The sequence below is a fragment of the Actinacidiphila guanduensis genome, assembly GCF_900103985.1.
Classification (GTDB): Bacteria; Actinomycetota; Actinomycetes; order Streptomycetales; family Streptomycetaceae; genus Actinacidiphila; species Actinacidiphila guanduensis.
The window spans coordinates 172,529-230,199 of the sequence record NZ_FNIE01000003.1 but is presented as its reverse complement, the minus strand read 5'-3'; the positions used below and the strand labels follow the sequence as shown (position 1 = coordinate 230,199).

Genomic DNA, 57,671 nt, shown 5'->3' with positions numbered 1-57,671 from the left:
TCACCCCCGTCGCGTCCTTGCCGCTGTGCGTCTCGGCGCTGCTGCCGGACGGCAAGGGCGACAAGCTGTACGGGGTCGTCGGCGCCGCCCAGCCCGACGCCGAGAGCGGCACCTTCCCCACCAGCACCTGGCTGACCGCCGACCAGAAGACGCTCACCGCCGCGGGGACGGCCGACACCGGCACCCGCGGCCCGGTCTGGCCGGCCCTGGACACCACCCACCGGGTCGCCGTGGAGGCGGCCCTGTACGAGAACGGGGTCGAGACCGACAACAACGCGATGAGCGAGATCACGGTGCTCGACCCGGCGACCGGCACCGTGCTGGCCCGCCACCCGGTGGCCGACCTCGTGGACTCCACCGTCGCCGGCTCCAACTTCGACTTCACCGGCCGGCAAGGGCTCTTCCTCGACCCGGCGACCCGGACCGGATGGGTGGTGAACGCCTGGGGGACGGGGCTGGAGCGATTCTCGTACTGACGCGGGCGAGGCGCGTGCCGTAGAGGGGCGCGCCTCGTCGTCCGCACCGCACGTGCCGCACTGACGTGGCTGTTGTGCCTGCCGTGACGGCAGCGGGCGGCCGGGCCGGGGTTCTCCTTCCCGGCCCGGCCGCCCGCGTGCGGGCTCAGCCCAGGCGCCTGATGTCGCCGCGGGCGCGGTAGAAGCCGCCGTGCGCGGCCGGGCGCAGCTCGGTGACCAGGTAGCGGGCGCCCGGTGTGCGGATGTCCTTCGGGAACTGCACGTGCCAGGCCGGCTCGTACCCCGGCGAGACCACCCGGACCCGGGTGCGGGACCCCTCCTGGTAGCACTCCACGACCACACCGCCCGGCGCCGAGACGTCCACCGCCGCCACCGTCCCCACCACCCGGGCCGGCTCCACCCGCTCCCAGCCGGTCGCCTTGATGTCCGCGGTCTGCGGCAGCCGGCCCGCGCGGGCCTCGCTGACCGCCTGCTCGCCGGCGTCCAGGCAGGCCAGCGAGCCGTCGGTGGTCACCAGGTAGAGCCGCCCGTCGTGGTACTGCATGGAGTACGCCGAGCCGCAACCGGTCGCCAGCTTCCACAGGCGGGTGCCGTCGGCGGCGAAGCAGTACACCGAGGAGTGGTTGTCGCCGGCGAAGACGTAGCGGCCGTCCGGCGAGGTGGCGCACGAGAAGACGGCCGAGTCGCAGCGGTAGCGGGCGCGCTCGGAGCCGTCGGACTTCGCCAGGCGGTGCACCCAGCCGCGCGCGGTGCCCGCGAACACCTCCTCCGGCTCCTGCCAGCCGAAGAGCACGCCGCCCTGCGTCGGGGTGCTCCAGCGCGGGACACCGTCGCGGGCGTACATCGCCACGCCGTGCGAGTCGCCGTGGTAGACGCCGTCGTCGTCGCACCGCACCATCCAGGCGTGGGTGCCCGGGCCGTTGCGGCGCCACTGGAACTCGTCCTCGTGGTCCACCGTGGTCACCCCGCCGCGGGCGTCGGAGACGCCGAGCACGCCGTCGTCGATGTCCAGCCAGAAGATGTCGACGTCCTCGGCTATCTCGTAGGCGACGTGCGGGACCTTGCCGCTCAGGTCGTACACCCGGCCGTCGTCGCAGCCGGCGTAGATCCAGAAGTCGTCGGCCACGATGCACTTCACGCCGTCCGGCAGGCCGAACCGGCCGGTGACGGCGCCGCCGTGGGCGAGGGTGAACACGTCGCCCGCCTGGTTGCCGACCCAGACGCGGTCGTCGTCCACGAAGACGCCGAAGGCGGGGGCGCCGGAGCGGAACCGCCACAGCAGCGGCGCCTGTTCGGCGGTCGAGCGCCGGCTGACGATCTGCCGGCGCGTCACCGCGCGACGTTGGCGGACCCCGCGGACGGCGGGCGCGTACCCCTTGCGGACCTTCGCGCCGATCTTCTTCGCCGCCTCGGCCTCGGCCTGCTGCGCGGTGGCGTACGCCGTCGTCCGCGTCTGCCCCTGCTCGCCGATCCGCCCATAGGTGACCGTCACCTGCAGCCCGTCGCGCACCACTTCGTAGAACTTGTGCGAGCCGCCGCCGTCCTCGGAGAGCTCCAGATAGGTGGTGACGGCTGCGGAGGCGGTGGCGGACATGGGTGTCTCCTCCATGGAGGGGTGCGGAGGGCGGAAGCGCGGTGCGCGCAAAGGTTCCTGACGGTGCCTCGGGTCGTCCGGGGCGATGGGAAGAACGCTAGTCGGGGGGTGTGACAGCGGCCCTGCCGCGGCTGCTGTGCCCCTCCTCGGGGTGCGGGTCAGGCGTCGGCCGGGGTGCCCCTCCGCGGGGGTGCGGGTCAGGCGTCGGCCGGGGTGGAGGTGACGGTGGCCAGGGCCAGACGGGAGGCCGCTTCGGTGCCCGGGCGGGCCGTGTGGACCACGATCTTGAGATCGGTGGCGGTGTCCACCAGGACGTCGCAGTCGACGTCGATGTCGCCCACCGAGGGGTGCCGGATGGTCTTGCGGTCCTCCGCGTGGCTGCCCACGGCGCCCTCGTGCCAGAAGCGGGCGAAGCGGGGGTTGCCGTCGATGCTGCGGCGGATGAGGTGGGCGAGCCGGGGATCGTGCGGGTAGCGGCCCGAGGCCCGGCGCAGGTCGGCGACGACGGCGCGGTCGGTGGCCTCCTGCGAGGTGGAGTCGACCGGCCAGGCACTGATGCGGGCGTGCTCGCCCGGGACGGGGAAGCGGACCCGGACGAAATTGCGCTCCTCGGGCGGCACCGTGCTCGGGTCGCCCAGCGCCGCGGCCCAGGCGTGGTTCCACCGGATCAGCCGCCAGTCCGCGGCGAAGACGGCGGTCGGGGCGTCGCCGAGCCGGGCGAGTACGCGCTGCATGCCCGGCGGGATGTGCTCGCCGATGACACCGGGCCCGGGTGGCTGCAGGCCGGACAGCCGGTAGAGGTGGTCGCGCTCCTGGACGGTCAGCTGGAGCGCGCGGGCCAGCGCCGCGACGACCTGGGCCGAGGGGTGGGCGGCGCGGCCCTGCTCCAGGCGGACCACGTAGTCCACCGAGACGCCCGCCAGGTCGGCGAGGTCCTCGCGGCGCAGCCCGGGCGCGCGGCGGCCGTGGCCGGCCGGGCGCCCGACGGCCTCGGGGGAGATCCGGTCGCGCCAGGCGCGGATGGTCGCGCCCAGGCCCAGCTCGTCGGTGCTCACCCCTCCAGTGTGGCCGGGAGGCGGCCGCGGCGCCGCCTTGGAGGGTGGTACTGCGGTTCCTACCGGCGGGGCGTCCCTGGCAGCGGGGCCCGCGGCGGCGCAGGCTCGGTGCCATGACCACCACACTGATCACCGGAGCCAACAAGGGCCTGGGCTACGAGACCGCCCGGCGGCTGCTCGACCTCGGCCACACCGTCGTCATCGGCGCGCGCGACGCCGGGCGCGGCCGGGCCGCCGCCGAGAAGCTGGGCGCGCGCTTCGTGCAGCTGGACGTCACCGACGATGCGTCGGTGGCCGCCGCCGCGGCCGATGTCCTGGCCCACGAGGGCAGCCTCGACGTGCTGATCAACAACGCGGGCATCGTCGGCACCCACGCCCCGGCCGAGGAGCTGACGGGCGCGGACGCGACGGAGGTCTTCGCGACCAACACGGTCGGCGTGGTCCGCGTCATCCACGCCTTCCTGCCGCTGCTGCGCCGCTCGCAGGACCCCGGCGGCCCCCGCATCGTCAATGTCACCAGCGGCCTGGGCTCCCAGGCCCTGACCCACGACCCGCAGCGCGTGGAGTCCACGGTCCACGCCCCCCTCTACCCGGCCTCGAAGGCCGCGGTCACCATGCTCACCACCCAGTACGCCAAGTCCCTCCCCGACGTGCGGGTCAACGCGGCGGACCCCGGCTACACGGCCACCGACCTGAACGCCCACAGCGGCACCCAGACGGTCGAGGAGGGCACGGACGCGATCGTCCTCCTGGCCACGGAACCCCCTTCCGCGGGCACCGGCCGCATCATCGACCGCCACGGCCCCCTCCCCGCCTGACCGAAAGCGCGCCGGCCGCGCGATGGCGGCATGGCGAAGGGGCCGGGCGGACACGTCCACCAGGCCCCTCGCGGTTCTGCGTTCGGGTCCGCCCGGCCCGTGCCGGTCTCCGACCAGCCGCCGATCAGTCCCCGATCAGTTCGAAGACCTGCGAGGCGTTCATCGCGCCCGCCCACAGGCTGACGGAAGTGACGCGGCCGGGCAGGTACGAGCCCCAGGACCCGCCCACGTAGCCCCTGCCGACCGCCAGGTCGCCCGAGCCGCGGACCGCGGTGAAGGGCACACTGCTGTCGGGGGAGCCGTGGAAGAAGACCGAGGCGGTGCCGGCCTGGGCGTCGAAGACGCCCGTCACCCGGACCGGGGTGTTCTGGACGTCAGGGGTCCACACGGTCACCTCGGAGCGGGCGCCGGAGATCGTGCCGTCGGCGTTGACCCGCCCGAAGACCCAATTGGTCAGCGGGTAGGAGAGGTCGTCGCCGCCGTTCGGGTCGGGGACGTCCTCGTGACCGGCGAGTTGGTACCACAGGCCCCAGGCCGAGCCGTCCGCCGAGCGCTCACCGACGACCTGGCCGACCCATCCGTCGGGCTTGTCGGCGAGCGCCGCCATGTCGGGCTGCACCAGGGCCGTGACGGTGAAGGACCCGGTGTCGTCCACCACCGGTCCCGGCGTCGTGGCCGCGCCGTCGCTGCCGTCCAGCACCAGGTCGGTGCCGTCGAGCCGGGCGCCGCCGTCGAGGGTCAGGTCGTGGCCGTAACCGCTGCCGTCGGCGAGGGCGGTGCCGCTCGCGCCGGCCGCGTTCCAGTCGACCACCTTCGCCACGCCCGGCTGCCCGTCGGCGCCGATCAGCTGGGCGTCCTCGAGTTCCTGCGACGCGGACAGGGTGCGCTGCCAGACCTGCACCTCGTCGAGGGAGCCGTGCCAGTAGCCGCCGTACGAACCGTCGTCGCCGGCCGCGCGGCCGAACTCCAGGTCGCCGGAGGCGGCTTGGGCGGCGGCTCCGGCCGGGAGGGTCACCGGCGATCCCTGCGGCAGGCCGTTGACGAAGAGGGTGAGGGTGCGGGCGGCCGCGTCGTAGGAACCGGCGAGCTGGGTCCACACGCCGACCGGGCCCGCGGACGCCTCGGCGAAAGCGGTGTGCCGTGTGCCGTCCTGGGTCCAGGAGTACGCGAACTGCCAGGCCCGGTCGGCGGCCGAGTACCGCAGCGCGAAGCCCGAGCCGTCGCTGCCGCTCTGGGAGACCAGGGTGCGGTCCTGGGCCAGGTCCGCGGGCCGTGCCCAGGCGGAGACGGCGAACGAGGCCGAGGGGTCGACCACTTGGCCGCTGGTCGCCGCGTACCCGGTGCTGCCGTCCAGGGCCAGCGCGCTGTCGCCGTCGCCACGTCGGCCCTGTGCGCTCCGGTCCGCGCCGCTCGCGGAAAGGGCGGCCGGGTGCCGGTCGCCCGCGCCGGTCGCGCTGTCGGCGGCCGGGGTGGCGGTGTCCCCGGCCTGCCCGTCGGCGAAGTGCCAGAGGCCGACGGAGGTGGCCGGCGGGGAGACCATGAACTGGCTCTGCGTGAGGCCCCCGTAGCCGACGCTGTCCCGTGCGCGCACGTGCAGCAGCACCGACCCGTAGACCTGCGGGGTGATGTCCACGGTCGCGGGGGAGCCCGTCACCTGGACGAACGGACCGGAGTCGAGCTGATATTCGTACCCGACCACATCGGTGTCGCCGTCGCCGGGCGAGAAGGTGACGGTGCCGGGGACGCCGGGACCCCCGTGCGCTGCGCAGTCGTTGGCCGAACAATCGGTGTACGGGGTGCCGAAGGTCACCTTCGGCGGGAGCGGTGCGATGGTGTCCACTCTGTAGTAGCACCAGCCGGTCGTGCTCGCGGTGCTGGGCGAGGAGAGGTGGCGGGTGCCGTCGGAGGTGTACGACCAGGTGGATGCCGCGAGGCGGTACAGCGTGCCCTCGGCGAGGGCTTCGGGGACGGTCTCCGTCGTGTGTGTGCCGTCGGTGATGTAACCGGTGGCCGGGTTGGTGACGCTCTGCACCTCGGTCCATGTGCCTTGCGGGTCGCGGACCTGGAGGTCGAAGTGGGCGCGCAGTTCGGCGCCCCGGGGGCCTTCACTGACGACGTGCACCCTCGCGGTCAGATCGGGTGTCGCATCCCTGATGACCGCGGGTGCGGTGCTGTCCGTGGCGCACACCGGCGCGATCCCCACCACCAGGCCCTGCTCGGTCGGCACCGCGGGCTCGGCCGCGTCGGGATTTCCCGTCCCCTGGGCGCTTGCCGCGGTCACCGGCAGGACCGCCAGCAACACGCCTGCGGCGAGCGCCGCGAGACCCTTTCGGTACCGCTTCGCGGGCATGCCGAACGGACGTATTCGTGCACGTTTCACGATCCCCACCCTCGTACGTACGAACAACTGTGCGGTGACGCTAGCAGTCGGCTGTGCGGCGTGAAGATCCTTTGCCGACCGTTCCCCATCTGTTCGCCTGCGGGCGAGTACGGCGGGTGCCGAGGCCGCGCGGTGGTCCGGCGGCGTGGGTCGTGGGCTCAGGGCCGGGGCTGCTGCCGCCGGTGTGCCTCGTTGGCCTCGTCCACCTCGTGCATGTGGGTTTCGGCCCAAGTGCGGACCGTGGACAGGGCGGATTCCAGGGAGAGGCCGAGGGGGGTGAGGCGGTAGTGGACGAACCCGGCCCGCCGCCGCGGAGTTGCGCCGCGTCACCGCGGGCGGCACCGAACTCGACGTCGCGGTCGCCGGGCAGGGCCCTGCCGTGCTGCTGCTCCACGGCTTCCGGCACACCTGGCGGCTGTGGACCCCCGTCCTCGGCGAACTGGCCGCGCGCCACCGGGTACGCGCGGCCGCGGCCGTTGCACGCGGGCTTCGGGCGGGGCCCCTGCGGGCAACGGCCCCGCCGCCCTCGCCAGCAGAGCGCCCCTACCGCACGGGCCCGGCCGAGTTCAGGCGCATATGAGTTCCTTGACCGCCTGGAACTCCTCGTACTCACTGCGCTGTTCGACCGGCAGCTGGTAGAAGCCCGCGGCGATCTTCGGTACCGACGGGATGACGACCAGCCGGAACTTCTGCCCCTCCGTGGTCGAGACGTGGAACCGGCCCTGAAGGTCGCGCTTCTTGACCGGGCCGCGGTTGGCGTCGGTGATCACCACCGGGGTGCCCGGCACGATCCGGCCCTTGTCCTCGTCCACCGGCAGGATCACCAGGTCGGTGCTGCCCGGCCGGAACCCCACCGCGTAGTTGTAGACGGTGGTCGTGCGGAACACGATGTAGTTCCGCTGCTTCATGTCCGAGGCGTACACCTTCGTGTACTGCGCTCCATCGGGGACGGCCGCGTCGAAGGCCGCGTGCAGCGCCGCCTTGATTTCTTCCTTGCTCGCCACTGTGCGTTCCTCACGTTCGATGTGACGCCGAGTCAAGTGATGCAGGGCATGGGTGGGTTCGGTCCGCGGCGGCTTGCCCTTCGTACGAGGGCGCGGCGCGGACGACGGCGTTGACTGTACAGCTAGCCAATGAAAATGCCCAACCGCTCAACAGGCCCTGCCGCAACGGCGGTTCACCCGGTGTGCCGGGCGGGCGCGATGGCCCGGGCGACCTGCGGCGCAGTGCCCGGGAGCTGCAGGCGACAATGGAGCGGCTGCCGGACGAGGTCCGTCCGGCACGGCAGCGGGGACGCGTACTGAGGGGGCGGCATGTCGCCACGATCGGCGAAGGCCAACGAGGAGATGCGGGCGCGCTCGCGCGAGCGGATCCTCCTCGCCGCTCTGGAGGTCTTCGCGGAGAAGGGCTACCACGCGGCCACCATCTCGGAGATCACCGCGCGGGCGGGCGTCTCGCGCGGCCTGCTCACGTACTACTTCCCCGGCAAGCAGGACCTCGTGGACGAGCTGCTGGACCGCTACCTGGACGAGGTCTCCGGCATCCTCGCCGTCACCGGCACCCCGGACGAGCGGCTGGCCGCGATCATCGACGGCGTCCTGACGGCGGCGGCCCTGACCGTCCCGGTGCAGCGCATGACGCTGAGCCTGGTCGTCAGCCCCGCCACGCACCCGCGCTTCGCCGCCGCCGAGTCACGCCAGGAGGAGCGCGTCGCCGCCCTGGAGGACGGCCTGCGCGAACTGTTCGCGGCGCGGGGCGCGGCCGACCCGGCCGTCGAAGAGGTGCTGTTGCGCAGCGTGTTGGAGGGCGTCATCTTCAAGACGGCCGTCTACGGCGAGGAGTACCCCGTGGAGCCGATCCGCCGCCGCCTCTACGCCCTCTACGGCCTCCCGGCCCCGGCCGCCGACCTCCCGGGCCTGCCGACGCGGAGAGTCGACCGGATGCGGGCGGGCCGCACGGCCGACGGGGGCTGAGGGCGGGCGCGTACGTGCGTGGACAGTGGCGGGAGCCCGCCGTGCCGCTTCAGCGGCCTGTGCTCTCGCGGACCACCAGGCGGTGGGGCACGGTGATCCGCCGGGCGGGCAAGTGGTCCAGGCGCCCGTAGACGCGGTCGGCCAGGCACTGCAGGGTGCTCGCCGCGATCTGGTCCTTGCGCGGGGAGATCGTGGTGAGCCCGGGTGTCGCGTAGCGGCCGTCCTCGATGTCGTCGAAGCCGGCGACCGCGACGTCCCCCGGCACGTCGAGCCCGCGCCGCTTCGCCTCGTACACCGCGCCGAGGGCCAGTTCGTCGCTGAAACAGAACACCGCGTCCGGCGGGCTGCCGTGATCCAGCAGCCGGCCCATGGCCCGGCGCCCCTCCTCGCGGTGCAGCGAGGCGACGGGCACCTCCAGCGCGGGGTCGATCGTACGGCCGGCCGCGGCCAGTGCCTCGTGCATGCCCCGCAGCCGCAGGGCCGCGGTCCCGTTGCCGAGGTGCGGCTGCGAGCCCACGGCAGCCACCCTCGTACGGCCGCTCTCCAGCAGGTGGGAGGTCATTTCGCGGGCCGCCGCCACATTGTCGATCACCACGTGGTCGGCTGCCCCCTGCGGGTCGCTCTCGCCGAGGACCACCAGCGGCGTACCGCCGGTGTGGCGGCGCAGTTGCTCGGTGCCGATCGCCCAGGGGCTGATCGCCATGCCGTCCAGGGTGTTGCTGGCCCTCCCGGACAGGAACTCCAGCTCCCGCTCGGCCGAACCGGCGGTCTGCTCGATGAGCAGGGTCCATCCGCGCTCCCGGGCGGCCTCGACGAGCAGCCCGGCCAGCTCCCCGAAATAGGGGGAGTGGATCTCGGGGATCGCCAGACCGATCAGGCCGGTGCGGCCCTGGCGGAGGTTGCGGGCGGCCAGGTTCGGCCGGTACCCGAGTTCGTCGATGGCGCGCCGCACGCGGGCGCGGGTGTCCGGGGCGACGGCCGGGGCGTTGCTCACCACGTTCGAGACGGTGCGCACCGAGACGCCGGCCCGCTCGGCCACATCCTTGAGCCTCGCGGCCACCCCGCCACCCCTTCCCACCGCCAGGGCCACTCCTGCGCACCGGGATCATCGCACGACGGCAGGTGTGCCGCGCCTATTGCAACGTTGCATGCTTCGTGGCAAAACTGGCAGGGAACCCCACCCGAACCCCTTGAGGAGGCCCTGTGTCACCCGCTCCCGACCCGGCCACCGCCGTCCAGGCCCTGTACGGCGACGGCATCACCGCACTGCGCGGCGCCTTCCCCCCGGAATGGGCCGACGCCCTGCGCGAGGACATCGAGACCGCCTTCGCCGAGGCACGGCGGCGCCCGCGCGGCGCGGTCGGCCGGGGCCCCCACCGGTACTACGTCGAGATCCACCCCGAGCAGATGCGCGGCTTCGCCGACCTCGCCGGGCACCCATGGGTGCGCGCGGTCTGCGCGGCGGTGCTCGGCCCGCAGTACCGCATCGTGGAACTGGGCTTCGACATCCCCCTGCCGGGTGCCGTCGACCAGCCCTGGCACCGCGACTTCCCCTCGCCCGAGCCGACCTGGCGGGAGCGCAGGCTGACCTCGCTGGCGTTCAACGTAACCGCGGTGGACACCGCGGAGGACATGGGCCCCTTCGAGATCGCCCCGGGCACCCAGTGGGAGCGCGGCGACGACTTCGACCACGCGATGTTCCCACCGCGCTCCTCCTTCCCCCGCTACGCCGCGCGCGCCGTGCGGAAGTATCCGCGCCGTGGCGACATCTCCGTGCGGTCCGCGCTCGCCGTCCACCGGGGCACCGCCAATCGGTCGACGACAGCCCGCCCGGTCCTCGTCCTCGGCGTCGACGCGCCCGGGGCGGGCAACGACGCGCACCACGACATGGCCGTCACCCACGAGGCATGGCGGAAGCTGCCCGCGTCCGTCCGCGACCACCTGCACTGCGCCGTGGTGGACACGCTCACGCCGGTGGAGCAGAAGCACACCATCGAGGGCCTCGTGATGGGCGAGGCGTGACTGTGCCCGTGGGCGGTCACCACGGGCTCGTACGGTTCCCGGGCGGGCGCGACCGGGCGGGAAACTGCGCGCCGGCCGGTGTGAGAGGCGGCTTCGGGGTCACCCGAGACGGGCACGGCTTCGAGGAAATCGGGAAAGGAGCCAGCGGTGATCATCAAGAAGCTGCACGACCTGGGATTTCGCAGCGAGCATGCCTACCTCGCCGCCTTCGGCAGTATCGGTCTGTCCGTGGTCAGCTGGATCGGCAGCCTGAAGGCAGAACCCGGGCAGGATCTGGCCCGTGCCGACCGGTGGGGCATCTTCGTCGGTGAATGGGCGCCGACGTTCTTCGGCCTCGGGCTCGCCCTCTCGCAGTTCGAGCAGCAGGACGGCACGCTGCAGGAGAGCGGGGTGCCGCACCTGCGCGAAGCAGCCAAGGGCGCAGCATAGGGGCGCCCACCCGGCGGGGGAGCGGCAGTGCCGCAGCCAGCGATCGGCTGCGGCACCGAGGGGACCGGCGCGCGGCGCTCGTTCGGTCATGGCGCGGCGGTGGGGGTTCGCGGGTTCACCTGTCGCGGGTGTTCCACCCTCGCTCCGGCCGACGCGGCCGCCTCTGCCGCTGGAGCTTGCATGGGGGCGCGGTGGGCCGCTCGCACTGCGGGACGTGACGTTGGTACGGCAGCGCGACGCGGATGCCTGCGGTGCCGAACTCCCACGGCCGGGAGGCCCGTTCGGAAGGCCACCGGCCCGCGAACGGCCAGCCCTGCCCCGTCCGTGAACGTCCGCTCGCCGGAGCGGAGTTGCCCGCCGCCCACGCCGTGCGGGTCGGACAGCCGGTTCGGTGAACGACGGCTACAGGTCGATGACGACCTTGCCGTGGACGTGCCGGCCGGCCTGGAGCTCCACCGCGATGCGGATCTGCTCGACCGGGAAGGTCGCCGCGATGGGGACGCGCAGCCGTCCCGCCGCGACCAGGCCGGCGATCTCCTCCAGGGTGCCGGGGGCCGCGTCGGCGCCGTTCGCCGGGGTGATGCCGTCGATCTGGGCGGCGATGGTGGTGATGCGCGCGTCCGGAACCCCGAGTTCCCGCGCGGCCTGCACCGTCTCCGTCCCGTACAGGTCGATCGCCGCGGTGACACCGCCGGGGGCCAGGGCGCGCACCCGGTCGGCGAGGCCCTCGCCGTAGGTGACCGGCTCGGCCCCGAGGCCGCGCAGGGCGTCGGCCGAGGCCGCCGATCCGGTCCCGATCACCCGGGCGCCGGCGAGGCGGGCGAGCTGGACGGCGAACACGCCGACGCCGCCGCCCGCGGCGCCGATGAGCACGGTGTCGTCCGGGCCGGGGCTGACGACGGCGAGGGCGGCGGCGGCCGTGCACCCCGCGATGGTGAGGGTGGCGGCGGTGCGGTCGTCGACGCCGTCGGGGGTGCGGTGCGCGTCACCGCCGGCCGCGATGGTGCCCGCGAGGTCGATCAGCACATGGTCGGCGACGGCGCGGGAGAGGGCGCCGCCGAACACCCGGTCGCCGGCCGCGAACCCGGCCACACCGTCGCCGACCTGGTCCACCACACCCGCGTAATCGGTGCCGAAGCCGCACGGCAGGTCCAGGCCGAACCGGGCGGCGGTGGCGGCGTCGGAGGTCATGTACCAGTCCATCGGGTTGAGCCCGGCCGCGGTGACGCGCACCCGGATCTGCCCCGGGCCGGCCTGCGGCGCGGGCACGTCGCGGACGGTGAGGGCCTCGGGGCCGCCGAACGACTCGAACACGACCGCCCTGCTGGTGGATGCCGTGGTTTCCTGCGTGCTCATGCGTCTCCTCGGGGACGTCGTACGAGGGGCGGGGCCGTACGGGGGCCGGCGCCGTGCGAAGCGAAGCGGAAACGGACTATGATCCGTTTATCAGGGGCACCGTAACACAATCGGAGCGTGATCCGTTTTGGTGGAGTCAGGCGCGCGCGGGCAGCGGGCGGACGCGACCCGCAATCGCACGCAGCTCCTGGAAGTGGCGACCCGGGTCTTCGCGTCGGCCGACACCGAGCCGTCGATGCGGGCGATCGCCCGGGAGGCCGGAGTCGGCATCGCGACGCTCTACCGGCACTTCCCCACCCGCGAGTCCCTGGTGGACGCGGTCTACCGCGACCAGGTCGCGCGGCTCACCGCGGGCGCCGGCGCACTGCTCGCGCAGCTCCCCGCGCCCGAGGCGCTGCGCCGCTGGACGGACCTGTTCGGGGAATGGATCGCGACGAAGAACGGCATGCTCGACACCCTGCTCGCGATGATCGAGTCGGGCGAGATCGCCCATGCCGCCACCCGCACGGAACTGCTCGCGGCGATCGACACGATCCTGGCCGCGGGCCGCACCACGGGCGAGCTCCGCGCGGACGTCACGGCCGAGGACATCGCGGCGGCCCTGATCGGCATCTTCACCGTGGCCCCCACGCCCGAGCACACCGCGCGGGCGAACCGCTTGCTGGACCTCCTGATGGACGGCCTGCGGGCGGCGGCGTGAACCGCCCGTTCCTGGCGCACGGCCGCGGCGCCCGGCTCGGACCTGCTCGGTCCGCCGGAACGCCTCAGTGCAGCCGGGGGCCGATGACGGAGAGCAGTTGCAGCTTCTCGTAGCTCTCGCTGCCGGGAACTGCGGTGTAGACGAGCAGCGAGTGGGCTTCGACCGGGTCGACCAGACGCTGGCAGGCCAGGTCCAAGGTGCCGACCTCGGGGTGGACGAAGCGCTTCGTCTCCTCGGGGGTGATGCCGATCTCGTGCTCGTTCCACACCGTGCGGAACTCCTCGCTCCGGGCGAGGAGGAGGTCGGCGAGGTGGGCCGCACGGGAGCCGGGGCCGCGCAGGGTGGCGATCTGGCGCAGGCCCGAGGCGAACATCCGTGAGAGGAATGCGTGGTCCTCGGGCGCGTAGATCCGGCGTGCGGCGGGGTCGGTGAACCACCGGAAGCCGCTGCTGCGCTCCGGCCCGCTGAATCCGGTGGTGTCGCCGGTGAGCGCCACACCCAGCTCGGTCTGCCGGAGCGTCTCCCCGAGTTCGGTGACGATCTCCGCGGGGGTGTCCTGGAGGCGGTCGAAGATGCGGAGCATGCCGGGGCTGACGTAGTCGAGTCCCGCGCCGCGGGTGGGCGGGTTGTGCCCGGCCAGGCGGAAGAGGTGGTCGCGCTCGTCGAGCGAGAGGCGAAGGCCCTGCGCGATGGAGGTGATCATCTGTTCCGACGGCCGCGGTCCCCGCTCCCGTTCGAGGCGCGCGTAGTAGTCGGTCGACATATGGCAGAGAACCGCCACCTCCTCGCGCCGCAGCCCGTCGGTTCGGCGGCGCTGCCCGCGCGGAAGACCCACGTCCTCCGGTTGCAGCGCCCTCCGCCGGCTCCTCAGGAACTCCGCCAGCCCGGCTCGATCGATCACCACGCCCTCCTTTGCTGATACGTCCTTCCTACCGCCCGCGCTTCTTCGCAGCCACGACCTGCCGATCCCCCCTTCCGCGACCCTTCCCGCTGTCCCCCCGCGGGGCCGCACGAGTCGTCGTCCAGGAATCGGCGCAGCGCCCGCGGGTACCCGCGGTGTAGAGACGCGGATCGGCGATCCGTGGACAGCCGGGCCCTGAATCCGCGGATGCCGGGGTTCCAGCATGGATTCCACAGACCGGCGTGCGGAATCGCGCCTCGGAACGAAAAGGCCAGCTCATGACTCGGAACATCGACATCGTCATCCCCGACCTGTCCGGGAAACTCGCCGTCGTCACCGGCGGGAGCGACGGGATCGGCTTCGTCGTCGCCCATCGGCTCGCCCGGGCGGGCGCGGAAGTGATCATGCCGGTCCGCAACCCGGCCAAGGGCGAGAAGGCCGCCGGCCTCATCCGCGACCGCGTGCCGGGCGCGAAGATCTCCACCCGGCCCCTCGACCTCGCCTCGCTGGAATCGGTCGCCGCCCTCACCGACCGGCTCAGGGAAGAGGGCCGCCCGATCGGCATCCTCATCAACAACGCCGGCGTGATGACCCCGCCGAGCCATCAGGTCACCAAGGACGGATTCGAGCTGCAATTCGGCACCAACCACCTCGGGCACTTCGCCCTCACGCTCGGGCTGCTGCCCCTCCTGCGCGAGGGCAGGGCCCGGGTCACCCACCAGACGAGCGTCGCCGCCCGCAGCGGCGCGATCAACTGGGACGACCTGAACTGGGAGCGCGGCTACGACGTGCGGAAGGCCTACAGCCAGTCGAAGATCGCCGTCGGTCTGTTCGCCCGCGAACTCGACGCGCGCAGCGCCGCAGCGGGATGGGGCATCACCAGCAACCTCTCCCACCCTGGCGTGTCCCCCACGAACCTGCTGTCCGCACAGCCCGGCATGGGACGGCAGAAGGACACCGGTGCGGTCCGCGTGATCCGCGCACTGTCCCGCATGGGCCTCCTGCTCGGCACCCCCGACACCGCCGCCCTGCCCGCGCTGCTGGCCGCGACCGGCCCGGACGCGCAGGGCGGCCTGTTCTACGGCCCCAGCGGCCCCGGCAACCTCGGCGGCCCTCCCGCGCAGCAGGAGCTGTGGCCCCCGCTGCGTGACATGGACGAAGCCCGCAGGGTCTGGGAAGCCTCCGAGCAGCTGATCGGCATGAAATCCCCCGCCTGACCCGCCGGGGAATCCGGGTGGCGGACCGGACGGCGGGCGGGTCCCGGCAGGTACCCGTCCTAGTTGCCGGTCGTGGGCACGGCCGTCGGGTGCCACTCGCGGCGCAGGAGGCCGAAGACCCAGGAGTCGGAGACCTCGCCGTTGACGACGCAGTCCTCGCGGAGGGTGCCTTCGCGGACGAAGCCGAGCTTCTCCAGGACGCGGGCGGACGCCACATTGCGGGTGTCGGTCTCCGCCTGGACGCGGTTCAGGTCCAGGGCGTCGAACGCCCACCGGAGGACGGCGTGCGCGGTCTCCGTGGCGTACCCGTGGCCCCAGGCGGCCTGGGCGAAGAGGTAGCCCAGGGACGCGCTGCGGAAGTCCGGGTTCCACCGGGTCAGGCCGCACCAGCCGATGAACGCGCCGTCGCGGACGCGCTCGACGGCCACCCTCGCCCCCGTGCCCTCCTCCTCGATCCTCCGGCAGGTCGCGAGGAAGCGCTGGGCGCGGGCCGGTTCGGTCCAGGGCGGGGAGTCCCAGTAACGCAGCACCTGGGCGTTGCTGTGCAGCGCCCAGAGCGGCGCGGCGTCGGCGTCGGTGAACGGCCGCAGCCGCAGGCGGGCGGTGTGCAGTTCGGGGGTGGGCAAGGTCATGCGGGGCATCCTGCCGCGTCACGCCCGCGTGCGACCATCCGTTATCCGGGAACGGCGGCGGGCGGGTACGTTCCCGGTGCCGCCGGCCGCGCCGGGCCGGCCTACTGCGGGATCGAGCGGTGGAGAAGGCTGCCGACCTTCTGGAGGACCTGCGAGGGTGTCCAGGCGTCACCCCCGGGGTGTGCCAGGTTGCGCCGTCCGTCGTCGTTCAGAAAACGGTCCAGGTCCTTGGGCAGATGGCTGCCCGGAGCCAGGCCGGCCACGCCCTGCAGGAGGGACTGCTCGCGGCCGTTCCCGTCGAGGACGAAGATGTCGTCACTGTGGTCGATGTCGTAGGTGAGGGTGGCGCCGGTCCGCCAGTTCTTGCCCGGCGGGTCCTCCTCGGCCACCTTCTGGCTCCACACGCCCAGGCCCTTCCACAGCGCGGCCAGGTCGGAGGGCTTGCCGGTGAGGGTCTTCCAGTCGGCGGGCGCGGGGGCGAAGAGGTTCCGGTAGGCGGCGAGTTGGGCGACGCTGTCGCGGGCGGGATCGATGGTGATGCTCAGGAACTCCACCTTGTCGCCCAGCCCGGCCTTCTCGACAGCCTCGGCGGCCTGGACCACATTGGCCGTGTCCATCGGGCAGGTCTCCTGGCACAGGGTCATCACGTCGCTGACCACGACGACCTTGCCCCGGAAGGCCGCCAGTGACGTCGTGCGGCCGGTCGAGTCGACCAGCGGCGCGGTCATGAGGTCGTGGGGGAGTGCCAGGTTCAGCGCGCTGTCGCCGGTGGCGCCGTCCGGCACGGCGTCTCCCGTCCCGCTGCCGTTCGCCGTGGTGCCGCCGCCGCATCCCGCCAGCGCCAGGCCGAGGGCCGCAAGCACAGCGCCCATGGCCACTCCGCGGGACGGACGGCTGCGGCGGATCCGGCCGTACACGCCTGTCACGTCGTCTTCTCCCGGCTCTCGTGCGGCACCCGCCCCACGGCGCGCGCCGGCCGCGCGGATCCGCGGCCGGACCTCACGCTACCCGCCCTGCCCCGGTCGCCCGCCCCCGGCCCGGCGCGGAGGACCGCCGGGTCACACAACCGTAAGACGTCCTCCCCTGTGGCGAGCCCGCCGTAGCGGGGGAGGGCCCGGGCGACGCCGGTCAAGGCGAGGAAGCGCAGGGATCTGCGTCCGTATCGGCGGTGCGGGCGGGGCGGCCGGACAGTGCTGGCACGCGCTCCAGGGCGCGCCACGGTGAACGCCCGGGTTCACGGCTGGTCCGGCGCGTTCCCCCGTCGCTCATCGGGGGCTGCTGCGCTCCGCCTGACGACCTGTCGCCCGGCCAGGAAGTTCCTGTCACCATTCGGTGAAACTCCGACGAAAGGATGGTGGCTGCCCGATACACCGCACCGGACTTCCAGGGGTCACCATGCCGATCAGCCACCGTCGTTCCGCCGTCGCCGCCGCCGTCCTCACCGCGGCCTGCGCCCTCACGCTCTCCGCGTGCGGGTCCTCCGACGGGACGTCGCACGCCTCGGCGTCGAACCCCGCGAGCACGACGAGCGCGCCCAGCGGCACGACCACGGCCGCGCCCTCCGCGGGCGGCAACGGCAGCAACGGCAGCGACGGCAGCGACGGTACGAACGCCACGGCCGGCGGCACCGGCAAGGATCAGGCGGCGGCCACCACGGCGCCCCCGGTCGCGCCCGCCGACAAGTCCTCGGGGACGCCCCGCTGCCACACCTCGGACCTGACGTTCTCCTTCGAGACCGGCGGGGACGCGGCGCCCGACACCACGTCGGACCAGCAGCAGACCACCGGCATCTCGGTGCACAACCGCAGCTCCCACGCCTGCCGGATCGGCGGCTACCCGGGCCTGGACCTGGTGGCGGGCTCCACCACGTGGTCCCTGGCCCGGCAGAGCGCCCACTACAGCGCCATCACGCTCAACCCCGGCGACAACACCGATTTCCGGATCACCTTCCTGCCCGAGCCGAAGGGCAAGTGGACCCCGAAGTCGGTGACGGTCACGCCGCCGAACGAGACCACGGGCGTGACCCTGGCGTGGCCCTGGGGCCCGGTCCTCCTGCAGGACGGCGCGACGCACCCCGGCACGTACGTCGGCCCGATCGGCTGAACGCCGGGACCGCCCGTAGCGGCGCCAGGCCGCCGGCGCAGTTGAACATGTCGGCGGCGACATATAGCGTGCGGCGGGTGGACCCGCTGTTCAGCATCGAAGTCGAGCCCGAGGTGTGTGACTGGCTTCAGGCGCTGCCGGCCAAGCACTTCCTCAAGGTCGACGAGTACGTCGGTCTGCTCGCGGAGTACGCCGTAGCGCTGGGTGAGCCGTATGCCCGCCACCTCGGCGAGGGGGTCCGCGAACTGCGTCCCACGCTGGATGGCGCGGACATCCGGATCACGTACTGGCTCACGCCGGCGCGCACCGCGGTGCTGCTGACCGTCTTCCGCAAGACGCGCACGCGCGAGGACGCAGAAGTCGAGCGGGCCGGACGGGCGAAGAAGATCTGTGAGGCCGAGCACGGGCCGGCTCATGAGGAGTTCGTCCGCACGGTCGAGGAAGGAGAGGTCGAGCGATGAGCCACAGCCGTTACAGGACCCTGCGCGAGCGCAAGCTCGCCGAGGGCTTCACCGAGCCCGCAGAGGTCGCCGAGGCCCGCCGCGAGATCCGCATGTCCATGGCTCTGGCCAAGGCCGTCCACGACCGTCGCACGGAACTCGGCCTCACCCAGTCCGAACTCGCGGAACGAGCCGGCCTCACCCAGGCCAAGATCTCCCGCATCGAGGGCTCGGACACCGTCCCCACTCTTCCGCTCCTGGCCAAACTCGCCCAAGCCCTGGACGCCACCCTCAACATCGCCCTGGACGACGGGGACACACGCGTCACCTTCACTGCCCACGGTCAGGACGCCGCCTGACCCAGGCGGTGTCCGGTGGGTGGTGGAGGTCGGGGGCGGCCGGGTCAGTGGTCTGCCCGCTGCCGTGGGCCGGCGGCATCTGCGTCGGCAGGACCCCGGTGACGCGGCTGGGGCGTGGCGGTCACCGCTGCGTCGGCCACCTCTTGGGCGGTGCGGACGAAGGCCGCGACCGGCGCGGAGCGCAGCTCGGCCGGCCAGGCCACCGCCAGGGTGACCGGTGGGATTTCCGGCAGCGGCCGGTAGGCGATGTTCGGCCGTGGGAACTGGCGGGCCACCCAGGCTGGAAGGAACCAGACCATGCTGCCCACCTCGACCAGGTTGAACAGCTGGGACAGGTCCTTGACCGCGGCACTGCCCAGCGGCGGCGGCGCCACGTCACCGCTGTCCGCCGCGGAGCCGTTGGGCAACCGGCGGCCGGCCAGGTCGGCCAGGCACAGGTCCGTGCGCGCGGCCAGCGGATCGACGGCCGGCAACGCCACCACGCGCGGCTCGGTCAGCAACGGCTCGCTGTCCACCCCGTGCTCGTCGAAGGGGGTCAGCGCCAGCGCGACGTCCGCGCGCCCGTCGTGCAGCGCTTCGATCTGGTCGCCGGGCCCGCCCAGTACCAGCTCGACCGGCATCACCTCGGCGGATGACCCGGCGGACAGCCCCGCGTAGGCGTCCAGGATCGGCGCCAGCAGCCCGCCGTCGAAGTCGGCCTTGAGCGCGACCCGCAGCATCGGACGCGATTGCCCGGCCTGCCGAGCGCGGCGAGCGGCAGCGGCCACGGCGGCCAGCGCGGTCCGGGCGTCCCTCAGGAACACCTCCCCCGCGGGGGTGATGCCCACCTGCCGTGTGGTGCGGGTCAGCAGCTGCACGCCCAGCTGACGCTCCAGGTCCCGGATGGCTTTGGACAGCGGTGGCTGTGCCATGCCCAGCCGCTGAGCCGCCCGCCCGAAGTGCAGCTCCTCGGCCACGGCGACGAAGTACCGCAGCTGTCGCGTCTCCAGCCCATCCATATCTTCAGGATATCAATCGGAAGGCACTCGGTATTGGCCTTCCCGGGCCCGGCACGGCTTCACTGAAGGTGTCCGCGCACCCCCTGCGCGCACCCTCACCCAACCGTTTGACCAGGAGAGACACCCATGATCGTGGTTACCGCGCCCACCAGCGGCATCGGCCGTCAGGTGGTCGACAACCTGCTTGCCGACGGCGCCGAGGTGCGTGTCGTCGCCCGGGACCCGGCGCGGCTGGAACCGGGCGTCGCGGAGAAGGTCGGGATCGTCCAGGGCTCGCACAGCGACCCGGCCGTCGTCGCCGAAGCCTTCGCCGGCGCCGACGCGGTGTTCTGGCTCGTACCCGCCGATCCGCAGGCGCCCTCCGTGCACCAGGCGTACTCGGGGTTCGCGGCCCCGGCGATCGAGGCGTTCACCGAGCAGAAGGTGGGCCGCGTCGTCGGCATCTCGGCGCTCGGGCGCGGCACGCCCCAGGCGGCGCATGCCGGCCACGTCACCGCGACGCTGGCCATGGACGACCGGATCGCCGCGACCGGGGTACCGTACCGGGCCCTGACCATGCCGTCGTTCATGGACAACACCCTGCGGCAGGTCCAGCAGATCAAGGAAAACGGCACCTTCCTCGGACCGTCCGTTCCGGACCGCAAGGCGCCTGCGGTGGCCACGCGGGACATCGCCGCGGTCGCGGCCCGGCAGCTGCGGAACCCCGCCTGGACCGGGTTCGAAGAGGTGCCGGTGCTGGGCCCGGAGGACCTGACGTACGCCGAGATGGCCGCGATCATCTCCGAGGTGCTCGGCAAGCCGGTGCGCTACCAGCAGGTCCCGGGCGAGGCGTACAAGGCGAACATGATGCGCTTCTCCTCCGAGGCGATGGCCCAGGCCCTGCTCGACATGGCCCTGGCCAAGAACGAGGGCCTCGACAACGGCGTCACCCGCACACCGCAGTCCAGCACCCCCACCACGTTCCGCCAGTGGTGCACCGAGATCCTGAAGCCGGCGGTCGAACGTGCCTGACGAAGTGCCGGACATCGAGTATGTGCCGGCCGCCGTCGCCGACGCGTTCGTGAGCCCACGGCGGTCATGTCATGACTGAGACCAGCCGGACCGACCTGCTGACCGGCCGCGTGATCATCGTGACCGGCGCGTCATCGGGTATCGGAGCAGCAACCGCGCGCCTGCTGTACGAGGCCGGTGCCCACCCCGTGCTGGCCGCGCGCCGCGCCGACCGGCTCCGCGCGTTGAGCAAGGAACTGGGCGGCGCACTCGCGGTGCCGACAGACGTCACCGACCCGGTTCAGGCGAAGGCCCTGGCCGACGCCACGATCGAACGGCACGGTCGCCTCGACGCCCTGGTCAACAATGCCGGTGCGAGCTACCACCACCGGATCGAGGAGGTCGACCCCGCGGCCTACCTGGACCTGTTGAACCTGAACGTCGTCGGGGTCGTCAACGGCATCCAGGCAGTGCTGCCCCACCTGCGGGCAGGCGGGGGCGGTCACATCGTCAACGTCAGCTCGGGCAGCACCCGCAGGGCCGCGCCGGGAGTCGGCGCGTACGCGGCCACCAAGTCCGCGGTCAACATGCTCAGCGAGGTCGCCCGCAAGGAACTGGCCGACGACAACATCCAGGTCACACTGGTGCTGCCGTCGATCACCGCCACCGAGTTCGGGGACGGGATGTACCAGGACCGCACGGAGGCCCGACCGGGAGGCATGGTCCCGCATTCTCCCGAGTACGTCGGCCGGACCATCCTGCGCGCGCTTCGCACGGGGGAGGCGCGCATCGACATCCCGCACGGTCCCGAACAACCGGATTTCCCCGCCGCCGAAGGCGGCAGCGTCCCGGCGTGACCGCCGACGGCGAGGGCGTCCGTGTCGCGGTGGCCGAAGTGCTGCACGGCGGCGGGCCGTTGCCCCGGCGGCTGTTCCTGGGGCGAGCGGCCGGGGTCAGCCGAGGAGTTTGTCGAGGGTGATCGGCAGGTCGCGGACGCGGATGCCGGTGGCGTCGTGGATGGCGTTGCCGATGGCGGCCGCGCTTCCCACGGTGGCGAGTTCGCCGACGCCGCGAGCCCCGAAAGGGCTGTAGACGGTGTCGGGGATGTCGAGCCAGTGCACGTCGATGTCGGGGATGTCCGCGTTGACCGGTACCAGGTAGTCGCCCAGGTTGCCTGCGGCCAGCCGTCCGCTGTCCTCCAACGGGTCGACTTCCAGGAGCGCGTGGCCGATGCCGAAGATGACGCTGCCGACGATCTGGCTGCGGGTGGCCTGGGCGTTGACGACCGTACCGATGTCGACCACGGTGGTGAACCGGCTCACCCGTGGTTCGCCGGTGAAGCGGTTGCCCCGCACCTCGCAGAAGTGGGCGCCGAAGCTGTGGAAGGCGTACTGCCCGGCCTCGGGGCCGGGGCCTCCATTGGCGGTCGCTTCCACTCCGGCCGTTCCCGTCAGCTTGAGCAGTCGCGCGAAGCCCATGGACCGTCCCGCTCCTGCGTCGAGGTAGCCGTCGTGGTAGCGGACCTGATCGGCGGTCATGCCGTAAAAGGGCGAGTCCGGATGGGTCACGGCCAGGTCGATCAGGGCGGTGATCGCGGCCTGGGCGGCGGACCGGATGACCGGCGCCGTGCTTCCCGCGCCCGCCGAACCCACGGCGGGAGCGCCCGGCGGCAGGGCGGAGTCGCCCAGTCGGGGCTCGACGCGGCTCAGCGGGATGCCCAGGGCGTCGGAGCCGCAGATGGACAGCAGCGTGACGGCGCCCGTGCCGATGTCCGCGGTGGCCGAGGCGACCACAGCGGTGCCGTCGTCACGGAACCGGACCCGCACGGCGGCCGGGAAGCGGGCAGCGGGGTAGATGGCCGTCGCCATCCCGGTGCCGACGAGCCACTGCCCGTCGACCGTCCCGGACCGCGGCCGGCTCGACCAGCCGAAGCGCTCGGCGCCGGTCTCGTAGCACTCGCGCAGGTGCTTGCTGGACCACGGCCGTCCGGTGCCGGCCGCGGTGGTGGCGTAGTTGCGCAGCCGCAGCCGCAGCGGATCCATCCGCAGGGATACGGCCAGCTCGTCCATGGCGGTTTCGATCGCGAAGCCGCCGGGTGCCTCGTTGGGGCCGCGCATCGCCCACGTCGGGGGCATGTCCAGGGGCACCACACGCTGATCGATGGCCAGATTGGGGGTCTTGTAGAGCGCCCCGGAGGTGTCCTGCGCCGGAACCATCACCCAGCTGCCCACCGTCGGCATCGGCATCGCCACGTCGGACTTGTGGCTGACGGCGTTGAGCACACCGTCGGCGGACGCCCCGAGCCGGACGGTCTGGGAGACCGCCGGGCGGTGCCCGACCATGGTGAAGACCTGCTCGCGGGCGAGCACCAGCTTCACGGGCCGGTCCAGGTCGAGTGCCGCCGCGGAAGCCAGCGCGATGTCGGGCCAGGTGGCGACACGGCTGCCGAAGGCGCCGCCGACATAGGGCGACAGGACCCGCACCCGGTCCGCCTCGACGCCCAGCTGCGCCGCGAGGGACACGGCGTGCACCTGCGGCATCTGAGCGCCGCAGTACGCGGTCAGATGACCGTCCTGCCATACCGCCACCGTCGCGTGCGGTTCCATCGCGACATGGTGCTGGGAGCCCTGGGTGTAGGTGCCCTGAACGGTGACCTCGCTTGCGGCCAGGGCCTGGTCGATCGAGGTGACGCCCGGCGCGAGGACCGCGAACTTCGCCGGCGGGGCGCCCTGCCCCTGATCGGGCGCCGTGACACCCGGTGACCCGGCGGCCAGCGAGGTGCTGGGCTGCTGGGCGTCGTACTCGGTGGTCACGAGCGCGGCCGCCTCGCGTGCCTGCTCGAAGGTGCGGGCGACGACGAGCCCGATCACCTGGCCCCGGAAGCGGATGTCGCGGTCCTGCAGCACGGCGTAGGTCTCCCCGTATCCGGGCGGCGGCGGGTAGAGCTTGAGCGGCTGGAAGGGCGTGTAGACGCGCAGCACCCCGGGGGCGCCGGCTGCGGCGTCGGTGTTCATGGCGCGGATGCGGCCCTTGCCGATCGTGCTGAGCACGACATGGGCGTACGCCATGTCCGGCAGCACGCGGTCGGCGGAATACCGGGCGCGGCCGGTGGTCTTCTCGGGGCCGTCGACCCTGTCGACATCTGTTCCGACGGATGTCATCACAGCTCTCCCACCGTGGTCAGGGCCCGCACGAGGGTGCGGCGCAGGAGTTCGGGCTTGAAGGCGTTGTGGGCCAGTGGCCGTGCCCCGTCGGCGGCGTGGGCGACGGCCTGCTCGTACGCCGCCTCGGTGGTCCGTCGGCCCACGAGAGCCTGCTCGACGGCGGGCAGGCGCCAGGGGCGCGTACCGACTCCGCCGACCGCGACACGGGCTTCGCGTACGACGCCACCGGACACGTCGAGGGCCACCGCCGCGGACGTCAGGGCGAATTCGTAGGACTGACGGTCGCGGACCTTCAGATAGCCCGAGTGCCTTGCCCACGACAGGGACGGGACGGTGATGCCGGTGATCAGCTCCCGCGGCAGCAAGTGGTTCTCCAGGTGGGGGGTGTTGCCGGGGAGCCGGTAGAAGTCACCGAGCGGCAGGCTTCGCCGTCCGTGGGGCCCGTACAGCTCGACCTGCGCGTCGAGGGCCACGAGGGCGACGGCGACGTCACTGGGGTGGGTGGCGACGCACGAGTCGCTGGTCCCGAGGATCGCGTGCGTCCGGTTCTCGCCGGTCAGGGCGGCGCATCCGCTGCCGGGCAGGCGCTTGTTGCACGGCGTGGACGTGTCGCGGAAGTAGCCGCACCGGGTGCGCTGGAGGAGGTTGCCTCCCATGCTCGCCATGTTGCGCAGCTGCTGGGACGCGCTGAGCTCCAGTGCCTGGGCGACCACGGGGTAGCGGGAACGGACCCCGGGGTGCCGCGCGACGTCGCTCATCCGTTCCAGGGCGCCCAGACGCAGGCCGTTGCCGTCGACGCGGATGCCCTTGAGCGGGAGCCGGTTGATGTCCACCACCCGGCTGGGCGTCATGACCTCCAGCTTCATCAGATCCACCAGCGTGGTGCCGCCCGCGAGGTAGGCGCTCTCGCCGCCGGCCCGGTCGATGGCGCTGCGGATGCTGCGCGGCGCGGCGAAGTCGTAGGCGTGCATCAGCGCATCTCCTCGCGGGCGTCCTTGATCGCGTCACGGATGAACGGGTAGGCGCCGCACCGGCAGATGTTGCCCGACATGTACTCCTTGATGTCGTCGTCGGTGTCCGCGTGCCCCTCCCCGACCAGCGCCACGGCCGACATGATCTGGCCGGAGGTGCAGTAACCGCACTGGAAGCCGTCGTGTGCGATGAAGGCCCGCTGCATGGGGTGGAGGTGCTCGCCGTCGGACAGGCCCTCGACGGTGGTGACGTGCTCGCCGTCCACCGACGCGGTCAGGGTCAGGCAGGACAGCACGCGGCGTCCCTCGACGTGAACGGTGCAGGCGCCGCACTGGCCGCGGTCGCACCCCTTCTTCGTGCCGGTCAGCGACAGCCGCTCGCGCAGGGTGTCCAGCAGCGTCCACCGAGGATCGGCCATCAGGCGCACGCTGCGTCCGTTGACGGTCAGCGCCACCGCGACCAGGTTCTCCCCCTGCTGGGCGGGCGCGCTCTGCGGTGCCGCCCGGGCGGTGTCCAAAGGCGCCGACGCGGCTGCCGTGCCGGCCACGACCGCGCCGGTGCGTCCGATGAACCCGCGGCGGGACAGGCCGTCCCGGTGCGGTGGTGTGCTGGGTGAACGAGATGCCATAGCTTCTCCCGACGCTGCCGACAGCGCTCCGTGGAACACGTACGGAAGACGCCGTCGGTTGGAGGACACGGCCGACCGGCCGTCAGCCGTGACGACCACGCTGGCACGCGAGCCGGAGTGCAGGCAGGGCCTCCCGATCCCCTGATCGGCCCGGCTCTTGCGTGGCGAACGTCGGGTCGTCGAACCATTCGCTGATCAGCCCGATGATCGCGGCACCGAGACAGGCGGCCGGCCGTCAGGCGTACGCTGCCCGCTTGATCGTCAAGGGCATCCCCGCCCATTCCCGCGCGGAGTTGTCCCGGATGGGCCCGCAGTGGGCGTTGCCGTGGAAGGGGCACGTCATTGGTGATCGCAGGCAACGATCGGGCAGGGTGGAGGGATGCCTGAGTCGTCCTTGCCCGGAGGTTTCGTCAATGCCGTCGTTCGTGTCGGGGACACGGTGCGTCGTCCGGCCTCTGCCCGATCGAGGTTCGTAGGTGATCTGCTGAGGTTGCTCGAAGCCGGTGGCTGGAGCGGAGCTCCGCGGTATCTCGGTGTGGACGAGCAGGGGCGCGAAGTGCTCAGCCACCTTGCCGGGCACGTGGCGTGGGAGCCGCGACAGCCTGCTGCCGTGTCGTCGGACGAGAGTCTGGCGGCGGTCGCCCGACTCGTCCGGGAGTTCCACGACCTGACGGCCGGCACGCCACTCGCCGGCGAGCACGAGGTCGTGTGTCACAACGACCTGTCGCCCAGGAACACGGTCTATCGACTGTGCGGCGGCTCGCTTCGGCCGGTGGCGTTCATCGACTGGGACCTGGCGGCGCCGGGCGCCCGGATCCATGACGTCGCTCATGTCTGCTGGCAGTACCTCGGTCTCGGCCCGGCCGTGGTTGACCTCGCCGAGGCGGCCCGGCGCATGGGACTGATTGCCGACAGCTACGAGCTGACGGACCCGCAACGGCTGGTGTCCACCGTCCTGTGGTGGCAGGACCGGTGCTGGCGGGGCATCGAAGCCGGAGCCGACGCGGGAGACGTCGCCATGGTCCGGCTGCGCGACGCAGGGGTGGTGAGGGACGTTCAGCAGGCGTATCAGTGGGTCTCCGATCATCAGGATGCTCTGGAACGCGCACTGCGGTGAACCCACGGGTCTGCGGGCGGGATGTCCGGGGTCGGGGCCCCGGGGCGGTGGCTTGATCGGTTCGCGCGTCTTGATCGCTGTCGAGCCTGCTGGCTAGGTTGGCCGGTATGACCGATCCGAGGTCCCTTGCCTGGCCACCTGCCCCGATCAGGACCGAGCGGCTCGTCCTGCGCGAGTCCGAGGCCCGGGACCGTGCGGCGGTCATCGAGCTGAACGCCTCGCCGGAGGTGGGCACTTACCTCGGCGGGCCTCAACCGCGTGACGAACTCGAACGCACGGTGCCCGACGTACCCGGGCGGAGTCCGGGCTGGTTCGCGGTCGAGCTCGACGGCGCGACGATCGGCACGGTCCAGCTCAAACCCCACAACCCCGAACTGCCGGGCAGCAGGCACCGCCGGGACGCCGGGAGGACCGAACTCGGCTACTTGTTCCTGCCGGGGGCCTGGGGACGCGGATACGCCACCGAGGCGTGCACCGCCGCACTCGACTGGTTCACCGGCGCGCAACCCGGCGAGCCGGTGGTGCTCTACACCCAGACCGCCAACGCCCCCTCGATGCGCCTCGCGTCGAAGCTCGGGTTCACCGAACGGGAACGCTTCGAGGCGTGGGGGGCCGAGCAGTGGTTCGGCGTGCGGTCGTCGGTCACACCGTCCGCTTGAGCTCGTGCCCGACACCGCGGACCCTCGGCGCCGTCAGCGGCGGTTACCTTCGGCACGGACGGCTCGCACCCGTGACCCCCGCGGTCCCGGCCGGGCGTGTCGGCCGGGACCGCGACGGGGCTCTCCCGCGGTGCCCGCGGTCTGTCCGGGAACCTGTCCCGGGCCTACCCCAGGTCGGCCATGTCCTGTGCGGTGAGTGTCAGCGTGCCGGCGGCGAGGTTCTCCTCCAAGTGGGCGGGGGAGCCGGTGCCGGGGATGAGCAGGATGTTGGGCGAGCGGGCCAGCAGCCAGGCCAGGGCGACCTGCGGGGTGGTCGCGCCGTGGCGGGCGGCGACCGCTTCCAGGTTGCGGGCCGTGACCGGCTCGAAGCCGCCCACCGGGAAGAACGGGACGTAGGCGATCCCGGCCCGCGCGCAGGCATCGACCAGGGGGTCGTCCTCGCGCCGCGAGAGGTTGTAGAGGTTCTGCACGCAGGCGAGCGGCGCGATGCGGCGGGCCTCCTCGAACTCGGCGAGTGTCACGTTGGAGACGCCCAGGTGCCGGATGAGGCCTTCGTCGCGCAGGGCGAGCAGGGCCTCCAGCGGCTCGGCCAGTGACGGCCCCGCCCCGTCGACGTCGCCCATCCGCAGGTTGACCACGTCCAGGCGGTCCACACCGAGGGAGCGCAGGTTCGCCTCAACGCCACGGCGCAGGTTGTCCCGGGTGAGGCCGGTCTTGCGCGCCGCGGGCAAGGCGATGTCGGAACCCTCGACCAGTGCCCCCACCTTGGTCACGATGACGAGATCGTCCGGGTAGGGGTGCAGTGCCTCGCGGATCAGCTCGTTGGCCGCGACACCGTCGCGGGAGTAGTAGTGCGCGGTGTCGAGGTGGTTGACCCCGAGCTCCACGGCCCGGCGCAGCAGGGCGAGTGCCGTCTCCCGGTCCGGGCGCTCACCCCTCGGCCAGCCCGTGAGCTTCATGGTGCCGTAGCCGATCCGTGCGACCTTCATGTCGCCGCCCAGCGGCCAGGGTTGGAGTGTCATGCTCAGCGCCTCACATCGTCGTGCCGGTAGTCGGACAGGGATCTTGATCGTCTGCCCACTCAACGGTGCCGGAGGAGTCACCCGTTCCCTGCTGTCAGGTCCGGTGCGGGCGGCGCGCGCCGACATCTGTTCCCGGGTCCAGGCCATCAGCCGCGCCCGGGGCGGTGGACCGCGCCGGCCGCGACCGGCTCCTCGCCGGCCCAGGCGCGGCGGAGCAGGCCGGTGAGGCCGTCGGCGGTGACCTCCCGCGGATTGGCGTAGGGCGCGGCGAGCACCGCGCCGACGATCTCCCCGACCGACTCCTTCTTCATGCCGAGTGCGCGCAGCGACCGAGGGGCGCCGAGAGCGCGGCCGAGCTCCCACACGGCCGCGGCCGGGTCGTCGACGCCGCCCAGGGCGCGGCTCAGCGCCGCCCGCGCGCGGGGGGCGGCGGGCAGGTTGTGGGCGAGGACGTGCGGCAGCACCACCGTGTGGGTGTCGGCGTGCGGCAGGTCGAGGGTTCCGCCGAGGGCGTGGCACAGCTTGTGGTGCAGCGACATCGTGGTCGCCCCGAGGCAGGCGCCGCACAGCCAGGCCCCGTACTGCGCCCCGGCCCGTGCGTCGAGGTCGGAGCCGTCCGCCACGACGGCCGGCAGGGCGCGGTGAAGCGCGCGCACCCCCTCCTCGGCCATCAGCGCGACGACGGGCGAGGTGTCGGGGGCGTAGAGGGCTTCGGCGGCGTGGGCGACGGCGTTGATGCCGCTGGTCGCGCTGACGTGGGCGGGCAGGTCCACGGTGAGTTCGGGGTCGTAGAGCACGCTGACGGGCAGCACCCGGGGATCCCTGCCGGTACGCTTCCGGCCGTTCTCGGTCAGGCCCCACACCGGGGTCATCTCCGACCCGGCGTACGTCGTCGGCACCGCCACGACGGGAAGCCCCGGCTCCAGTGCCAGCGCCTTGCCGAGCCCGACCGCGGAGCCCCCGCCGATCGCCACGCACCCGTCGGCTCCGACGTCGCGGGCGTGCGCGCGGGCCGCCTTCGCGGTCGCGACGGGGACGTGCGTCCTCGCGTGCGGGTGGACCCCGGCGCAGCGGTCGCCGACGAGCCGGGCGATCGCGTGGCCGAGGTGTTCCTGGCGCGGCGAGCACAGGACCAGTACGCGCCGCAGGCCGGCCCGGTCGAGCTCGTCCGCCAAGCCCGCCACGGCACCGGCGCCCATGGTCACGCGCATCGGCAGCGCCTGGTAGGTGAAGGGGCCGGTCGGGCTCACCGGGGTGTCTCCTGTCCGGACTCGCTGTGCAGCACCACGTCGAAGTGGGCGGAGCGGAACGGGTTGCCGAGGCCCAGCCGCCGCGCCCGTTCGGGGTCGTCCACGGAGACGAAGTCCCGCACGAGGCTCTCCTTGACGCCGAAGACGACATCGGAGTCGATGAACGGGCTGTCCTTGACGAACAGATGGGTGACGAGCGGGCGGTGGCCTTCGGCCGTCACCAGCAGGTGGATGTGGGCCGGCCGGTTCGGGTGGCGGTGGGTCGCCTCCAGCAGCCGGCCCACGGGCCCGTCGGTCGGCACCGGGTAGTAGCGGGGGACGACGGAGCGGAACCAGAACCCGCCGTCGTCGTCCGTCGTGAACAGGCCGCGCAGATTGCGGTGCGGCTGGACGTCCGGCTGCTGCACGTCGTAGTAGCCCTCCGAGCTGGCCTGCCAGACGTCGACCCGCGCGCCGGGGAGCGCGGTGCCCTTCTCGTTCCGGACCCGCCCGGTGATCAGGCACGGCTCGCCCTTCCCGTCCAGGGCGATGAGGTCCCCCAGCTGCCGCGGTGGCGACTCGACCATGTGGAAGGGGCCGAGGACCGTCGACTCGGTGGTCAGGTCGAGGGCGCGGTTGTTGATCGTCTCGACCAGCATCGACACCCCCAGGACGTCCGAGAGCAGGATGAACTCCTGACGGACGTCGTCGCACGCCTGCCCGGTCTCTGTGAGGAAGCCGATCGCCGCCTCCCATTCCTCGTTGGTCAGTTCCACGTCCTTGACGAAGGCGTGCAGATGCCGGACGAGGGAGCCCAGGACGCGCTTGAGACGGGGGTCGGTGTCCTCGCCCAGGCTCGCGGCGACGATGTCGGCGGACGTCTCCTCGGTGAACAGCGACGATGCGTCCATCGCGGACTCACCCAGCCTTTCCTGATGTGCGCGGCCCCTCGCGGGAGCCTCTTCCGGAAGCCTCTCCCGGAAACCTGTGCCGGAAGTCGGAGCAGGGGCCGGTCAGACGGCCGCGGCGCGGTCGTCGCCCAGCCGGAAGAGGGAACGGGCGTTGTCCCGGCCGATCTTCCTGCGGTCGTGCTCGCTGATGGCGGCCGAGTCGAACCAGTCCGCGGCGTGGTCCACGTTCTCGAACGGCCAGTCCGTGGAGAACAGGATGCGGTCGGCCCCGACTTCGAGCAAAGCGTCCACGAGCGTCTGCGTCCGGAAGTTGCCCGACGTCGTCAGGTGGAAGTTCTCCAGGAAGTAGTCGGCGACCCGGCGCCGCGCGGCGTAGGGGTGCCGTGCGCCGATCCAGGCGTTGCGGTTGTCGATCCGCCACAGGCTGTAGGGAAGTCCTTCGCCGAGGTGTCCGAGGACGATCCGCAGACGGGGATGGCGGTCGAACAGTCCCGAGCCGATGAGGCGCAGCGCGTGGACGGCGGTCTCCTGCCCGAAACCCCACGACGGGCCGAGCAGCCACTCGTGGCCGGCGTAGATCCTCGCGTCCTGGGGCAGCGGGTTGCGCGGGTGGAGGTAGAACGGGACGTCGAGCCGCTCGACCTCGCTCCAGAACGCCTCGTGGTCGGCGGTGTCGTAGTACGTGGTGGCGCCCGCGTCGTCCAGTTCGGAGAAGCCGTTGACCAGGGCCCCGACGAAACCGAGCTCGGTCACCGCCCGGCGCAGCTCCGCGGCGGCGAGTTCGGCGTCCTGCATCGGCAGCGCGGCGAATCCCCGGAACCGGTCGGGACGCTTCGCGACCTGCTCGGCGAGGAAGTCGTTGGCCCGGCGGGCGAGTTCGGCGGCCTTGGTGGCGTGCGGGACCCCTTGGACCGCAGGTGAGTTGAGGGACAGCAGCATCATTTCGACCCCGTGGGCGTCCATCAGCCGCAGCCGGCGGTCCTGGATGTCCAGGAGCCGCGACCGCAGTTCGGGCCAGTGGCTCGGCGGGGCGTACCGGCGGGAGTCCTCCAGCGTCTCCTCGAGGGCGAAGTGTTCCTCGAGGGCGATCTTTCCCTGCATCACTGTCCTGTCGTGGGTGTGGTGGCGTCGGCGGAGCGCCGCTGGTCCTCCAGCCGGAGCCGGGCGACGCGGCCGGGGTTGTGGAGCGCCGCGATGTGGACGCCGAAGAGGAGGTGCCACAGGAGGACCGCGAACGGGAACTTCCATCCGTGGCCGAAGGAGAACAGCCCGTATCCCGCGTGCGGTGCGTAGATCTTCGGGACGAGCAGCCCGGTGGAGATCAGGGTGAGGACGACGACGTACACGGTCGCCTTGAGGAGGTTCCCGAGGTCGGTGTCGCGGAAGGGCAGCCGGGGGTGCACGAGCAGGCCGAAGATCAGGACGAACGCGATGCCGTTGAGGTAGTGCATGAACTGTCCGGCGAAGTAGGACGCCGCGGTGCCCTCCGGCGTCCCGGGCGCGGCGACGAAGCCGTTGTGGAGGGGCCAGGCCAGCTGCGGCAGGCCGATCGCCGGCATGAAGTAGCCCAGGGTGGTCGCCACTTGGGTCGCGACGAAGGCCGTCACCAGCAGGGCGCCGACGGGGTGGCGTCCTGCCCACCGGAACCATTCCAGGTCCGGGCGGAGTTCTCCGACGGGCGGCGCCGTCGCTTGCGTGGGGCGAACTGTCAGGCCGGACATGGGTGTTCCCTTCCGTGGGAGGTGCGGTGGAGCCTTCCGGGTGTCCTTCGGGGGGTGCTTCGGCCGACTGCCTCGTGGAGTGCCCCTGCCAGTGCTCGGGGCGCCGGGGGCGGGGTCAGTGCTGCGGTGCGACGGCGTGGACGAGGTGTTTGATCTGCTGGAACTCCTCGAGCGCGCGCAGGCCGTTGAGCCGTCCCACTCCGCTGTGCTTGAAACCGCCCTCCTCGAACTGGTCGTTGACCAGTCCCCACGTGTTCGTCCACACCGTCCCGGCGTCGATCCTGCGGGCCACCCGCAGCGGCCGGTCGACGTCCCGGCTCCAGACGCTCGCCGCGAGGCCGTAGTCGGTGGCGTTCGCCCGCCGCACCGCGTCGTCCTCGTCGCCGAAGACCTCGAACGTGGCCACCGGCCCGAAGACCTCCTGCTGGACGATGTCGGCATCGAGGCGGTCCACCTCCAGCAGCGCGGGACGGAAGTAGGCACCGTCGGCGTACGCCTTCTCCCGGGGAATGCCTCCGCGCACCACCGGCTTGGCGTCGTCCAGGGCGGCCTCGACCATCCGGTCGACCCGCTCGGCGCTCGCCCGGTCGATCAGCGGGCCCATGTCGCTGCCGGGGTCGTCGCCGGGCCCGATGCGCACCGCCAGCAGGGACTCGGCCAGTCGGTCCCGCACCCGGTCGGCGATCCCGCGCTGGACCAGGATGCGGCTGCCGGCCATGCAGAACTGGCCGGCGAACGTCGTGACACCCTTGACGAGCACGGGGATCACGGCGTCGACGTCGGCGTCGTCGAAGACGACCATCGGGGACTTCCCGCCGAGTTCGAGCGACACCGGAACGAGGTTCCCCGCCGCCTGGCGCATGATCACCTTGCCGACGGCGGCGCTGCCGGTGTAGCTGACGACGCCGACGCGCGGGTCGGTCACGAGCAGGGGCGCGCCGTCGTTCCCCGTTTCGGTGAAGGAGTTGAGCACCCCCGCTGGCAGACTCGCGCACGAGGCGAGGATCTCCGCCAGGAGCCCGTTGACCAGTCCGGTCTGCCCCGGCATCTTCATGGCGACCGTGCAGCCGGCGGCCAGCGCCGGGGCGAAGGAGCGGACGGCCAGCACGACGGGCGAGTTCCAGGGGACGATCACCGAGGCGACGCCTGCCGGCTGGCGGAGGGAGAAGGAGTAGAGGCCGGGTTTCACCTCGGCGGCGGACCCGAGGTCGGACAGGGCGAGGCCCGCGTAGTAGCGCAGTTTCGGGATCGCGAGATCGACCTCGAAGCCGGCTTCGGGGAGCACCTTGCCGTTCTCCCGCGCCAGCGCGAGGACGACCTCGTCCCGGCGGTTCTCCAGCTCCTGCGCGATGTCGAGGAGCACGCGGGCCCGCAGTTCACGGTCGTGGGCCCATGAGGTCGTGGCGAACGCCCGGCTCGCGGCGGCGAGCGCCGCGTCGGCCTCCGGGGCGCCGCCGTCGGCGAAGCTGCCCAGGACCTGGCCCGTGGCGGGGCTGATCGACTCCACGGTCCTGTCCGAGCCGACCAGTCGGCCGTCGATGAAGTGTCGCACCTGAGCACCTGCCATCTCTGTGGTCCCGCGCATTCACCAATGCGAAGCGAGTTTACGTAACGTGAATGCAACTGTCCAGACTTCTGCCGTGGCCACATGCCCGGTTGGGCGGGCTGGTGGGGAGGGGGTGCGTCACCGGCGGTCCCGGGGGAGCGCACGGCCCAAGGCGCCGCCCCGGGTGCTCCACATCTGCCGTGCCCACATGCCCGGTTGGGCGGGCTGGTTGGGAGGGGGTGCGTCACCGGCGGTCCGGGGGGAGCGCGGGGCGCGAGGTGCGGCCCCGGGTGCTCCGTACGACGACGCCGGGGTCGGGGCGGGCCGCCGGCGGAAGAACTAGGCGGCGCTCGGACGTCCGCCCAGTTCGGCGCAGGCGGCGGCCGTGGTGTCCAGCAGCTCGCTCACCACGTCCTGGAGGAGCCCGGAACCGCTCTCGCGCGTGGGCAGCGCCACCGCGACGACGAGCGGCAGCGGCATCAGCTCGGTGAAGACCGCGGACGCGACGGAGGTGATCCCGGGGATCATGGCGTTGGCCGTCACGGCCACGCCCGTCGCACGCACCTCGTCCTTGATGCGCTCGATCTGGTCCGCACTCAGATCCGGCGAGGTCCCCGAGGCGACATCGGCCCTCAGCACGGGCTCGGTGATCGCCGTCGGCAGGTGGGTCAGGAAGACTCGTCCCGCCGACGACGTGGCCAGCGGCATGACGGCCCCGATCCGGATGGTGATCGGCAGCGCGTGCGCGCCGTAGTGCCAGCGCACCACCACCGGCCCGTGGTCCCCCCACACCGTCAGGTTCACCGAATGCCCGGTGCGGTCGCGCAGGCCGGGCAGGTGGTCGGACACCACCTCGACATCGTCCATCCGGCGCAGCGCCTCGATCCCGAGCCGGCGCGCCGCCGGACCGAGTTCGTAGCGCCCGGAGCGCGGCGACTGGGCGACGAGCCCCGCCCGGGACAGGCTCACGAGGTAGCGGTGTGCCTTGCTCGACGCCATGCCGCTGGCCTCGGCCACCTGCTTGAGACTCATCGGCCCGGGACCCTTCTCCAGGGCCTCCACCACCGTCATGGCGATCTCGACGGACTGGATGCCCTGACGCTCGTCATCGCCTTCCCGGGACACCACGACGGGAACTATACGCCCGGCCCCGCGCGCCGGGCGTCCGCGCCGGACCGGATGGTGACGAACAACAGGCGGACCGGCTGGACCGGTACCGGCCGCTCGGGCGCGATCCCACCGGGCGCGCAACCGGCCTTGCCTGCCCGGTGCTCCGGAGCCGGCTCAGCTGATGGTCAGGACGGCCTTGCCGGACAGGCGGCGGTCCCTGAGGGCGGTCAGGACCTCGGGGAGGTGCGTCCAGTCGCAGGTGCGGGCGAGGGTGGGGTGGAGGCGGCCGGTGGCAACGAGGCCGACCAGCAGGGCGAGGTCCGGCGCGGGGGGCCCGGGGTGGGCGTAGGAGAGGTAGCTGACCAGGCGGGCGCCCTCGTGGCCGATGAAGTCGTAGACATCGATGGGGGTCTTCTCGCCGCTGCTGGTGCCGATGACGGCGATCGTGCCGCCCGGGGCGATCTTCTTGAGCGCTGCCGCGAGTGAGTCGCCGCCGACCGACTCGGTGACCAGGTCCTGGCCGGGGGCGGCGTCCCACGCGGACGGCACCACCGTGGTGGCGCCGAGGGCGAGCAGGGCCTTGCCGTGCCGGGCGTCGGCGACGGCCGTCACGTCGGCGCCGCCGAGGGCGGCCGGTTCGGTCTGGAAGCGGCCGACGCCGCCGCTCGCGCCGGTGATCAGGACGCGGCGGCCGAGCAACCCGCCGGGCAGCAGCCGCAGGGTGCGCAGGGCGGTGAGCCCGGCCAGCGGGAGGGCCGCGGCCTGCTCCACACCGACCTCGTCGGGCAGGACGGTGAGGCGGTCGGTGGGTACGGGAACGAATTCGGCCCAGCCACCCTGCTCGACCTGGGCGACGACCCGTGTGCCGGGGGCGGGTCCGGATCCGTCGGCTGCGGCCTCGGTGACGACGCCGGCGATGTCCTGGCCGGGCCGCCAGTCGGCGGTCCGCGCGGCGAGCAGCGCGAGCTCGCCCCGGTTGACCGAGAAGGCGCGCACGGCAACCAGCGCCTGGTCCGCGGACCGCGGTCCCGGCTCGTCGACATCGCGCAGCACGGTGCCTTGCGGAGTGCTGAGAACGGTCTTCATGGGACACAGTCCACCCCGGGAACACCCGACGACCAAGGGGAGGTTCTACCGGGCACCGATCACTGCAGGTGATGAATACGGGATGACGAGGCGCGACACGCCATGGAACTACGACAGCTGCGGTATTTCCTCACCGTCGCGGAGGAGCTGAACTTCGGCCGCGCGGCTGAGCGCCTGCACATCATGCAGCCGGGGGTCAGCCAGCAGATCAGCCGGCTGGAGCGCGAACTGGGCGTCCGCCTGTTCCACCGCACCACCCGCCAGGTACGCCTCACCGCCGCCGGCGAACGCCTGCTCCCCGAGGCGCGTGCGGCTCTCGACGCTGCCGACCGCGTACGGCGGCTCGCCGGGGACCTCGCCACCGGCGCAGAAGCGGTGGGCCTGCGCATCGGTACCAGCCAGGGCCTCGGCGACCGTCTCGACCGCATCCTGGAGGCTACGGACCCGCCGGTGCGCCTCACCGCACGCCCGCTGCCCGATCGCCTCGCGGCCGTGCGCTCCGGCGAACTCGACGCCGCCTTCGTCCGCGTCCTCAGCGAAGCCCCCGGCCTCGACGTGCTCCCGCTGTGGAGCGACCCGCTGGTCGCCGCACTGCCCGCCGCGCACCCCCTGGCCGCCCTGCCGGAACTGCACCCGGCCCAGCTCGCCGACCTCCCGGTTCGGCTGGCACCCGCCGAACAGAACCGCCCCCTCCACGATCTGCTGACGGCCGCCGGCATCGGCCGCCTGCGGGCGGTCCCCTTCACCACCATCCAGGACACCCTGGCCGAGGTCGCCTCGAGTGCCCCGTCATGGACCGTCCTCTACGCCGCCGTCGCCGGCCTCACCCCGGTCCGCCGCATCGTCTTCCGCCCCCTCACCGCCCCTACCCCGACCACCTCCCTCGCGGTGCGCCCCGGCCCTCTCCCTCCCGCGCTCCAGCACTTCCTCACCGTGTGCCGCGACGCAGGCACCCGCGCATCCCTCCACCCCGGCCGAACGACCACAAGCACGTGAGCCCTTTCCCTGAGGATCGGCAGCACTGCGCTGAGCCGCGGGACTTGCAGACCCACGGCGGCACGACCGCCCAGGGCTCCCGGCCCCGACTCGCAGGCAAGATCCTGCTCCGTGTGAGGGGTCCGCGGCGGGTTCGCGGACGAGATCGCAGGGACGACTGCACGCCGGAAGTGCCGCGTCGGCCGAGCCCGCAGGTCTGACTACGTGCCTGCCTCGATGCGGTCAGCGTCCTTCTGTGCATCCGCGAAGTGCTCGCGGAATTGCGCCACGGCATCTCTGAGGCGCTGTCAGGCTGCCCAGTGTCGGTCGGTCACCCGGAATCGGTACCCCGTTCGGTGAGACTTCGAGGTCCGGGATTGAACGCCCGCCCGATCCCGTGAACGCGGGAAGGGGCGGGCGTGGTCGACCTGGTACCGGGCTCAGTCGAGTTGGGTGATCTTCGGGCTGTCGGCCAGGTCGACGGCGTCGGCGAAGGGGAGTGCGGTGTCGTAGACGCGGACGTCACTGACCTCGCCGTCGGCGTATTCGCCGTAGCCGCCGGCGTACTGGCGGCGGCCGATCTCGAGTGGCCCGGCGGCGTTCCAGTCGGTGCCTGTCCATGAGGTGGTGGCGGCCAGGGCGCCGTTGACGTAGAGGGTCATCGTGTGGGCACTCGAGTCGTAGACGGCGACCAGGCGCGTCCACTTGCCGACGGTGGGCGCGGTGGAGCTGTACACACCGGTGAAGTCCGTTGAGACGGTGTTGTCGGAGTTGTGGCGGTTGAAGGCCCAGGCGTTGGCTCCGGAGGAGTAGTAGATCTGGAAGGCGTTGGTGTTGCCGCTGCTGTCGGATTGGGAGACGAAGGTGGAGTTGGCGGCGGTGGAGTCGAGTTTGACCCAGGCGGAGACGGTGTAGCTCTTGGACGTGTCCAGGGCGGGGCCGCTGGTTTCGGCGTAGCCGGTGGTGCCGGTGAGGTTGAGGCTTTCGCCACGGGTGGTGTCGGTGGTCCAGGAGGCGGCGCCGTTCAGCGTGGCGTCGAGGCCCGCGGTCCGGTCGGCGGCGGTGGTTCCGGTGCCGTCGTCGAGGCTCCACCAGTGGGTGGCGGTGTCGGTAACGGTACCCACTGGCAGCGCGGCGGTGAATCCCGCGCCGCAGGTGCTGCCGGACTTGGTGCCCTGGTACTCGGTCAGTTCGCCCTTGGTGGTGACCGCGTAGAGGTCTGTGCAGCCGTCGGGGGAGCCGTCGTCCGCGCTGCTGTTGACATCCCCGGGGGTGGTCACGAATGGGTAGGTGGCCGGGGGAAGAGTCAGGGGCAGGGTGGTGCGTGTGGCCGCGTGCAGTAGCGGCACGGCATCTGCCGAGTCGACCGCCAGGGAGTAGCTGTAGAGAGCGCCGGTCGCGTTGTCACGTGCCCAGAGGGCGGAGGTTCCGTTGACGGTGCCCGGGGCGAGGAGGGTCAGACCGGACCAGTCTCCGTCCCCGATCAGCCGTGGGTCGGTGAGGCCCCCGGGGGTGGTCTGGTAGCTCCACAGCTCGTTGTTCTCGACGGTGATCAGGGTCGGATGGTTCTCTGCGTCGTGGTACACGTTCCCGGCCACCACGAACTGGCTGATCGACCAGTCCGCGCTGTCCGTGGGGTAGTCGGTTGCGCGGCACTTTGCGTCGTCCGGCTCGATACTCGAGCCCGCGCAACTGGGCTTCGCCACGTCGATGTCCCGGTCGGAACCCTTGTCGATGTACCCGGGATACGCCGACCAGGGGGGAGTGGTGGGGTCGCCGACCGGGTCGAGGTCGTTCTTGACCAGGTAGAGCTGGTGGCTGTCCTTCTGGTAGGCGTAGAGGTCGTCGCCCTCGCCTCCCGTGAGGTTGCCTCCGTGGGCCAGGAGGTAGTGGGTCCAGTCGCTTCCGCCGGGCGCTTGTGCCGCGGTGGAGACGATGGCGGGTCGTCCGAGGCGGATCGGATTCGAGCCGGCGACCGGTCCGGTTCGGACGGGCGCGGGGCTGGACGCGGGATCCATACCGCCGGGGAGGACTTCCAGGTCGCCGGTCTTGGTGGTGACGAGCAGATCTGGGCGGCCGTCTCCGGTGATGTCGCCCGGCCGGTAGGGCGAGTTCGGGTTCCAGGGCACGACGAAGGTGTAGCTGGACGGAGCCTGTGACAGGTTGCCTGCGGCGTCCACGGCGTCGACGTAGAGGGTGTGCACACCCCAGTGGCTCACCGGTACCTTGACCGAACCGGTGGCGACTCCTCCGCTCGTGCTCGTGACGGAGCCGATGTTGTTGCTCGACGCTGTGGGTTCGCTGTCCAAGCCCCACACGAAGTGGTCGACTCCGCTGCTCAGGCAGGCGTCAGGGGTGCAACTGCTGTCCGTGGCGGGACTGTCGGTTCCGGTGACCGTGAATGTGGTGGTGCCCGTGGGGGTGGCGTAAACGGTAGGGTCCGTCGGCGCTCCGTCGCCTACCCTGGGGAACGCTGGATTGTCCGTGATGGTGGGCGTCTGCGGCGGCGTGAAGTCAGTCTTGAACCAGCAGTGGTCGCTGATCGCCGAGGACAGGCCGACCTTGTCCTCGGCGTACACATCCCAGCCGTACTCGTGGCCGTCTTTGAGGACGAAGCCGACAGGGACGGTGGCGCTGGTTCCTGACGCGAGCAGGCCGGTGGCCGGGGTGGACTTGTCGAGCGCGGCGCCACTGGAGTCGAGGACGGTCCGGTCCCATACGTGGAAGTGGGCGGCGACGGTCTCGCCCGACACGTTCGAAGTGACCGTCGCGGCCAACTTGACGTTGCTGGAGCCCCCGGTGGTGGTGACGGCGCCGAGCCATCCGTCACCGCTGGTGGTACAGGCGGGGTTGGTGGCGGCCGGCACGGTGTGCAGGCTCGTCGGCACGGACGGGGGGATGTCGAAGGTCACCGTGAGGACGAACGTGGTCGACATCCGCAGGTAGTTGTCGGGGTCAGAACTCGACTCGTCGCCGAACAGGCCGATGGTCCAGACGTCGTGGCCCCGGTCGGCGATGGTCTGCGCCTGGGACGTGACGTCGAAGTCGGCGGTGTGGTTGCTGCAACTGCTTTCGGTGTTGGCGCCGCTGGCGACGTGGGTTGCGACCGCGGGGTAGTCGGAGTCGAGGGTGCTGGGCTTGTTCTGCCAGTCGGTGGTCTTGCTGATGGAGTCCGTGGTGTGCAGGGTGATCGGTTGGTTGTGGGAGCAGTCGTGGCTGGCGGCGTAGGTCGTCGAGATGGCGATGCTGGCCTTGGAGACCACCATGGACGACGTGAGGTTGCCTGTGTTGATGGCGTAGTACGAGCGCTCGACGCCGTTTCCGCATGCTCCGCCATAGCCCTGGTAGCCGACGCCTTCGCCGTTGGTCTGCGGCTGGTCGTACGTCGAGACGTCCGAGCAGGCGGAGTTGGAGTAGACCTCGTCGTAGTGGCCGGTCCTGTCCGATACCGGATTGGTGGCGGGGTCGATGTAGAGCGGATAGGTGGTGTCCGGGTCGGTCAGCACCGCCTGGTCCGGGCTCAGGGTGAGGCCGTCGCCGCTCGTGGCCATCGGTACCGGCACCACCTCCGACCCGGGGCCGGGACCCAGCGCGGACGCACCGGAAGGGGTGCCGGCATCCGCCCTCGCGGAAGGCCGACCGGCGGCCGAGGCCGTTGCCGCGCTACCGGAGCCGGAGTCCCACATCAACGGCTGGGGGGTGGTGTAATCCAGGTCGCCGTTGTCGGCAGTGGCCTCCATCCCGCCGGACGGCGTGGCGGACAGGGTGAGCCCATCGGTGGACGCGGCCAGGGTGAGCTGCCGGATCAACGGGTTGGTCGCCGCCTGGGCGTCATGGACGATCAGCACGTCGCTGAACCCGCCCTGATCCGTCACCGACACCGACAGGTCCACGCCCGGCAGCACAGAGGGGTACGTCGCGTCGGCACCGGCGACGGTGGGTGACGGGAGGGCGAAGGGCACGGACAGGGACATGCTCGCCCCGTCCGCGTGGTGGAGCGTCACGAGCGGACCGCTGCCACCCCCCGACAGTGTGATGCCGTTGGGGGTCGCCGCAGGTGAGTAGCTGCCGTCCAGGTTCGCGGTCAGGGTGGCGTCGACGGGCGTCCAGCCGCCGTTCTTCTGCACGCGTACCGGCATCACGTCGGTGGACGAGGTGAAGGAGCCGTCGGGGTTGGCGGTGACGCTGTAGGTCGCAGTGGTCAGCGCGTCGACCGGCACTGCCTGACCGCCCGTGACGGCCTGCTCCTGGGCTGCTGCCAGCGGGTCGTCCGGTGGCGCCGGAGTATCGGCGTATGCGGGGAGGGCGGGTGCGGTGAAGAGCACGGCGACGGTCGCAGTGATCAGCGCGACGCGTCGTACTCGGGCGCGGGACATCACGCGCCGCCGGGTGCGGGAATGGAACAACTACGGCACTTCCTTAGGTCAGGACCCCCCAGGGCCTGTGATCCATCACACGTTTGCGACGGTGTACGGCCACGGTCCGCGATCAATTCGCTGTCCGCTTCGATGGCTTCTGGCCCCCTTCACGCCTTCACGAAATGGACACACGAGTGACGCGAGATGAGCGCGAGGTGATCACCGGGCCGACACAGGGTATTGAAATGAATGTTCGGCATCAATAGCCTCCATGCGGCGATCACACGATCAGTGGTCGTGGTCGTACGGCCCGTCACAGGGCCTGTTCCAGGGGGGCATTACCGCGATGAGTGGTGGGCGGGGTTTCTTCGCGGCACGACGGCGGCGCAGTTGGATGCGATCACTGACGTGTGCCGTGGTCATGGCTGTCGTGACGGCACTGCTGGTGCCGGCTGCGTTCGCCCAGGGTTCTTCGTCGTCTCCGGGCTTCAACGGGGCGCTGTGGAATCCGGTGGATCTGCCTGCGACGCCGTCACCCGGTCGCCACTCCCTGAAAGCTCCTGGGGTCGTCCAGGCTGGGCATGCGACCAAGGCCCTGACGCCGTATCAAGCAGGCCGGCCGTCCTGGCCCGGCGCGGGTAGCTCCACCGTCTCCTTGGCGACATCCACGGCTCCAGCAGCGGCGAAGCCGGTGCGAGCCGGATCCCTGCCGGTCTGGGTGGCCCGGGAAACGAAGTCGAAGAGCCGCCCTGCCACCACCTCGTCCTCCGTACGGGTGCAACTCGCCTCGCATCAGCAGGCCGTGCGACTCGGAGCCAACGGGATGCTGCTCGGGATCACCCGGACCGACGGCAAATCCAGTGCGGACCACGTGGAGGTGGTCATTGACTACTCCTCGCTGACCAAGGCGTACGGCGGCGGCTACGGTGCCCGGCTCCAGGTGCAGCAAGTGCCGGGATGCGCCCTGACGACTCCGACGGTTGCCGCTTGTCAGAAGCGCACCCCGATTGCCTTCACCAACCGCGCCGGGGCCGCCGAGCTGACGGCCGACGTTCCGCTCAGCGCGGTACCGGCAAGCGGGAAGTCCAACACGTCGGGTGCGTCGAGCGACGCGGCAGGTTCGACCGGCACCATGGCGATGGCCACTACCGCACTCGCGGTCACCTCCGGCAGCAGTGGTTCGCAGGGCAGCTACGCCGCCACCTCGCTGAACCCGTCGAGCACCTGGCAGGCCTCTGCCACGGGTGCCTTCACCTACTCTTACCCGATCGATGTTCCGGCCGCGGTCGGCGGCAACGCCCCGGACGTGGCGCTGTCCTACGACTCGCAGGCCACGGACGGCGAGACATCGGCCCGCAACTCGCAGTCCTCGTGGATCGGTGACGGCTGGGACTACCAGCCGGGCTTCGTCGAACGCACGTACCGCTCGTGCAACTCCCTGGTGGACAGCAACGGGAACAAGATCCTCAAGGGTTCGGGTGACGAGTGCTGGGGCGGGGACAACGCCACGCTCTCTTTTGGATCGCACTCGGGCGTTCTGGTGCCGGACGGCAAGGATGCGAGTGTCGCCGGTGAGGTCGCGCAGTGGCGGCTTCAAGGTGACGGCGGCACGGTCGTGCAGGAGCTGTCCGGGGCGACGAACGGGCTCCAGGACGGCCTGTACTACCGGGTGCTGACCACCGACGGCACGGCGGCGTACTTCGGTGCCGATCACAGCCCGACGGCTGCGGGCACCGCGGGTGAAATGCAGTCGGGCACCCCGTCGGACGACTCCACCCACTCGGCCTGGGGCGTACCGGTGCTGCATCCGCAGTCGTCCGACCCGTGCTACGACTCCGCCAAGGGCAAAGGGTCCAAGTGCGCCGATCCCGAGGGCTGGCGGTGGAACCTCGACTTCGTCGTCTCGCCGTCCGGGTTCGTGCAGCGCTACGACTACTCCACGGAGAAGAACTACTACGACCTGGGCGGCGGCCAGGCCGCGACCGGCGACACCGGCACACTCACGTCGTACACGCGCGGCGGCACTCTGAAGTCCATCAGCTACGGCTACACCCTGGCCGACGAGCAGGCCGGCCACATGCCCTCTGCCCAGGTGGACTTCACCTCCGCGCAGCGTTGCCAGGCCACATCGTCGTACACGGACTGTGCAGCGAGCGACCTGACGGACTCCTCCGCACCGCACTGGCCCGACGTGCCGTACGACTTGAACTGCGACTCCACCGATACGACAAAGCTGCCGGATGGTTCGACCACGGTCCCCGCCGACGTCTGCATCGTCGGTGGACCCACCTTCTGGACAACCACCCGGCTCGACACCATCACCACCGAGGTCCACGTCAAGGACGCCTCGACCGACAAGCTCCTCCCGGTCGACAGCTACAAGCTCGGTCAGGTGTATTCCGACGCCGGCGGCTCGGTGGACCCGGTCACGGGGGCCAGTGTCGATCCTAAGGACGCGGGTTCGCTCCAGGCCGTGATGTGGCTCCAGTCGATCCAGCACACCGGCAAGGACACCTACGGAAACGGCAACAGCGACATCTCCCTGAACCAGATCTCGTTCACCGGTACCGAGATCGACAACCGGGTCAACGACTTCGAACCGGCCGCACCTCCGCTGTACCGGCCTCGGATCTCCTCGATCCAGACCGAGACCGGCGAGTCCATCGCCATCGCCTACAACGAGACTCCGTGCGCGGGTATGTCCTTGTCCGATTCGATGGCGGACTCCAACACCAACTCCTGCTACCCCGTGTACTGGACCGTCCCCGGCGCGTCCAAGCCGATCGAGGACTGGTTCAACAAGGTCACGGTCCACCAGGCCGTGGCGTCGGACCTCACCATCGCGGCCCAGTACAAGCCCACCAAGCAGACGATTCCCGCCGGGTCGGAATCGCAGGTCACGACCTACGGTTACGGCGCCGCGGCGTGGCACCGCGACGATTCGGACCTGACGGACGACCAGTACCGCACCTGGGACCAGTTCCGCGGCTTCCGCACCGTCACCGTGCAGACCGGCGCGGCGCCGGAGCCCGTAACCCAGCAGACGACGACGTACCTGCAGGGCATGGACGGGGACTACAAAGCCGACGGCACCCGCCGGTCCGTCAGCGTCGACGCCAAGGTCGGTGGGAGCACGGTCGAGACCGTCACCGACTCCGACGCGCTCGCCGGTACCCCGTTGGAGACGGACACGTACAAGGCGGCCGGCGGAACCATCGACGCCGAGACCGTGAACGGCCCCTTCTCCATGGCCACCACAGCGAGCCATGACAGGACTGCCTGGACGTCCTGGACCCAGGACGACAACCCAGGGGCCGGCGAGCCCACCCTGTCCACGCTGCCCGCTCTGACGGCGCATCGAGTCACCGCCTCTGAGACGCGTGGTTACGCGCTGCTCGCCAATGGGACGTGGCGGCAGTCGCGGACCGACACCGCCTTCGACGACCAAGGCCGGCCCATCAGCGTCGACACCCAGGGTGACGTCACCGACGCGGCACAGGAGAAGTGCGCGGCGACCACGTACGCCACCGCGCCTGCCGCCAACACCATGATGCTGTCCTATCCGGACCAGGTCACTTCCCACTCCGGCCCCTGTTCGGACCCTGTGAGTGCCTCCAACCTGATCTCGGACTCTCAGACCTATTACAACGGCACGCTCACGTCCCTCGGCACGTTCGGCACCGTCTCGTCGACCGGTCAGCCCACGGCCGTACGGACTGCCACCTCCTACACGGGCGGCACCGAGCAGTGGCAGACCACCGCAAGCACCGCGTACGACGGCGCAGGGCGAGTCACGGACGCGATGGACGCGGCCGGACAGAAGACGCACACCGATTTCACTCCGGCGTGGAGCAGTTCCGGCGGTAACACTGCGCCGACCACGTCGGAGACGTACAACAGCCAGCAGTGGAAGGTCACCACAGAGTTCGATCCGCTGCGCGGTGTGACGACCAAGAGCATCGACCCGAACGGACGCGAGACCGACACCGCGTATGACGCTCTGGGCAGGCGTACCGCGGTCTGGCTACCCGGTCGGGACAAGGCGACCCAGAGCGCCGACATCACGTACACCTACTCGATCGACCCCGGCGCCGTGGCGGCGCCCGGCGGCACGATCACCCACCCTGGCGACCCGACCACGGTCACGACAAAGACACGCCGCGACGACAACAGCTACTCCACATCAGTCGCCATCTACGACGGGATGCTCCAGCTTCGGCAGACGCAGACCGACGCGGCGGCGGGTGGCGGAAGTGTCATGGCCGACACCTTCTACGATTCCCACGGCTGGCCGACCGTCTCGTATTCCCCCTATGCCGAACCCGGCACGACGCCGTCGTCCACCTTGTTCGCCGCGAACGAGGACGGGATCCCGTCCGAGACCACCACGGACTACGACGGCCAAGGCCGTTCGGTGGCCAGCACCCTGTGGCACAACGCGGTCATCCAGTGGTCGACAACCACCTCCTATCCCGGCGCCGATGAGACCGACAGCACCGCCCCGGCAGGTGGCCCTTCCACTGCGACCTTCACCAACGGCCTGGGCCAGACCACGCGCACGGTCGTCAAGAACACCGCGAAGGACGTCACCCTCACCGGCGGCCAGCTCATCCCGTCCGGGACGTCGCTCACCAGCGACAGCGTGCGCCTGACGATGCAGGCCGACGGTGACCTCGTCCTCACGTCCCTCACCACCGGCGCGCAGATCTGGCACAGCGGAACCTCCGGTAACGCGGGCGCCTACGCCAAGTTCGGCACCGACGGCAATCTGGGCGTGTACACCACGACGGGCACGTCGAAGTGGAGCACCGGCCTGACGGCCACCACGGGGGCCACTTTCAAGGTCCGTAACGACTCCACCGTGGCCGTGGTCGCGAGCAACGGCACCACGGCGCTGTGGGCACAGGGCACCGCCGGCGCCGTGCCGGCCGCCGACTCCACCACCCACTACACCTACACCCCGGCCGGCCAGGTCTCGTCGGTCAAGGACACCGCCGGCAACACCTGGTCGTACACATACAACCTGCTGGGCCAGGAGACGTCGCAGACCGACCCTGATGCGGGAACCAGCACGTACGACAAGTACGACGTGATGGGCAACCTGCTCCAGTCCACCGACCCGCGCGGACAGGTGCTCTCCTACGCCTACGACTGGGACAACCGCGTCATCGCCACCTACTCCGGCGCTTGGTCCGCGACGCCTGACTCGGCCAAGGAGCAGGCGTCGTACATCTACGACACGCTGGCCGAGGGCTATCCGACGTCCTCCACGCGCTATGTCGGCGGCGCTTCCGGCAAGGCGTACACACAGGCCGTCACCGGCTACAACACGCGTTATCAGCCGCTCGGCAGCACCTTGACCGTGCCGGCAGAGGACGGCTTCCCCGCTGCCGGGCAGACCAGCCCGCCGAGCAGCGGCAGTGTCACCTACACCGAATCGGCCGAGTACACGCCCGGGATCGGCCTGCTGGAGGACGTCACCTACCAGGCCGACGGAGGACTGCCGAGCGAGCAGGTGGGCTACGCATACACCACTGCCGGCCTCCTCAACTCGTTCTCCGGGACCATTTCCGCCTCCAGCACCCCCGATTACCTGGACGGGACTGTCCACGACCCCTTCGGGCGAGTCCAGCAGACCAACTACGGAACGGTCGGCAAGGAGGTCGTGACCTACGCGGACTACGACCAGACCACTGGAAGGGTCATCCAGACCAAGGCCCTGGCCCAGCCATCGACGGCACTCGACGTCGACACCTACCGTTACAACCAGGCCGGCGAGATCACCGCGTCCGACGACCTGCAGAACAACACCACGCACGACACGCAGTGCTTCAGCTACGACACGTTCCAGCGGCTGACCGCTGCCTGGACCGACACCGCCGGCATCACCGATCCGACAGCTGCACCGGTGGGAGCGGTCGGCGGATGCACCACCTCCTCCGTTCAGACAACAGCGACCTCGCCGGTCAAGGCGCCCACCGTCGGTGGCCCGGCGCCGTACTGGCAGACATACAGCTACGACCTGCTCGGCGATCGCACCGGCATGGTCGACCACGACACCACTGGCAACGCGCTCAACGACACCACGCAGGCCACCACTTATGCCGGGGCCAACGGCGCCACGCCTGCGACCCTGCCCAATCAGGCAGGCACGACGACGACCAGCAACCCCACGGTCGGTACTGCCACCCAGACGCCGTCCTACGCCGATCCCGCCGCCGTGCCGGCGGGCACGAACGTCGGCGACACCGTGTCGCGGAAGGAGACCACCACCGGTCCGCTGGTCACCGGGTTCGCGCTCACCGGCGGGGTCAAGTACTGCATCGACGACGCCAATGCCAACACCTCGCCCGGCGCCGTCATCCGTACCTACACCTGCAACAACTCCGCCGCGCAGCAGTGGGCGTTCGGTACCGACGGCACCGTCAAGGTGCTCGGGATGTGCCTGGACACCACCGGGAACGCCACGAAGGCCGGCACCGTCGTCACGCTGGACACCTGCAGCAGTGACGCGACGCAGAAGTGGAAGGTCACCGCCTCGGGCACGATCGTCAGCGTCGCGAACAACACGATGTGCGTGACCGATCCGGGCGCCTCGGCCACCCTGCGCACCACACTGACCCTGGCCACGTGCGGTAGTGCCGGCCAGACATGGACGACGATCGGCACCGGCACGAACGCGCTGCCGCCGGGACAGACCCAGACCCTCACCTACGACACCGAGGGCCGCACCGCATCCGTCTCGACGCCGTCGGGCACGAGCACGAATGTCAGCAGGTACCTTTACGACGCCGACGGCAACCTCCTGGAGCAGACGTCGTCGGTCGACGGGGTCGACAAAACCCGCATCCTGTACCTCTTCGGCGGCGCCGAGCAGATCACTCTGAATGTCACCGCCAAGACCTGCACGGCCTTGCGGAACTACACCGGCCCGGACGGCACCACCATCACCCGCTCCAGTACGGGCACCGTCACCTACCAGTTGGCGAACCTCCAAGGCACAGCCACCACCGCGATCAATGCCTCCACCCTGGCCGTGACCCGCCGCTACTACGACCCCTACGGCAACCCCCGCGGTACCAAGCCCGCCACCTGGGTGGCGCCCGATGAGAATCACGGCTACCTCGGCCAGCCCACCGACTCTTCCTCCGGGTTGGACCTGCTCGGCGCCCGCAACTACGACCCCGTCACCGGTCGGTTCCTGACTCCGGATCCCGTCTTCGAAGCGGGCGACCCCAACCAGATGGGCGGCTACACCTACGCCGGCGACAACCCCGCCAGCGGAAGCGACCCCAGCGGGCTGATGCCCATAGGCGACAGTCCCAATCCCACAGGCGGTGGCGGCACCGCAGTGGGCGGCGGCCTGTCCGGCGGCGGTGGCGGTGGAGATGCGGGTGGCAGCGGTACTTCAGAGCCCATCCTCTGTTACTGCGGCGGAGGTGGTGAACTCAGCGAAGTAGGCGGCGTGCCTGGCGGAGAGGGTGACGCAGGGGGAGAGGGTAACGGCTATCGCAGCGGAGGAGTGGTCGTACCGCCGGCTCCTGACCCAATCGCTCCACTTGATCCGGAAGCAATCGAGCCGCCCGCACCAGAAGTTCCCGATGGAATCCTGAAGCAGGTCGAACCCGGGGACGGACTTTCCTACAGCGGTGCCGGTGCCACTGAGGCGGAAGCCGGAAATCCCTACTTCCGCACCGAGAGCACAGAGCCGAGCGATCCAGATACCGGAACAGCAGCAAAGCCGAAGCCCGAGCCCGAGGCACACCCTTCAGGCGCCGACGATAGACATAGCTCAGGTTCGAAGGCGGCGCCAAGCTCCTCCGAACGGGCCGCCAGTGATGACGAGGAGGAGAGTGGCGGAAAGGGTACGGCTGGCACTAAAACGCCTACCGCCACGCGCGGGTGCAGCTTTTCTCCCGACACACCCGTTCTGCTGACCAAAGGTAAGACGAAGCCGATCGGGAAGATCAAGAAGGGCGACGAGGTCGAGTCCGCGGACCCGACAACCGGCAAGCACAAGGGCCCTCGCGAGGTCCAGGCGGTCTGGATCAACCACGACAAGGACCTCCTCGACGTAACGATCGAGGGCAGCGACGGCAAGGCCGCCACCCTTCACACCACGTCCAACCACCCCTTCTGGGACGACACCACCCACACCTGGGTCCCCGCCGGCGAACTCAAGCCCGGCGACGCCCTCAACACCGCCACCGACACCCACGCCACCGTCCTCAGCACCCACGCCACCCCCGGCACCGCCAACCGCTGGAACCTCACCGTCCAGCAACTGCACACGTACTATGTTGTGGCGGGCGGCGTGGCGGTCCTGGTCCACAACACGAATGGGGGATGCCCGAACTTCGATACATCGGGCTTGGGGCCGGACAACCCCACCCCTGCTGATGTCGTGCACAGTGCCCAGGAATTGACTGGAACAGATGGAACTTATCTTTACCGAGGTGTAACTCACGACCACTGGCACTATGACGAAGCAGCGTCGGGAAGTGCAGTCCCGCGAGGTGGACATGGAGACCCTGTTGCTCATAGTGGTGATGACACTGCAAGTGAAATGACTTCTTGGTCTCCCGATTTGGAAACGGCCCAAGAATTCTCAATGGACAGCGGATTCGGGGCTAGGCCAAATCTGGTCTTGCGTATCCCAATGGCATCTATTGCCGAAGATCGAATGATCGTTGCCGGGCAGCGCGGTCTTGATGAACTTGAGATTCAAGTTTGGGGTACGGTTGATGGATGTGAGGTGAGTTGTAATGGTGGTCCCTTCTCCAGGCCATGAGGTGCGGCTTGGTGGGGCCGTAAGGTACTGGACGACTGGAACGAGGTGACACGTGACCGCTGAGAGTGATGGGGCGATGCCTGGGCGCACCGACGTGTTCGGGCGGTATGCCCTAGCTGGTCGGAGGTACAAGCGGCTCCTTGGCGGAAACTTCATGCGCCTGCCTGAGGCTGAACTTCAGGCATTTGGTGAGCGGATGGCAGTTGACTCGCGAGAGATTACGCTCGCCGACTTGCGCGAGCTGTTCAGCGGAGACTGGAGGGAGCGTCTCACCGGGGCCTGGCTTGCAGGCTTTGGTATGAGGGTGGAGGTCCGCGACGTAATCTCTAGACTATTGCTAGAGCAAGCCGATCGGCATGCAGGAAAAGGCCACTGCTTCGCCCTTATGCGATTCGGGTCGATGGTTGATGCGGACACTCTCGCTCGCCATCTGGATCGTTCCCTCGGGCGGCTTGATCTGCGTGCTGATCAGCCGTGGGCATTGGGTGCATTGCTCGTCTTGGATGAGAATCTTAAGACAAACTATTCTGCGGAATTCATTCAAAGAGATGGAGTGTGGGACCGCTGGGTTCGAGCTGGCGAATCGGCGCTCTACACTCCGAGTCAAATGAAGGCCGAGATGCAGTCATGGAGTTCGTTTGCAGAGTCGGCAACCCGGCAATAGCACCCCAAGTAATGGCCACGCAGAGGCCCCACCGGATGTGTTTCCGGTGGGGCCTCTGATGCCCGACCCCAACCCGGGCTGGACACCAGCCAAAGCTAACCCTGCCGCCCTCACGCACGCAGCCGTCTGACGGCGACGCGGACGGCAACACGGGCGCACAGCCCGGCACCTCCACGCACATCCACGGACAGGCTGGAATTCGCTGACCACCGAAAATGCAGGTGACGCCCGCCCGGCGAGCACACCTACTATGTTGTGGTGGGCGGCACACCAATTCGGATTCATAACACGGAATGCCCGACGGCGGCGGCACTTCGAGCAGTGCCTCATTCGGTAAATATCCATTTTGCCGCGTCAGTAGATCTGGCAAGTAAGACCGCTGCGGAGGCTGGAGATATCCAAGCGGTCAGTGGGTTCGCCACCGATATTCCCGACGGCTATGAACGGGCGCTGCCCGAGCAGGTGTATGCGGCGATGCCGACTGATCGGATGCCATTCTTCTTCGATAACTCTGGATGGGGTGGAGCCTACTATATTTCGCACGCTGAGAAGCAAGCATCGACCTTGCGCCCGGGCGGCTCGATTTCAGTGAGTCGAAATATGTGTGATAACCTCGTGTGCTGGTTCCAGGGCAGAGCCGCTCAGCTAGGCGCCCCTCTTTAGGCATCCGAACCGACATCTATAAATGTATTTGCGCCAGATGGGTCATGGATGGCATATGATTATCCAGTTTTGGATGAGATAGGAGCGAGGGATTGTCGATTGGTGGCGGTTTCCCGTACGGTAGGGTCACCTCCACCGGCCAGCAGGCCACTATGGCGCTGAGCATGAGGAGATTTCCGTGGGCATAGCAGTACCGAGTTGGCGTGTCTTCCCGGAGGGAGTCCCTGATCGGGAGCTTCTGGAACGCGGCGACCAGGCTGCGGAAGCCGGAGATCTCATCTCTGCAGGAAACTGGTACTTCCATGCCAAGCGCAGGGGTTCGATGGAGGGCCGCGACAAGGCCCGGGGTCTTCGGCCTCAACTGGAACATCTAGCTGACCAGGGAAACCTCGACGCGAAGGTTTTGGTCGCCGGCCTGCTTCTGGAGCGTGGCGAAGATCTCTCTCTAGCGGTCTCGTTGCTCGAGACCGCTGCTGAGGCAGATGTCATCGAAGGGATGCGGGAACTCGGGTTCGTGCTCGCTGGCGGTATAGGTGTCGCTCTTAATCCAGGTAGGGCCAATGAACTCTACCGTGCTGCCGCTGAGGCGGGGGATGGGTATGCGGCCTTTAACCTTGCGGTTAATTTTTATCGCGGGTATGGAACCGGGAAGAGCTTTCGTGAATTCGCAAAGTGGCTACAGGTGGCTGGAGACCTCGGAATTCCTGAAGCGTGTGCTGTACTGGGGGACCAATGTGCAAAAAAGGGTCTGGATGATGACTCGTTGCAGTGGTACCTAAGGGCAGCTAAGTCGTCGCACGTTCCGGCGATGCTCGTAGCGGCGCGACGTTATCGAGATGGAATCGGAACTCCCATTGATCCAGTGCAGGCGGTACGCTGGTTTTTGACTCCGCTCGATCGCGGAAATGGGGACGGAATTCATGATGCGCTTGAATTGGCCAGTTCAATGACGGTTGAGCAAATCAGGGAAGCTGGCCGACTTTCTGGCCATCTGGATGAGGCTGAATTGCTTCTGCGAGGACGTTAGACGATGTCTCGTGTAGCGCTGGGGTGAGCTCCGGAATGATTGGTCTATGGGTGCCGATCGTCGCAGCTGCTGGTTCCTGAGAGTGTCTCTGAGCTTGTTTTTAACGACCGTGTCAGGAAGGCGCGTTGAGGGTCGATTGGCCTGCGAGGGGTGGTGCGACAGTGGTGCGGCCTTGGTGTGAGCATGTGCGTTGTTGAGACGCTGTTGATCATGCCAAGGCCGCGAGGGTGAGTCTGTTGCACGACGTTGTCCGCGTCGAGTCCCTGACCGTGTTATCCCGGTTCCGGACCGACTTCTACGACTGCCTGACCGCCCGCGCGGACGCGTTGTTCGAGCTGACCGACGCCGTACTGTGCACCGACGGGCCGGTGCGGTCCCTGGTCGACCTCGCGCCGGCGCCCGAGCACCGTCGGGGTCACGGCTCCCCCTACGCCGGTCTCAATCGCGGACGGGTCGACGTCGCCCGGCTGTGGCGGGTCCTGGCCGAGGTGCCGCTACCCCGCGCTGCGGACGGCCAGCTGGTCCTGGCGGCGGACGTCTCGCCGTGGCTTCGCCCGGACGCCGGGACCGTGCCGGATCGTTTGTTCTGTCACACCTACGGCCGCGGCAGCGCGAAGCACCAGATGATGCCCGGCTGGCCGTACTCGGTCGTCGTCGCGCTGGAGACCGGCCGCACCTCCTGGTCGGCGTTCTTGGACGCGATCCGGTTGGCCCCCGGCGCGGACCCTGCCGCGGTCACCGCCCGCCAGGTCTGCGAGGTGGTCGAACGGCTCGTCGCCTCAGGCCAGTTGGTCCGCCGGTGATCCGGACATCCTGATCGTGCTGGACGCCGGTTACGACGCCCCGCGCATCTCCCACCTGCTGTCCGACCTGCCGGTCGAGGTCCTGGGCCGGACCCGGTCGAACCGGGTGATGCCCCGCCCGGCACCCAGCCGCTCGGAGTTCGCCGCGGCGAACCCGGCCGGAGGCCGGCCGCCCAAGCACGGCGGGGAAGCTCGTCTTCGGTGACCCCTCCACCTGGGGCGAGGAGCAGGCCGTCACAGTTACCGACACCCCTTCTCTACGGCAAGGCCACCGCTCAGGTGTGGGACCGGCTGCATCCCCGGGCTGACCCAGCGGGCCGCGTGGCTCGATCACGAAGGCCCGCTGCCGGTCATCGAGGGCACCGTCATCCGCCTGGCCGTCGAACACCTGCCGTCCGGCGGGGTGAACAAACCGGTCTGGCTGTGGTGGTCGCGCACCGGCGCCGCCCCCGCCGACATCGACCGGTGCTGGCAGGCGTTCCTCCGAAGATTCGACATCGAGCACACCCTCGGCTGGACCGGACCCCGCCTACGCGACTCCGCAGCCGCAGACCGCTGGACCTGGCTGATCATCGCCGCCCACACCCAACTCCGCCTCGCCCGGCCCCTCGCCACCGACTTGCGCAGGCCGTGGGAAAAGCTGGCTCCCCCGCACAAGCTCACCCCGGCCCGGGTCCGGCGCGGGTTCCGGAACCTCCGCACAAAGGCTGGTTCTCCGGCCGGTGCACCGAAACCCGCCATCCCCGGCCCCGGACGCCCACCCGGCTCGAAGAACCGTCGACCCACGCCCCGCCACGACGTAGGACGAGTCCTCGCCGGCGGTGAGCCGTACCAGCGACCGGCCCACCACAAGGTCGGCACCAAACCCCAGCGAACTGGTTAAAAAACAAGCTGAGCGGCCGTGCCGAACCGCTGCCCGGCATCGCCGTCCGCGTAAGCCCACGCGCCCGGTGGCCGGCAGCCGACATTTCCTTGGGAACGCTTGAAGCCGCTGCTTCGTGACCACATGGACTTCGTGTGCGCCGTGGGGTCGGCTGGTGGCGGGGCTCAGCCGTAGAAGGTGATGTTGCAGACGTAGACGCATTCATGGCGGGGGACCGCGAGGAAGGAGATGAAGCCCCGGCCGTTGAGGATGTCGAATTCGCGGAGTCCGCCCTCGCGGTCGAGGGGGCGGCCCACCCGGACGGAGTCGGCGCCGAGCGCCGCGAGTTCCGTGGCGAGGCGCTCGACCTCTGCGATCACTCCGGGTGGGAGCCCATCGGTCAGGTATTCCGCGCTCGGGTTGTAGTCCCAGGTCCAGTCGCTCACAGGCCGGTCTCGGCCTCGGCCTTGTCGCGGATGCGGCGGATCTCGGCGATGGCCTCCGTCGGGTCGGCTTCGCCCGCGTCGATGAGGCGTTCCAGCTCGTGGAGTCGGGAGGCCAGCGCCGGGTGGCGCTCGATCGCGACGAAGACAGCCCAGGAGTGCACGAAGGCGCGCAGGGGAGCAATGCTCGAGGTCTGCTGGGCGTTGGTGGTGGCCTCGAAGAGGTGCTGGGTGAGGGTGGGGATCTTGCTGGGCGCGATCTTCGCCACTGCGGCACGGAGTCCGTCAGGGGTGAGTTCGGGCAGGGGGATCAGAGGGCCGTAGGGTCCGTCGAGTTCTGCACTCAAGGGGACCTCCGAAGCGGGGCGGCGGCACTCTTCAAAAATGGCAGTAAACCCCCTCGTCAAGAGGAGGCCATGCCGATACCCGACAGATGTGCCCCCGGCAGGATTCGAACCTGCGCACACGGCTCCGGAGGCCGTTGCTCTATCCCCTGAGCTACGGGGGCGACGGGAAGAACACTAGCAGGTCGGGGAGGGGGGTCGGGTACGGGGTTTCGCGGGGGCGCCGGGGGAGCGGGGGCGGCCCGGTGGGGGCCACGGGGCTCACGGGGGCCGGGCGGCGGTGGGGCCGCGGTGGGGCGAGGGAGGCGCGGGTTCACCCGTGGCGGGGAAGAAATGGGCAAAACGCGGACGCATTGCGAGGCGGACGCCTAGGATTTCGGGTGTGCAGGGCGCCCCCGGCCGGGTGCTGGTTGTCGACGACAACAAGGTGATCCGGCAGCTGATCAGGGTCAACCTCGAGCTGGAGGGCTTCGAGGTCGTGACCGCGGCCGACGGTGCCGAGTGCCTGGAGATCGTGCACACCGTACGGCCCGACGTCATCACCCTCGACGTCGTCATGCCCCGCCTCGACGGCGCCCGCACCGCCGCCCTCCTGCGCGCCGACGCCCGCACCCGACGCATCGGCATCGTCATGGTCAGCGCCGGCGGGCTCCCCGAGGGCATGGCCGCGCCCGGCGGGGTCGACGCGTACGTCGCCAAGCCCTTCGAGCCCGCCGTCCTCATCGACACCGTCCGCCGCCTCGCCTGCCGCCGCACCCCGCCGCCCGAGCCGCCGCCGGAACAGCCACGTGGGCAGGCGGCCGCCGCGCCGGGTGCCTGAAAGCGCCGGGCCGGCGGATTTTTTTACGTCTCCGGTCGCCGGCGGATCTGCCGCGCCGTCCCGCGTCCCGCCGTTGCCGGGCCACCCTTCGCCCAGATCGTCCTCGTGTCGGCGGCGGTGCGCACCCGCCGCAGCGAAGGGTGGCGTATCACGGGGTGAAACCCGCTCGCCCGTTCACCCCCCTGCTCGCCTACGCTTTTCCCCGTGACACCGTCCGAGCTCTCCCGTGCCGTCCTCACCACGGTGCGCCGTGCCGTGGACGCGGCCGAGCTCGCGGTCGAGGTGCCCGAACGCGTGGTGATCCAGCGGCCCGCGCGCGCCGGGCGCGGCGACTACGCGACCAACGTGGCACTGCAACTCGCCGGGCCCGCCGGACGCAGCCCGCACGAGGTCGCCGAGATCCTGCGGCGGCGGCTCACCCGGGAGCCTGGGATCGCCGGCGTGGAGATCGCCGGGGCCGGGTTCCTGAACATCACGCTCAGCACGCTCGCCAACAGCGAGGTGGTCCGGCAGGTGCGGGCCGCGCGCTGGTCGTACGGGCGCAGCGACGCGATGGACGACGAGAAGGTGACCGTCGTCGCGCAGGACGGGGAGCCCGTACGCGGGGTACTCGTCGCCGAAGTGGTCAACCGCCTGCTGCGAGCGGCCGGCGCCGCACCCGCTCCCGCGGGGACCCCGCCCGAGGTCCTCACCGTCGCCGAGCCCGTCCTGACCGACACCGAGCCCTACGCCGTACCGGCCCCCACCGACCCGACCGCCACCCCGCCCGAAGGCCCAACGCCACCGCCGTACGAGGGCACCAGGCCGGAGGGCCCAAGGGCCCCATTGTCCGAGGCCAGCACCCCGCCCGAAAGCTCAAGGGCACCCTTGTACGAGGGCACCACCCCGCCCAACGTCTCAGCGGCACCCTTGTACGGGGCCAGCACCCCGCCCAACGTCTCGGCGGCACCCTTGTACGAGGGCACCACCCCGCCCGAAAGCCCAACGGCACCGCCGTACGGGGCCAGCACCCCGCCCCACACTCGAACGCCACCGCCGTACGAGGGCACCTACCCCAACCTCCTCCGCCTCCTCGGCGAGCCCGCGACCCGCTGGGCCCTCCTCCGCCCCCCGGCCGAGGACACCCCCCGCATCGCCACCGCCGCCGACCGCGCCGCCCTGCTCGCCCGACGCGAAGCCAACCCCTTCTTCCGCGTCCAGTACGCCCACGCAAGGGCCATCGCCCTGGTGCAGGCGGCGCGCGAACTCGGCGTGGACGTCGACGCCGACATCCCCGACCCGCGCGACACCCCGCAGAACGGCACCGTGGGCGGCGGCCGCGACGCCTCGCAGAACGGCACCGGCGTGGACACCCTGCCGGGCGGCACCGTGAGCAACGGCCGGGAGACCCGGCAGGACGGCACCGCGAGCAACACCGGGACCACCTCGCCCAGCACCGCAGCCGCGCCCCCAGCCGCCGGCGCGCCCGCGCCCGACAGCACCCCCCAGCCGCCCGCAGGGACCGCCGCAGGGACCACCGAAGGGACCGCCGCCGTCCTGACGCTCCCCCCGCCCGGCGCGCGCAGGCGCGGGGCGACGGCGCCGCCGGCGTACCACCCCGCCGAGACCGAACTGCTCGGGCTCGTCGCCGACTTCCCGCGTGTCGTGGAGAGCGCCGCGCGCCGCCGCGCGCCCGACCGGGTCGCCCGGCACCTGGAGCGGCTCGCCGACGCCTTCGCGCGGTTCCACGACGAGTGCCACCCGCTGCCCAAGGGCGACGAGAAACCCTCGGCCGTCCACGCGGCCCGCATCCGCCTCGCCGACGCGGCGGCCGTCGTGCTCGCCGACGGCCTTGCCCTGCTGGGCATCGCGGCCCCCGAGCGGATCTGACCGGCCCGCCACCGCCCGTCCACGGCCGGCCGCAGGCCACGCCACCGCGCGGCCCGTCGCCGAGCACCACAACACCACACCCCCGCCGAGTCCCCGGCACGCCCCCGAACAGAACCAGAAGCCCCGGAAAACGAGGAACCGCCAGTGAGCCGCTCCGCACACCCCGCAGGACCCCGCCACGCCGACGTGCTGCCCGAAGGGCACTACGCCGGCCCGCCGGAGGACCTGAACACCCTCGACCCGCGCGTGTGGTCCCGTACCGTCACCCGCAACGACGACGGCGCGGCCGAGGTCGGCGGCCTGGACGTGCGCGACCTGGCCGCGGAGTTCGGCACCCCCGCCTACATCCTGGACGAGGCCGACTTCCGGGCCCGCTGCCGGGCCTGGCGGGCCGCCTTCGGGCAGGGGGCCGACGTCTTCTACGCCGGCAAGGCGTTCCTGTCC

Annotated in this window: 46 protein-coding genes, 1 tRNA gene and 3 pseudogenes (2 of these 50 running past the window's edge); 24 read left to right on the top strand and 26 right to left on the bottom strand. The window is 70.8% G+C overall.

Annotated elements, in window-relative coordinates; translation table 11 throughout:
• Nucleotides 1–476: the 3' end of a S8 family serine peptidase gene (locus BLR33_RS07325; protein ID WP_093783461.1), read on the top strand. It extends 3,511 nt beyond the left edge of the window; 476 of the gene's 3,987 nt are visible here — the last part of the coding sequence; its start codon lies beyond the left edge, outside the window; its stop codon occupies nt 474–476.
• 145 nt (nt 477–621) lie between these two features.
• On the opposite strand, the gene BLR33_RS07320 is transcribed toward BLR33_RS07325, so the two are convergent.
• Both BLR33_RS07320 and BLR33_RS07315 read right to left on the bottom strand, forming a co-directional pair.
• Nucleotides 622–2,070 carry a WGR domain-containing protein gene (locus tag BLR33_RS07320; RefSeq protein ID WP_093783460.1) on the bottom strand — a complete coding sequence of 483 codons (1,449 nt, stop codon included), beginning with the start codon at nt 2,068–2,070 and terminating at the stop codon, nt 622–624.
• A 197-nt stretch (nt 2,071–2,267) separates the two neighbouring features.
• Nucleotides 2,268–3,125, bottom strand: coding sequence for a helix-turn-helix domain-containing protein (locus BLR33_RS07315; RefSeq protein WP_093783459.1), 858 nt, complete (start codon nt 3,123–3,125; stop codon nt 2,268–2,270).
• A 113-nt stretch (nt 3,126–3,238) separates the two neighbouring features.
• On the opposite strand from BLR33_RS07315, the gene BLR33_RS07310 reads away from it, so the two are divergent.
• Nucleotides 3,239–3,943: an SDR family NAD(P)-dependent oxidoreductase gene (locus BLR33_RS07310; RefSeq protein WP_093783458.1), complete on the top strand. Its 705-nt coding sequence runs from the start codon at nt 3,239–3,241 to the stop codon at nt 3,941–3,943.
• Nucleotides 3,944–4,067: 124 nt separating this feature from the next.
• Here BLR33_RS07310 and BLR33_RS07305 read toward each other — a convergent pair whose 3' ends face one another.
• Entirely contained in the window at nt 4,068–6,293 is a 2,226-nt protein-coding gene (locus BLR33_RS07305) for a LamG domain-containing protein (RefSeq protein WP_093783457.1), read from the bottom strand.
• Between the two features lie 188 nt (nt 6,294–6,481).
• Nucleotides 6,482–6,616 (bottom strand): annotated as a pseudogene (locus BLR33_RS35940) (winged helix-turn-helix transcriptional regulator); the annotation flags it as partial.
• Nucleotides 6,617–6,639: 23 nt separating this feature from the next.
• Here BLR33_RS35940 and BLR33_RS34210 point away from each other — a divergent pair.
• A pseudogene (locus tag BLR33_RS34210) lies at nt 6,640–6,789 on the top strand (alpha/beta hydrolase); the annotation flags it as partial.
• 100 nt (nt 6,790–6,889) lie between these two features.
• Here the strand turns inward: BLR33_RS34210 and BLR33_RS07290 are convergent.
• On the bottom strand, nt 6,890–7,327 hold the full coding sequence (locus BLR33_RS07290; protein WP_093783455.1) for a hypothetical protein: 438 nt from the start codon (nt 7,325–7,327) through the stop codon (nt 6,890–6,892).
• 309 nt (nt 7,328–7,636) lie between these two features.
• Between BLR33_RS07290 and BLR33_RS07285 the strand changes: the two genes are divergently transcribed.
• Nucleotides 7,637–8,296 (top strand): TetR/AcrR family transcriptional regulator, encoded by a 660-nt coding sequence (locus tag BLR33_RS07285; protein WP_093783454.1) that lies wholly within the window; start codon nt 7,637–7,639, stop codon nt 8,294–8,296.
• A gap of 49 nt (nt 8,297–8,345) precedes the next feature.
• On the opposite strand, the gene BLR33_RS07280 is transcribed toward BLR33_RS07285, so the two are convergent.
• Entirely contained in the window at nt 8,346–9,356 is a 1,011-nt protein-coding gene (locus tag BLR33_RS07280) for a LacI family DNA-binding transcriptional regulator (protein ID WP_093783453.1), read from the bottom strand.
• Between the two features lie 143 nt (nt 9,357–9,499).
• Between BLR33_RS07280 and BLR33_RS07275 the strand changes: the two genes are divergently transcribed.
• Nucleotides 9,500–10,318 (top strand): phytanoyl-CoA dioxygenase family protein, encoded by an 819-nt coding sequence (locus BLR33_RS07275; protein ID WP_093783452.1) that lies wholly within the window; start codon nt 9,500–9,502, stop codon nt 10,316–10,318.
• Nucleotides 10,319–10,465: 147 nt separating this feature from the next.
• A complete protein-coding gene (locus BLR33_RS07270) occupies nt 10,466–10,747 on the top strand; it encodes a hypothetical protein (RefSeq protein ID WP_176930172.1) in 282 nt (93 codons plus the stop codon).
• 402 nt (nt 10,748–11,149) lie between these two features.
• On the opposite strand, the gene BLR33_RS07265 is transcribed toward BLR33_RS07270, so the two are convergent.
• On the bottom strand, nt 11,150–12,103 hold the full coding sequence (locus BLR33_RS07265) for an NADP-dependent oxidoreductase (protein ID WP_093783451.1): 954 nt from the start codon (nt 12,101–12,103) through the stop codon (nt 11,150–11,152).
• Nucleotides 12,104–12,230: 127 nt separating this feature from the next.
• On the opposite strand from BLR33_RS07265, the gene BLR33_RS07260 reads away from it, so the two are divergent.
• A complete protein-coding gene (locus BLR33_RS07260) occupies nt 12,231–12,803 on the top strand; it encodes a TetR/AcrR family transcriptional regulator (RefSeq protein ID WP_093783450.1) in 573 nt (190 codons plus the stop codon).
• A 64-nt stretch (nt 12,804–12,867) separates the two neighbouring features.
• Here the strand turns inward: BLR33_RS07260 and BLR33_RS07255 are convergent, their stop codons facing one another.
• Nucleotides 12,868–13,707, bottom strand: coding sequence for a helix-turn-helix transcriptional regulator (locus BLR33_RS07255; RefSeq protein WP_218136621.1), 840 nt, complete (start codon nt 13,705–13,707; stop codon nt 12,868–12,870).
• A 275-nt stretch (nt 13,708–13,982) separates the two neighbouring features.
• Here BLR33_RS07255 and BLR33_RS07250 point away from each other — a divergent pair, with 275 nt between their 5' ends.
• Complete coding sequence (locus BLR33_RS07250) at nt 13,983–14,921, top strand: SDR family oxidoreductase (RefSeq protein ID WP_093783449.1); 939 nt, start codon at nt 13,983–13,985, stop codon at nt 14,919–14,921.
• Between the two features lie 59 nt (nt 14,922–14,980).
• Here the strand turns inward: BLR33_RS07250 and BLR33_RS07245 are convergent, their stop codons facing one another.
• Together BLR33_RS07245 and BLR33_RS07240 are read right to left on the bottom strand one after the other, a co-directional pair.
• On the bottom strand, nt 14,981–15,553 hold the full coding sequence (locus tag BLR33_RS07245) for a GNAT family N-acetyltransferase (protein ID WP_093783448.1): 573 nt from the start codon (nt 15,551–15,553) through the stop codon (nt 14,981–14,983).
• Nucleotides 15,554–15,654: 101 nt separating this feature from the next.
• The gene (locus tag BLR33_RS07240; RefSeq protein ID WP_093783447.1) at nt 15,655–16,425 is read right to left on the bottom strand and encodes an SCO family protein; all 771 of its coding nucleotides are present in this window, start codon (nt 16,423–16,425) and stop codon (nt 15,655–15,657) included.
• A gap of 523 nt (nt 16,426–16,948) precedes the next feature.
• On the opposite strand from BLR33_RS07240, the gene BLR33_RS07235 reads away from it, so the two are divergent.
• The 3 genes from BLR33_RS07235 to BLR33_RS07225 all read left to right on the top strand — a co-directional run bounded on the left by BLR33_RS07235 (nt 16,949) and on the right by BLR33_RS07225 (nt 18,455).
• On the top strand, nt 16,949–17,656 hold the full coding sequence (locus BLR33_RS07235; protein ID WP_093783446.1) for a DUF4232 domain-containing protein: 708 nt from the start codon (nt 16,949–16,951) through the stop codon (nt 17,654–17,656).
• 77 nt (nt 17,657–17,733) lie between these two features.
• A complete protein-coding gene (locus BLR33_RS07230; RefSeq protein WP_093783779.1) occupies nt 17,734–18,117 on the top strand; it encodes a type II toxin-antitoxin system RelE/ParE family toxin in 384 nt (127 codons plus the stop codon).
• Nucleotides 18,114–18,455, top strand: coding sequence for a helix-turn-helix transcriptional regulator (locus BLR33_RS07225; RefSeq protein ID WP_093783445.1), 342 nt, complete (start codon nt 18,114–18,116; stop codon nt 18,453–18,455). The genes BLR33_RS07230 and BLR33_RS07225 overlap by 4 nt, the downstream gene beginning before the upstream one ends.
• 44 nt (nt 18,456–18,499) lie before the next feature.
• Here the strand turns inward: BLR33_RS07225 and BLR33_RS07220 are convergent, their stop codons facing one another.
• Nucleotides 18,500–19,453: a LysR family transcriptional regulator gene (locus BLR33_RS07220; RefSeq protein WP_093783444.1), complete on the bottom strand. Its 954-nt coding sequence runs from the start codon at nt 19,451–19,453 to the stop codon at nt 18,500–18,502.
• A gap of 126 nt (nt 19,454–19,579) precedes the next feature.
• Between BLR33_RS07220 and BLR33_RS07215 the strand changes: the two genes are divergently transcribed.
• Both BLR33_RS07215 and BLR33_RS07210 read left to right on the top strand, forming a co-directional pair.
• Nucleotides 19,580–20,464 carry an NmrA family NAD(P)-binding protein gene (locus BLR33_RS07215; protein WP_093783443.1) on the top strand — a complete coding sequence of 295 codons (885 nt, stop codon included), beginning with the start codon at nt 19,580–19,582 and terminating at the stop codon, nt 20,462–20,464.
• 71 nt (nt 20,465–20,535) lie between these two features.
• Nucleotides 20,536–21,300 (top strand): SDR family NAD(P)-dependent oxidoreductase, encoded by a 765-nt coding sequence (locus BLR33_RS07210; RefSeq protein ID WP_093783442.1) that lies wholly within the window; start codon nt 20,536–20,538, stop codon nt 21,298–21,300.
• Nucleotides 21,301–21,396: 96 nt separating this feature from the next.
• Here BLR33_RS07210 and BLR33_RS07205 read toward each other — a convergent pair whose 3' ends face one another.
• The 3 genes from BLR33_RS07205 to BLR33_RS07195 are packed head-to-tail and all read right to left on the bottom strand — an operon-like array spanning nt 21,397 to nt 25,207.
• On the bottom strand, nt 21,397–23,604 hold the full coding sequence (locus tag BLR33_RS07205) for a xanthine dehydrogenase family protein molybdopterin-binding subunit (RefSeq protein WP_093783441.1): 2,208 nt from the start codon (nt 23,602–23,604) through the stop codon (nt 21,397–21,399).
• Nucleotides 23,604–24,578, bottom strand: a complete 975-nt coding sequence (locus BLR33_RS07200) for an FAD binding domain-containing protein (protein WP_093783440.1) — start codon at nt 24,576–24,578, stop codon at nt 23,604–23,606. Before BLR33_RS07200 ends, BLR33_RS07205 begins: the two co-directional genes overlap by 1 nt.
• On the bottom strand, nt 24,578–25,207 hold the full coding sequence (locus tag BLR33_RS07195; RefSeq protein ID WP_093783439.1) for a (2Fe-2S)-binding protein: 630 nt from the start codon (nt 25,205–25,207) through the stop codon (nt 24,578–24,580). The genes BLR33_RS07200 and BLR33_RS07195 overlap by 1 nt, the downstream gene beginning before the upstream one ends.
• A gap of 535 nt (nt 25,208–25,742) precedes the next feature.
• Here BLR33_RS07195 and BLR33_RS07190 point away from each other — a divergent pair.
• Together BLR33_RS07190 and BLR33_RS07185 are read left to right on the top strand one after the other, a co-directional pair.
• The gene (locus tag BLR33_RS07190) at nt 25,743–26,324 is read left to right on the top strand and encodes a phosphotransferase (RefSeq protein ID WP_322987142.1); all 582 of its coding nucleotides are present in this window, start codon (nt 25,743–25,745) and stop codon (nt 26,322–26,324) included.
• Between the two features lie 107 nt (nt 26,325–26,431).
• A complete protein-coding gene (locus tag BLR33_RS07185; RefSeq protein ID WP_093783437.1) occupies nt 26,432–26,983 on the top strand; it encodes a GNAT family N-acetyltransferase in 552 nt (183 codons plus the stop codon).
• A 164-nt stretch (nt 26,984–27,147) separates the two neighbouring features.
• Here the strand turns inward: BLR33_RS07185 and BLR33_RS07180 are convergent, their stop codons facing one another.
• The 8 genes from BLR33_RS07180 to BLR33_RS07145 all read right to left on the bottom strand — a co-directional run bounded on the left by BLR33_RS07180 (nt 27,148) and on the right by BLR33_RS07145 (nt 35,608).
• Nucleotides 27,148–28,005: an oxidoreductase gene (locus BLR33_RS07180; RefSeq protein ID WP_176930171.1), complete on the bottom strand. Its 858-nt coding sequence runs from the start codon at nt 28,003–28,005 to the stop codon at nt 27,148–27,150.
• A 146-nt stretch (nt 28,006–28,151) separates the two neighbouring features.
• Nucleotides 28,152–29,255 carry a maleylacetate reductase gene (locus tag BLR33_RS07175; RefSeq protein WP_093783436.1) on the bottom strand — a complete coding sequence of 368 codons (1,104 nt, stop codon included), beginning with the start codon at nt 29,253–29,255 and terminating at the stop codon, nt 28,152–28,154.
• Nucleotides 29,252–30,145, bottom strand: coding sequence for an intradiol ring-cleavage dioxygenase (locus BLR33_RS07170; RefSeq protein ID WP_093783435.1), 894 nt, complete (start codon nt 30,143–30,145; stop codon nt 29,252–29,254). Before BLR33_RS07170 ends, BLR33_RS07175 begins: the two co-directional genes overlap by 4 nt.
• 102 nt (nt 30,146–30,247) lie before the next feature.
• Nucleotides 30,248–31,246 (bottom strand): amidohydrolase family protein, encoded by a 999-nt coding sequence (locus BLR33_RS07165; RefSeq protein ID WP_093783434.1) that lies wholly within the window; start codon nt 31,244–31,246, stop codon nt 30,248–30,250.
• Nucleotides 31,246–31,866 carry a hypothetical protein gene (locus BLR33_RS07160; protein WP_093783433.1) on the bottom strand — a complete coding sequence of 207 codons (621 nt, stop codon included), beginning with the start codon at nt 31,864–31,866 and terminating at the stop codon, nt 31,246–31,248. The genes BLR33_RS07165 and BLR33_RS07160 overlap by 1 nt, the downstream gene beginning before the upstream one ends.
• Before the next feature lie 115 nt (nt 31,867–31,981).
• Complete coding sequence (locus BLR33_RS07155; protein WP_245771231.1) at nt 31,982–33,418, bottom strand: aldehyde dehydrogenase family protein; 1,437 nt, start codon at nt 33,416–33,418, stop codon at nt 31,982–31,984.
• A gap of 333 nt (nt 33,419–33,751) precedes the next feature.
• A complete protein-coding gene (locus BLR33_RS07150) occupies nt 33,752–34,540 on the bottom strand; it encodes an IclR family transcriptional regulator (RefSeq protein WP_245771230.1) in 789 nt (262 codons plus the stop codon).
• Between the two features lie 156 nt (nt 34,541–34,696).
• A complete protein-coding gene (locus tag BLR33_RS07145; protein ID WP_093783431.1) occupies nt 34,697–35,608 on the bottom strand; it encodes a zinc-binding dehydrogenase in 912 nt (303 codons plus the stop codon).
• A gap of 102 nt (nt 35,609–35,710) precedes the next feature.
• On the opposite strand from BLR33_RS07145, the gene BLR33_RS07140 reads away from it, so the two are divergent.
• On the top strand, nt 35,711–36,604 hold the full coding sequence (locus BLR33_RS07140) for a LysR family transcriptional regulator (RefSeq protein WP_093783430.1): 894 nt from the start codon (nt 35,711–35,713) through the stop codon (nt 36,602–36,604).
• A gap of 419 nt (nt 36,605–37,023) precedes the next feature.
• On the opposite strand, the gene BLR33_RS36695 is transcribed toward BLR33_RS07140, so the two are convergent.
• Nucleotides 37,024–40,989 carry a LamG domain-containing protein gene (locus BLR33_RS36695; RefSeq protein WP_093783429.1) on the bottom strand — a complete coding sequence of 1,322 codons (3,966 nt, stop codon included), beginning with the start codon at nt 40,987–40,989 and terminating at the stop codon, nt 37,024–37,026.
• Between the two features lie 382 nt (nt 40,990–41,371).
• Here BLR33_RS36695 and BLR33_RS07130 point away from each other — a divergent pair, with 382 nt between their 5' ends.
• From BLR33_RS07130 to BLR33_RS07125, 5 genes and pseudogenes are all read left to right on the top strand, one after another.
• Complete coding sequence (locus BLR33_RS07130) at nt 41,372–49,732, top strand: ricin-type beta-trefoil lectin domain protein (RefSeq protein WP_143031655.1); 8,361 nt, start codon at nt 41,372–41,374, stop codon at nt 49,730–49,732.
• 52 nt (nt 49,733–49,784) lie between these two features.
• Nucleotides 49,785–50,396 carry a DUF6000 family protein gene (locus tag BLR33_RS34695; RefSeq protein ID WP_143031654.1) on the top strand — a complete coding sequence of 204 codons (612 nt, stop codon included), beginning with the start codon at nt 49,785–49,787 and terminating at the stop codon, nt 50,394–50,396.
• 258 nt (nt 50,397–50,654) lie between these two features.
• Nucleotides 50,655–51,059: a hypothetical protein gene (locus BLR33_RS34690; RefSeq protein WP_143031653.1), complete on the top strand. Its 405-nt coding sequence runs from the start codon at nt 50,655–50,657 to the stop codon at nt 51,057–51,059.
• Nucleotides 51,060–51,237: 178 nt separating this feature from the next.
• A complete protein-coding gene (locus BLR33_RS34205; protein WP_143031652.1) occupies nt 51,238–52,086 on the top strand; it encodes a tetratricopeptide repeat protein in 849 nt (282 codons plus the stop codon).
• 227 nt (nt 52,087–52,313) lie between these two features.
• Nucleotides 52,314–53,772: pseudogene (locus BLR33_RS07125) on the top strand (NF041680 family putative transposase).
• Nucleotides 53,773–53,936: 164 nt separating this feature from the next.
• Here BLR33_RS07125 and BLR33_RS07120 read toward each other — a convergent pair.
• The 3 genes from BLR33_RS07120 to BLR33_RS07110 form a co-directional block, all read right to left on the bottom strand.
• A complete protein-coding gene (locus BLR33_RS07120; RefSeq protein WP_093783427.1) occupies nt 53,937–54,197 on the bottom strand; it encodes a hypothetical protein in 261 nt (86 codons plus the stop codon).
• Nucleotides 54,194–54,541 carry a hypothetical protein gene (locus BLR33_RS07115; protein WP_093783426.1) on the bottom strand — a complete coding sequence of 116 codons (348 nt, stop codon included), beginning with the start codon at nt 54,539–54,541 and terminating at the stop codon, nt 54,194–54,196. Before BLR33_RS07115 ends, BLR33_RS07120 begins: the two co-directional genes overlap by 4 nt.
• 89 nt (nt 54,542–54,630) lie before the next feature.
• Nucleotides 54,631–54,702 (bottom strand) — tRNA-Arg (locus BLR33_RS07110).
• A 218-nt stretch (nt 54,703–54,920) separates the two neighbouring features.
• Between BLR33_RS07110 and BLR33_RS07105 the strand changes: the two genes are divergently transcribed.
• From BLR33_RS07105 to lysA, 3 genes are all read left to right on the top strand, one after another.
• Complete coding sequence (locus tag BLR33_RS07105) at nt 54,921–55,358, top strand: response regulator (RefSeq protein WP_093783425.1); 438 nt, start codon at nt 54,921–54,923, stop codon at nt 55,356–55,358.
• Between the two features lie 204 nt (nt 55,359–55,562).
• Nucleotides 55,563–57,227: an ArgS-related anticodon-binding protein NrtL gene (nrtL, locus tag BLR33_RS36905; RefSeq protein ID WP_093783424.1), complete on the top strand. Its 1,665-nt coding sequence runs from the start codon at nt 55,563–55,565 to the stop codon at nt 57,225–57,227.
• Nucleotides 57,228–57,371: 144 nt separating this feature from the next.
• A protein-coding gene (lysA, locus tag BLR33_RS07095; protein ID WP_093783423.1) for a diaminopimelate decarboxylase crosses the window boundary here: on the top strand, nt 57,372–57,671 show its 5' portion. It continues 1,092 nt past the right edge of the window; only the first 300 of its 1,392 coding nucleotides appear in the window; its start codon is at nt 57,372–57,374; the stop codon falls past the right edge of the window.

Bases quoted from the DNA above. Each gene is read 5' to 3' on its own strand.
- BLR33_RS07320 (WP_093783460.1), bottom strand. From the start codon at position 2,070: ATGTCCGCCACCGCCTCCGCAGCCGTCACCACCTATCTGGAGCTCTCC.
- BLR33_RS07310 (WP_093783458.1), top strand. From the start codon at position 3,239: ATGACCACCACACTGATCACCGGAGCCAACAAGGGCCTGGGCTACGAG.
- BLR33_RS07305 (WP_093783457.1), bottom strand. From the start codon at position 6,293: ATGCCCGCGAAGCGGTACCGAAAGGGTCTCGCGGCGCTCGCCGCAGGC.
- BLR33_RS07285 (WP_093783454.1), top strand. From the start codon at position 7,637: ATGTCGCCACGATCGGCGAAGGCCAACGAGGAGATGCGGGCGCGCTCG.
- BLR33_RS07265 (WP_093783451.1), bottom strand. From the start codon at position 12,103: ATGAGCACGCAGGAAACCACGGCATCCACCAGCAGGGCGGTCGTGTTC.
- BLR33_RS07250 (WP_093783449.1), top strand. From the start codon at position 13,983: ATGACTCGGAACATCGACATCGTCATCCCCGACCTGTCCGGGAAACTC.
- BLR33_RS07245 (WP_093783448.1), bottom strand. From the start codon at position 15,553: ATGACCTTGCCCACCCCCGAACTGCACACCGCCCGCCTGCGGCTGCGG.
- BLR33_RS07240 (WP_093783447.1), bottom strand. From the start codon at position 16,425: ATGGGCGCTGTGCTTGCGGCCCTCGGCCTGGCGCTGGCGGGATGCGGC.
- BLR33_RS07235 (WP_093783446.1), top strand. From the start codon at position 16,949: ATGCCGATCAGCCACCGTCGTTCCGCCGTCGCCGCCGCCGTCCTCACC.
- BLR33_RS07225 (WP_093783445.1), top strand. From the start codon at position 18,114: ATGAGCCACAGCCGTTACAGGACCCTGCGCGAGCGCAAGCTCGCCGAG.
- BLR33_RS07220 (WP_093783444.1), bottom strand. From the start codon at position 19,453: ATGGATGGGCTGGAGACGCGACAGCTGCGGTACTTCGTCGCCGTGGCC.
- BLR33_RS07215 (WP_093783443.1), top strand. From the start codon at position 19,580: ATGATCGTGGTTACCGCGCCCACCAGCGGCATCGGCCGTCAGGTGGTC.
- BLR33_RS07210 (WP_093783442.1), top strand. From the start codon at position 20,536: ATGACTGAGACCAGCCGGACCGACCTGCTGACCGGCCGCGTGATCATC.
- BLR33_RS07205 (WP_093783441.1), bottom strand. From the start codon at position 23,604: ATGACATCCGTCGGAACAGATGTCGACAGGGTCGACGGCCCCGAGAAG.
- BLR33_RS07200 (WP_093783440.1), bottom strand. From the start codon at position 24,578: ATGCACGCCTACGACTTCGCCGCGCCGCGCAGCATCCGCAGCGCCATC.
- BLR33_RS07195 (WP_093783439.1), bottom strand. From the start codon at position 25,207: ATGGCATCTCGTTCACCCAGCACACCACCGCACCGGGACGGCCTGTCC.
- BLR33_RS07185 (WP_093783437.1), top strand. From the start codon at position 26,432: ATGACCGATCCGAGGTCCCTTGCCTGGCCACCTGCCCCGATCAGGACC.
- BLR33_RS07180 (WP_176930171.1), bottom strand. From the start codon at position 28,005: ATGACACTCCAACCCTGGCCGCTGGGCGGCGACATGAAGGTCGCACGG.
- BLR33_RS07170 (WP_093783435.1), bottom strand. From the start codon at position 30,145: ATGGACGCATCGTCGCTGTTCACCGAGGAGACGTCCGCCGACATCGTC.
- BLR33_RS07165 (WP_093783434.1), bottom strand. From the start codon at position 31,246: ATGCAGGGAAAGATCGCCCTCGAGGAACACTTCGCCCTCGAGGAGACG.
- BLR33_RS07160 (WP_093783433.1), bottom strand. From the start codon at position 31,866: ATGTCCGGCCTGACAGTTCGCCCCACGCAAGCGACGGCGCCGCCCGTC.
- BLR33_RS07145 (WP_093783431.1), bottom strand. From the start codon at position 35,608: ATGAAGACCGTTCTCAGCACTCCGCAAGGCACCGTGCTGCGCGATGTC.
- BLR33_RS07140 (WP_093783430.1), top strand. From the start codon at position 35,711: ATGGAACTACGACAGCTGCGGTATTTCCTCACCGTCGCGGAGGAGCTG.